General features: G+C 62.9%; 51 protein-coding genes, 1 tRNA gene, 1 pseudogene and 1 riboswitch (2 of these 54 only partly in view). Of the genes and pseudogenes, 25 read left to right on the forward strand and 28 right to left on the reverse strand.

Annotated features, from left to right (window positions below; all coding sequences use genetic code 11):
- Positions 1-140, reverse strand: partial view of a TonB-dependent receptor domain-containing protein gene (locus tag ECTOBSL9_RS15070; RefSeq protein WP_205631981.1) — the 5' portion only. Its footprint begins 2,116 nt before the window's first position; only the first 140 of its 2,256 coding nucleotides appear in the window; it begins with the start codon at positions 138-140; its stop codon lies off the left edge, out of view.
- Positions 141-417: 277 nt separating this feature from the next.
- Between ECTOBSL9_RS15070 and ECTOBSL9_RS15075 the strand changes: the two genes are divergently transcribed.
- From ECTOBSL9_RS15075 to ECTOBSL9_RS15085, 3 genes are all read left to right on the forward strand, one after another.
- On the forward strand, positions 418-1,119 hold the full coding sequence (locus ECTOBSL9_RS15075) for a response regulator (protein ID WP_063465738.1): 702 nt from the start codon (positions 418-420) through the stop codon (positions 1,117-1,119).
- Between the two features lie 18 nt (positions 1,120-1,137).
- Positions 1,138-2,667, forward strand: a complete 1,530-nt coding sequence (locus ECTOBSL9_RS15080) for an ATP-binding protein (protein WP_168161577.1) — start codon at positions 1,138-1,140, stop codon at positions 2,665-2,667.
- A 129-nt stretch (positions 2,668-2,796) separates the two neighbouring features.
- The gene (locus ECTOBSL9_RS15085) at positions 2,797-3,903 is read left to right on the forward strand and encodes a diguanylate cyclase (RefSeq protein ID WP_063465739.1); all 1,107 of its coding nucleotides are present in this window, start codon (positions 2,797-2,799) and stop codon (positions 3,901-3,903) included.
- On the opposite strand, the gene ECTOBSL9_RS15090 is transcribed toward ECTOBSL9_RS15085, so the two are convergent.
- The 3 genes from ECTOBSL9_RS15090 to ECTOBSL9_RS15100 form a co-directional block, all read right to left on the reverse strand.
- Positions 3,870-4,718, reverse strand: a complete 849-nt coding sequence (locus ECTOBSL9_RS15090) for a hypothetical protein (RefSeq protein WP_063465740.1) — start codon at positions 4,716-4,718, stop codon at positions 3,870-3,872. The genes ECTOBSL9_RS15085 and ECTOBSL9_RS15090 overlap by 34 nt on opposite strands.
- A 6-nt stretch (positions 4,719-4,724) precedes the next feature.
- Positions 4,725-6,836, reverse strand: coding sequence for a molybdopterin-dependent oxidoreductase (locus ECTOBSL9_RS15095; RefSeq protein ID WP_063465741.1), 2,112 nt, complete (start codon positions 6,834-6,836; stop codon positions 4,725-4,727).
- Positions 6,837-6,962: 126 nt separating this feature from the next.
- Entirely contained in the window at positions 6,963-7,289 is a 327-nt protein-coding gene (locus ECTOBSL9_RS15100; protein ID WP_063465742.1) for a hypothetical protein, read from the reverse strand.
- Positions 7,290-7,478: 189 nt separating this feature from the next.
- Here ECTOBSL9_RS15100 and ECTOBSL9_RS15105 point away from each other — a divergent pair, with 189 nt between their 5' ends.
- Positions 7,479-8,045, forward strand: a complete 567-nt coding sequence (locus ECTOBSL9_RS15105) for a TetR/AcrR family transcriptional regulator (protein WP_063465743.1) — start codon at positions 7,479-7,481, stop codon at positions 8,043-8,045.
- Complete coding sequence (locus tag ECTOBSL9_RS15110; protein ID WP_082829994.1) at positions 8,042-9,223, forward strand: MFS transporter; 1,182 nt, start codon at positions 8,042-8,044, stop codon at positions 9,221-9,223. The genes ECTOBSL9_RS15105 and ECTOBSL9_RS15110 overlap by 4 nt, the downstream gene beginning before the upstream one ends.
- A 32-nt stretch (positions 9,224-9,255) precedes the next feature.
- Here the strand turns inward: ECTOBSL9_RS15110 and fetB are convergent, their stop codons facing one another.
- Both fetB and ECTOBSL9_RS15120 read right to left on the reverse strand, forming a co-directional pair.
- On the reverse strand, positions 9,256-10,047 hold the full coding sequence (gene fetB / locus ECTOBSL9_RS15115; protein WP_063465745.1) for an iron export ABC transporter permease subunit FetB: 792 nt from the start codon (positions 10,045-10,047) through the stop codon (positions 9,256-9,258).
- A 2-nt stretch (positions 10,048-10,049) separates the two neighbouring features.
- On the reverse strand, positions 10,050-10,691 hold the full coding sequence (locus ECTOBSL9_RS15120) for an ATP-binding cassette domain-containing protein (protein WP_063465746.1): 642 nt from the start codon (positions 10,689-10,691) through the stop codon (positions 10,050-10,052).
- 46 nt (positions 10,692-10,737) lie between these two features.
- Positions 10,738-10,940: riboswitch (cobalamin riboswitch) on the forward strand.
- Between the two features lie 48 nt (positions 10,941-10,988).
- Between ECTOBSL9_RS15120 and bluB the strand changes: the two genes are divergently transcribed.
- The 4 genes from bluB (at position 10,989) to ECTOBSL9_RS15140 (ending at position 13,982) form a co-directional block, all read left to right on the forward strand.
- Positions 10,989-11,741: a 5,6-dimethylbenzimidazole synthase gene (gene bluB / locus ECTOBSL9_RS15125; protein WP_063465747.1), complete on the forward strand. Its 753-nt coding sequence runs from the start codon at positions 10,989-10,991 to the stop codon at positions 11,739-11,741.
- Between the two features lie 151 nt (positions 11,742-11,892).
- A complete protein-coding gene (locus tag ECTOBSL9_RS15130) occupies positions 11,893-13,047 on the forward strand; it encodes a DUF2235 domain-containing protein (protein ID WP_168161578.1) in 1,155 nt (384 codons plus the stop codon).
- Between the two features lie 58 nt (positions 13,048-13,105).
- Complete coding sequence (locus tag ECTOBSL9_RS15135; RefSeq protein ID WP_063465749.1) at positions 13,106-13,594, forward strand: YaiI/YqxD family protein; 489 nt, start codon at positions 13,106-13,108, stop codon at positions 13,592-13,594.
- Between the two features lie 43 nt (positions 13,595-13,637).
- On the forward strand, positions 13,638-13,982 hold the full coding sequence (locus ECTOBSL9_RS15140; protein ID WP_063465750.1) for a hypothetical protein: 345 nt from the start codon (positions 13,638-13,640) through the stop codon (positions 13,980-13,982).
- A 74-nt stretch (positions 13,983-14,056) separates the two neighbouring features.
- Here the strand turns inward: ECTOBSL9_RS15140 and ECTOBSL9_RS15145 are convergent, their stop codons facing one another.
- Both ECTOBSL9_RS15145 and ECTOBSL9_RS15150 read right to left on the reverse strand, forming a co-directional pair.
- Positions 14,057-14,854 carry a transglutaminase family protein gene (locus tag ECTOBSL9_RS15145; RefSeq protein WP_063465751.1) on the reverse strand — a complete coding sequence of 266 codons (798 nt, stop codon included), beginning with the start codon at positions 14,852-14,854 and terminating at the stop codon, positions 14,057-14,059.
- Between the two features lie 140 nt (positions 14,855-14,994).
- A complete protein-coding gene (locus ECTOBSL9_RS15150) occupies positions 14,995-15,717 on the reverse strand; it encodes a hypothetical protein (protein ID WP_063465752.1) in 723 nt (240 codons plus the stop codon).
- A 158-nt stretch (positions 15,718-15,875) separates the two neighbouring features.
- On the opposite strand from ECTOBSL9_RS15150, the gene ECTOBSL9_RS15155 reads away from it, so the two are divergent.
- The 6 genes from ECTOBSL9_RS15155 to mfd all read left to right on the forward strand — a co-directional run bounded on the left by ECTOBSL9_RS15155 (position 15,876) and on the right by mfd (position 22,219).
- Positions 15,876-15,961: transfer RNA gene (locus tag ECTOBSL9_RS15155), tRNA-Leu, on the forward strand.
- A gap of 87 nt (positions 15,962-16,048) precedes the next feature.
- On the forward strand, positions 16,049-16,900 hold the full coding sequence (locus tag ECTOBSL9_RS15160) for a universal stress protein (protein WP_063465753.1): 852 nt from the start codon (positions 16,049-16,051) through the stop codon (positions 16,898-16,900).
- 67 nt (positions 16,901-16,967) lie between these two features.
- The gene (locus ECTOBSL9_RS15165) at positions 16,968-17,387 is read left to right on the forward strand and encodes a hypothetical protein (RefSeq protein ID WP_063465754.1); all 420 of its coding nucleotides are present in this window, start codon (positions 16,968-16,970) and stop codon (positions 17,385-17,387) included.
- 30 nt (positions 17,388-17,417) lie between these two features.
- Positions 17,418-18,296: a carbon-nitrogen hydrolase gene (locus ECTOBSL9_RS15170; RefSeq protein WP_063465755.1), complete on the forward strand. Its 879-nt coding sequence runs from the start codon at positions 17,418-17,420 to the stop codon at positions 18,294-18,296.
- A 109-nt stretch (positions 18,297-18,405) separates the two neighbouring features.
- Entirely contained in the window at positions 18,406-18,612 is a 207-nt protein-coding gene (locus tag ECTOBSL9_RS15175; protein WP_063465756.1) for a DUF2892 domain-containing protein, read from the forward strand.
- A 121-nt stretch (positions 18,613-18,733) separates the two neighbouring features.
- Complete coding sequence (gene mfd, locus ECTOBSL9_RS15180) at positions 18,734-22,219, forward strand: transcription-repair coupling factor (RefSeq protein WP_063465757.1); 3,486 nt, start codon at positions 18,734-18,736, stop codon at positions 22,217-22,219.
- A 42-nt stretch (positions 22,220-22,261) separates the two neighbouring features.
- Here the strand turns inward: mfd and ECTOBSL9_RS15185 are convergent, their stop codons facing one another.
- The 13 genes from ECTOBSL9_RS15185 to ECTOBSL9_RS15245 form a co-directional block, all read right to left on the reverse strand.
- Positions 22,262-23,689, reverse strand: a complete 1,428-nt coding sequence (locus ECTOBSL9_RS15185; RefSeq protein ID WP_063465758.1) for a mannose-1-phosphate guanylyltransferase/mannose-6-phosphate isomerase — start codon at positions 23,687-23,689, stop codon at positions 22,262-22,264.
- Positions 23,690-23,743: 54 nt separating this feature from the next.
- A complete protein-coding gene (locus tag ECTOBSL9_RS15190) occupies positions 23,744-24,790 on the reverse strand; it encodes an AI-2E family transporter (protein WP_063465759.1) in 1,047 nt (348 codons plus the stop codon).
- 247 nt (positions 24,791-25,037) lie between these two features.
- Positions 25,038-26,102 carry a photosynthetic reaction center cytochrome PufC gene (gene pufC / locus ECTOBSL9_RS15195; protein ID WP_168161579.1) on the reverse strand — a complete coding sequence of 355 codons (1,065 nt, stop codon included), beginning with the start codon at positions 26,100-26,102 and terminating at the stop codon, positions 25,038-25,040.
- A gap of 71 nt (positions 26,103-26,173) precedes the next feature.
- The gene (gene pufM, locus ECTOBSL9_RS15200) at positions 26,174-27,148 is read right to left on the reverse strand and encodes a photosynthetic reaction center subunit M (protein ID WP_063465761.1); all 975 of its coding nucleotides are present in this window, start codon (positions 27,146-27,148) and stop codon (positions 26,174-26,176) included.
- A gap of 15 nt (positions 27,149-27,163) precedes the next feature.
- Positions 27,164-27,988 carry a photosynthetic reaction center subunit L gene (gene pufL / locus ECTOBSL9_RS15205; RefSeq protein ID WP_063465762.1) on the reverse strand — a complete coding sequence of 275 codons (825 nt, stop codon included), beginning with the start codon at positions 27,986-27,988 and terminating at the stop codon, positions 27,164-27,166.
- Between the two features lie 151 nt (positions 27,989-28,139).
- Positions 28,140-28,337, reverse strand: a complete 198-nt coding sequence (gene pufA, locus ECTOBSL9_RS15210) for a light-harvesting antenna LH1, alpha subunit (protein WP_025281947.1) — start codon at positions 28,335-28,337, stop codon at positions 28,140-28,142.
- A 90-nt stretch (positions 28,338-28,427) separates the two neighbouring features.
- A complete protein-coding gene (gene pufB, locus ECTOBSL9_RS15215; RefSeq protein ID WP_025281025.1) occupies positions 28,428-28,586 on the reverse strand; it encodes a light-harvesting antenna LH1, beta subunit in 159 nt (52 codons plus the stop codon).
- 274 nt (positions 28,587-28,860) lie between these two features.
- Positions 28,861-30,312, reverse strand: a complete 1,452-nt coding sequence (gene bchZ / locus ECTOBSL9_RS15220; RefSeq protein WP_063465763.1) for a chlorophyllide a reductase subunit Z — start codon at positions 30,310-30,312, stop codon at positions 28,861-28,863.
- Positions 30,312-31,649, reverse strand: a complete 1,338-nt coding sequence (gene bchY / locus ECTOBSL9_RS15225) for a chlorophyllide a reductase subunit Y (RefSeq protein ID WP_240481008.1) — start codon at positions 31,647-31,649, stop codon at positions 30,312-30,314. Before bchY ends, bchZ begins: the two co-directional genes overlap by 1 nt.
- A 202-nt stretch (positions 31,650-31,851) precedes the next feature.
- Positions 31,852-32,808, reverse strand: coding sequence for a chlorophyllide a reductase iron protein subunit X (locus ECTOBSL9_RS15230; RefSeq protein ID WP_063466243.1), 957 nt, complete (start codon positions 32,806-32,808; stop codon positions 31,852-31,854).
- A gap of 68 nt (positions 32,809-32,876) precedes the next feature.
- Positions 32,877-33,836 carry a chlorophyll synthesis pathway protein BchC gene (gene bchC, locus ECTOBSL9_RS15235; protein WP_063465765.1) on the reverse strand — a complete coding sequence of 320 codons (960 nt, stop codon included), beginning with the start codon at positions 33,834-33,836 and terminating at the stop codon, positions 32,877-32,879.
- A 97-nt stretch (positions 33,837-33,933) separates the two neighbouring features.
- Entirely contained in the window at positions 33,934-35,091 is a 1,158-nt protein-coding gene (locus ECTOBSL9_RS15240; protein ID WP_082829998.1) for a methyltransferase, read from the reverse strand.
- Between the two features lie 17 nt (positions 35,092-35,108).
- Positions 35,109-35,978: a polyprenyl synthetase family protein gene (locus ECTOBSL9_RS15245; protein ID WP_063465767.1), complete on the reverse strand. Its 870-nt coding sequence runs from the start codon at positions 35,976-35,978 to the stop codon at positions 35,109-35,111.
- Between the two features lie 111 nt (positions 35,979-36,089).
- Between ECTOBSL9_RS15245 and crtD the strand changes: the two genes are divergently transcribed.
- Together crtD and ECTOBSL9_RS15255 are read left to right on the forward strand one after the other, a co-directional pair.
- Positions 36,090-37,592 (forward strand): 1-hydroxycarotenoid 3,4-desaturase CrtD, encoded by a 1,503-nt coding sequence (crtD, locus tag ECTOBSL9_RS15250; protein ID WP_063465768.1) that lies wholly within the window; start codon positions 36,090-36,092, stop codon positions 37,590-37,592.
- A 77-nt stretch (positions 37,593-37,669) separates the two neighbouring features.
- Positions 37,670-38,500, forward strand: coding sequence for a carotenoid 1,2-hydratase (locus ECTOBSL9_RS15255; protein ID WP_240481009.1), 831 nt, complete (start codon positions 37,670-37,672; stop codon positions 38,498-38,500).
- Here the strand turns inward: ECTOBSL9_RS15255 and ECTOBSL9_RS15260 are convergent.
- The 7 genes and pseudogenes from ECTOBSL9_RS15260 to ECTOBSL9_RS15285 form a co-directional block, all read right to left on the reverse strand.
- Positions 38,497-39,417 (reverse strand): phytoene/squalene synthase family protein, encoded by a 921-nt coding sequence (locus ECTOBSL9_RS15260; RefSeq protein ID WP_256366317.1) that lies wholly within the window; start codon positions 39,415-39,417, stop codon positions 38,497-38,499. The genes ECTOBSL9_RS15255 and ECTOBSL9_RS15260 overlap by 4 nt on opposite strands.
- 77 nt (positions 39,418-39,494) lie before the next feature.
- A pseudogene (locus tag ECTOBSL9_RS17900) lies at positions 39,495-39,632 on the reverse strand (phytoene/squalene synthase family protein); the annotation flags it as partial.
- Complete coding sequence (locus ECTOBSL9_RS15265; RefSeq protein ID WP_063466245.1) at positions 39,629-41,170, reverse strand: phytoene desaturase; 1,542 nt, start codon at positions 41,168-41,170, stop codon at positions 39,629-39,631. The gene ECTOBSL9_RS15265 and the pseudogene ECTOBSL9_RS17900, both read right to left, overlap by 4 nt.
- Positions 41,171-41,286: 116 nt before the next feature.
- The gene (gene bchO / locus ECTOBSL9_RS15270) at positions 41,287-42,189 is read right to left on the reverse strand and encodes an alpha/beta fold hydrolase BchO (RefSeq protein ID WP_063465769.1); all 903 of its coding nucleotides are present in this window, start codon (positions 42,187-42,189) and stop codon (positions 41,287-41,289) included.
- Between the two features lie 16 nt (positions 42,190-42,205).
- On the reverse strand, positions 42,206-44,002 hold the full coding sequence (locus tag ECTOBSL9_RS15275; protein ID WP_063465770.1) for a magnesium chelatase subunit D: 1,797 nt from the start codon (positions 44,000-44,002) through the stop codon (positions 42,206-42,208).
- Positions 43,999-45,024, reverse strand: a complete 1,026-nt coding sequence (bchI, locus tag ECTOBSL9_RS15280) for a magnesium chelatase ATPase subunit I (RefSeq protein ID WP_063465771.1) — start codon at positions 45,022-45,024, stop codon at positions 43,999-44,001. Before bchI ends, ECTOBSL9_RS15275 begins: the two co-directional genes overlap by 4 nt.
- 242 nt (positions 45,025-45,266) lie before the next feature.
- Positions 45,267-45,713: a GNAT family N-acetyltransferase gene (locus ECTOBSL9_RS15285; protein ID WP_168161580.1), complete on the reverse strand. Its 447-nt coding sequence runs from the start codon at positions 45,711-45,713 to the stop codon at positions 45,267-45,269.
- A gap of 157 nt (positions 45,714-45,870) precedes the next feature.
- Here ECTOBSL9_RS15285 and hpnC point away from each other — a divergent pair, with 157 nt between their 5' ends.
- The 8 genes from hpnC to ECTOBSL9_RS15325 all read left to right on the forward strand — a co-directional run.
- On the forward strand, positions 45,871-46,746 hold the full coding sequence (gene hpnC / locus ECTOBSL9_RS15290) for a squalene synthase HpnC (RefSeq protein ID WP_063465773.1): 876 nt from the start codon (positions 45,871-45,873) through the stop codon (positions 46,744-46,746).
- Between the two features lie 45 nt (positions 46,747-46,791).
- Positions 46,792-47,655: a presqualene diphosphate synthase HpnD gene (gene hpnD, locus ECTOBSL9_RS15295; RefSeq protein ID WP_063465774.1), complete on the forward strand. Its 864-nt coding sequence runs from the start codon at positions 46,792-46,794 to the stop codon at positions 47,653-47,655.
- The gene (hpnE, locus tag ECTOBSL9_RS15300) at positions 47,652-48,980 is read left to right on the forward strand and encodes a hydroxysqualene dehydroxylase HpnE (RefSeq protein WP_063465775.1); all 1,329 of its coding nucleotides are present in this window, start codon (positions 47,652-47,654) and stop codon (positions 48,978-48,980) included. Before hpnD ends, hpnE begins: the two co-directional genes overlap by 4 nt.
- On the forward strand, positions 48,977-49,723 hold the full coding sequence (locus tag ECTOBSL9_RS15305; RefSeq protein WP_063465776.1) for an SDR family NAD(P)-dependent oxidoreductase: 747 nt from the start codon (positions 48,977-48,979) through the stop codon (positions 49,721-49,723). The genes hpnE and ECTOBSL9_RS15305 overlap by 4 nt, the downstream gene beginning before the upstream one ends.
- 209 nt (positions 49,724-49,932) lie before the next feature.
- On the forward strand, positions 49,933-50,460 hold the full coding sequence (locus tag ECTOBSL9_RS15310; RefSeq protein ID WP_063465777.1) for a YfiR family protein: 528 nt from the start codon (positions 49,933-49,935) through the stop codon (positions 50,458-50,460).
- Positions 50,457-52,814, forward strand: a complete 2,358-nt coding sequence (locus ECTOBSL9_RS15315) for a hybrid sensor histidine kinase/response regulator (RefSeq protein ID WP_063465778.1) — start codon at positions 50,457-50,459, stop codon at positions 52,812-52,814. Before ECTOBSL9_RS15310 ends, ECTOBSL9_RS15315 begins: the two co-directional genes overlap by 4 nt.
- Positions 52,811-54,895, forward strand: coding sequence for a bifunctional diguanylate cyclase/phosphodiesterase (locus ECTOBSL9_RS15320; RefSeq protein ID WP_063465779.1), 2,085 nt, complete (start codon positions 52,811-52,813; stop codon positions 54,893-54,895). The genes ECTOBSL9_RS15315 and ECTOBSL9_RS15320 overlap by 4 nt, the downstream gene beginning before the upstream one ends.
- Before the next feature lie 19 nt (positions 54,896-54,914).
- Positions 54,915-56,635 carry the 5' portion of a TonB-dependent siderophore receptor gene (locus ECTOBSL9_RS15325; protein WP_168161581.1) on the forward strand. 340 nt of this gene lie beyond the right edge of the window, so only the first 1,721 of its 2,061 coding nucleotides appear in the window; its start codon is at positions 54,915-54,917; the stop codon falls past the right edge of the window.

Raw genomic sequence — 56,635 nt, forward strand, 5'->3', positions numbered from 1 at the left:
GTGATCTCGTCCAGCCGGAGGGTTTCCGCGGCCAGGACGGAACCGGCCATGCCCCCCAGGGCCAGGGCCACGGCGGTCTTGAGCATCAGGGGGCGAAGGGTCGGGAATGAAGGTGCCGAAGGTCGGGCGGGTGAAACCATGACGTGAAAACTCCTGACTTCATGCTGGTTGAATTGTTCCGGCAAACTGCCCGCCCTGGCCTGGAGTAAATCCAGAGGCAATGGCACGGCTGGATGGCAGAAATGAAAAGAAGGAATAACGAAGGTGCGAATGCCAATCGATATCGATTAATATTATCAGTCAGCGCCCCTCCTCCTGCGGCTCGGGCGGCACACCTTCACACAATCTCCACAATCTTCATGAGGTCCCCAAAGACGGCATGCCTGCTCCCCAGTTCCTCATCCCGGGGTTCCTCCCATGAAAACCGCCCATGTACTGGTTGTTGAGGACGAGCCCAAGATCGCCGCGCTGCTCTTGGATTACCTGCATCGGGATCACTACGCGGTCAGCCTGCTGAACAGCGGTCTGCCGGTGATGGACAGGATCCGTGCTGCCACCCCCAGCCTGATCCTGCTGGACATCATGCTGCCCGACATGGATGGGATCTGCCTGTGCCGGGAGATTCGGCAGATATCCACTGTGCCCATCATCATGCTCACCGCACGGATCGAGGAAGCCGACCGGCTCAGGGGCTTTGAACTGGGCGCGGACGACTACGTCTGCAAGCCATTCAGCCCCCGGGAGGTCATGGCCCGGGTTGCGGCCCTACTGCGCCGGGCGGGACAGCAACACCCAGCGCCCACAACGGCCACCGAGTACACCTGGGGACTGCATCTTGAACCCAATAGCCATCGGGCCGTCCTGAACGGTCAGGAACTCATGCTTACCCCCGTGGAGTTTCGCCTGCTGCGGCAGTTTCATGGTCAGCCGAACACGGTCCTGAGCCGGGAAAGCCTGCTTGAGAACCTCTACGATGACCACCGAGTGGTAACGGCACGCACAGTGGACAGCCACATCAAGAATCTACGCAGCAAACTACAGGCTGCGGCGCCAGCGCACCGACCGATCCAGGCCGTGTACGGCGTCGGCTACCGTTTTCAGCCACCCAGAGTCGGGTGATGTCCGCAGTCAATGCCCATGGAAGAGGCATCGCCCCACTTCAATCCGCGCCAGGTCTCCCCGGTGGGTAGTGGCAAGCGGCATGGGGTGTGGGAGACGTTCGGTGCTCAGCCTCCCCTTGCTCGGGGTCTGCGCACCAAGTTGTTTCTGGCCATGTTGATCACCTTCGCCGTCCTGACCCTGGCCATCATGGGTGCCATGCGCCTGAGCTTTCAGCACGGGCTGACGGGCTATCTGGACCAGGTGGAGCAGGAGCGGGCGCAGAACTTCAGCCGCACCCTGGCGGCCTATTACCAGACCCACGGTAGTTGGGAGTCCTTACGGCAGAATCCGCGCCTATGGGGGCGCCTGCAGCGGATGAGCGACGGTGCGGCGCCCACCTATCCGGCCGAAGATGCGGTGCTCCAGGATCTGCTGAGGCGCCCGGGGCGTCTTGCTCTGCTGGATGAGACGGGCCGCAGGCTGATCGGCCCGTCCCTGCCGTTCCCGGATGAAGGGAAGCGTTACCCGGTGCAGGTGGGCGGCACCACCGTGGGCATCCTGTATGTGATGCCGTCCACCCATATCACCGACGGGCTGGCCCAGCAGTTCGAGCGCCAGCAGGGACGGATCCTGGGCCTCATCGGCCTGCTTGCCCTGCTGGTGGCCGCCGTCGCCTCCTACCTGCTGGCCAACCGCCTGCTGGGTCCACTGCAGGCCCTGACGGGAGGTACTCGCTCCCTGACCACAGGCAATTACTCGGCCCGGGTTCGACTGCACACCCGGGATGAATTCCAGACCCTGGCCGAGGACTTCAACCAGCTGGCGACCACCCTGGAGAAGAATGAAGCGGCCCGGCGCCGCTGGATCGCCGACATCTCCCACGAACTGCGCACGCCCCTGTCGGTACTGCGGGGAGAAATGGAGGCGCTGGAAGACGGTGTCCGCCCGCTGGACATGCTGGCACTCCAGTCACTGCAGGCTGAGGCGAGCCTGCTGGGAAAATTGGTGGATGATCTCTATCAGCTGGCCCTGTGCGATGTGGGCTGCCTGGACTGTCACCGGGAAAACGTGGACATGATCGCCCTGCTGCGGGAGACCGCGGTCCAGCACCAGACCCGTTTCACCCAGCAACGGCTGACCATCACCCAGGCACTGCCGCCCGCCCCGGCCTTCGTTCAGGCCGACCCGACCCGCCTGAAGCAGTTGCTGAACAACCTGCTGGAAAACACCCTGCGTTACACGGACCCCGGCGGCAGACTGCATGTGGAGGCCCGGCAACAGGATCGGCAGCTCATCATCACCCTGGATGACACCGCCCCCGGCGTGCCCGCGGATGCCCTGCCCCTGCTGTTCGAACACCTGTTCCGGGTGGAGCCCTCCCGCAGTCGGCGCCATGGCGGCGCGGGCCTGGGTCTAGCCCTGTGCCGGCGCATCGTGGAAGGTCACGGGGGGCGAATCACTGCCGCGCCCTCGCCCCTGGGCGGACTGCGGATCACCATCTGCCTGCCATTGACCAGCTGCGCGTCGGTGGGCCAGAGCTGCCGCGGCGCTGATGGCAAGGACTGAGCGTGCACCCACATCAGTAGAGGAGGCGACCTGTGCAAGGGAAGCTGTGCACCGACCATCCACTCGGTTAGGCTATCGTCCAGGTGCGCAGTGCTCCCTGGCGAGTTCCAACAAAAGGCCCACTTGAACATGGAAAGACAGCTGGCAACGGAGAAACAGTGGCTGCGTACGCGGCTGGAATCCCTGATCGATGCGGCTCGGGAAACCGAGCAGAAGCTCAACCGTCTCGCGGCTCTGGAACTGCGCCTGCTGGAGGCAGACGACCTCTCGTTGGTGCTGGGGATTCTCCTGGAGGATCTCAAAACCGGCTTTGAGCTGGACCAGGTGGCCCTGGTGCTCTGCGATGCCCGGGGTGATCTGCACACTGCCCTGGAAAGCCACAGCCTGCCCGAACATTGGCCATTGAGGCTGATGGAAGACCCCGCCCCGCTACAGGATTTGCAGGCACCCACCCTGGGCCCGCCGCGGGATGACGACCCGGAGGTCCTGGATTTTTGCGGCATGACACAACTGGCCAGTCGCGCCCTGTTGCCACTGAGGCGGGGCAAGGATCCCATCGGCCTGCTTGTTCTGGGCAGCCAGCGGGCTGAGCGTTATAGCGCCGACCAGGACACCTACCTGCTCAAGCGACTGGCTGCCGTGGTTTCGGTGTGCCTGGCAAACACCCTGTCATCCTGGCGACTGCGGGAAATCGGCGTGACCGACCCGCTCACCGGTATGCGTAATCGCCGGTTCTTCGATCAGCGACTGCAGGACGAGATCCTGCGCATGGAGCGGGAAGGCCATGCGCTGGCCTGCCTGTTTGTGGATATCGACCACTTCAAGCGAGTGAACGATGACCACGGCCATGCTGCCGGGGACCGGGCAATCACGGCGGTGGCACAGCGCCTTGCGCACCATCTGCGAAGGTTTGATTTGCTGGCCCGCTACGGTGGAGAGGAATTCGTGATCCTTCTGCCCGGCCTGGAGCCTGCGGAAATGCACTCTGTCGCCGAACGCATGCGCCAGGGCGTTGAGGCCACCCCCGTGCCCCTGGATCAGGAAGACGAAATCTCCGTCACCGTCTCAATTGGCGCGGCCCGCCTGCCGCCGAGGCTGCTGAGGGAACACCCGCCCGAGGAGCGGGCCCGAGTCCTGCTGAACGCGGCTGATCATGCCCTGCTCCAGGCCAAGGAGTCGGGTCGCAACCGCCTGGTCATCTCTCAGGAGTTCTGTAGTGTGCGCCCGGCTAGCTGACGATACACCCGGGCGCCGGCCTCCAGGTCATGACAGCGCAGGATGGCGGCCCGCCCGGGAGTGGAGTCGTCAGGCTGCACCCTCACTCCAGCGGACTCAGCGGCCTGCAGATTCACCTTGCTCAGGTCGGCCTCTCCAAACACGGAGATCACGAAGCCGCCTTCAGGCGCTGGTGGTGGGGTAAACGCCTCCCCATCGGCCAGCGACACCCAGGCCGGCAGGAAATCCGCACCGTAGAAGTCGAAAAAACCGTTGGACCCCCTCAGGTGGGCCTCGATGGGCTGGCCGCCGATCAGCTCGATGTTAAACAGGCCGCTGTAGCCGGCCAGATGACGCTCCACCCAGTCATGAATCCAGGACTCCAGCTCGGGCAGTGCGGCGCCGATCTCCCAGTAAATGGGCCGCGCGGCATCCTTCTCAGCCGAGGCCCGTGTATGGGCAAACCAACGCACCACCCCCTCCTGCACCAGACAATCGGTGCTGGTGTGCAACCCGGTCAAACGCTGACACCAGAAGCTGCCGGGCTCCGCGGGCACGTCGCCAGCCCGCATCGCCCGGGCGTCCAGACCCATGCCAGACAGGTTGGTGATGGGTTTGACGAACACTTCCTCCTTGGGCGCGACACCCAGATCCATGGGCGCCACGCCACAGGGGGCGGCGGTCAGCCCCGCCTCCAGGGCCAGCCGAAGCTTGTCGTAAACATGACGGTGACGCGGGTTCAGGCGCCAGGCAGCCGCATCCGACACAGCCACCTGGCGCCGGGGTTCAGGCCGGAACAGGTACTTGCGTTCCGGTAGCACGCCGACAAAGGGCATGAATGTTCAACCCGCTTCCGCCAGCTGATCCCCAGACTCCTCGTGCACCCGCGTCACCTGGCACAGCAGCGACTTGAATGCCGGGAAGCCACTGATGGGATCCAGCTTGCGGTCATCGGTGAGTTCGTTGACGTTGGCATGATTCCAGCCGTGGGCGCAGTGGGCCACCCCGGGCTTGATACGGTCGGTCACGCGCGCCACAAACCGGACCCGCCCACGCGGCGAGCTAACTTCCACCATATCCCCATCGCCGATACCGCGGACAGCGGCGTCACTGGGATGCAGTTCCACCAGGGGATCGGGCACTGCCCGACGCATGCGTTCCAGATACTGATGCTGGGAGTGGGTGGCATGCTTGTGACGGGCACCACTGGTGAGCACCAGCGGGTAATCCCTGGCCAGTTCGGGTGTGGACACGGGGCTCTCGGCGGGTTCGCACCACACCGGCAAGCCATCGTGCCCGGCATCGCGCAGTTCCCCGGCATCGAATTCCACCTTGCCGCTCTGGGTCTTGAACCCGTTCAGGCGGTACTGGCGATCCCCCTCCAGAAATCCATGCTCCACCAGCTCATCCAGCACCCCCGCAAACACGGTCACCCCATCCGGGTCGTTGTAGACCTGATCCCGAATGCTCTCCGGAATCCCTTCGGCGGCTTCGGCCCAGCAGGCTTCCAGGTCGCCGTTCCAGAACTGATCCGCCATGCCCAGGCGCACACCCAGGTCCAGGAATATCTCGGCGTCGGGGCGCGCCTCGCCCCGCGGCTTGACGGCAGCGCGCCGATAGCGCAACTCGCCCCGGAAATTGCAGCCGGGATAGGCGATCAGCGCCGTGCGCTCCAGATTGGTGGCGGCGGGCAGGACGATGTCCGCCATGCGCGTGGCCGGGTTGTGGAAGAAGTCGGAGGCGGCGAAAAAATCCAGCTTGCCCAGGGCCTCCTCCATGCGCTGCGAATGGGGCCACATGACGGTATTGATGCCCATGGCCAGTAGCGCACGAATGGGTTGAGGCCGCCCCTCCAGGATGGCGTCGGGCAACAGCATGCTCTGGGCCGCTGGCCAGTGGCGGGTCCATACCGGGAAGGTCTCGTCGCCGATGCGCGGCGGCAGATTCTTGAGGCAATGATCGAAAAGATCGATGGGCTTGGGCGTGACCTTGTCATTGAAAAAGCGGTTGCCCCCCTCGCGGTCGATATTACCCGTGACGGCGGCCAGCAGTATGACCGCACGATGGTTCTGAAAGCCGTTACTGTGCTGCACCGTGGAGGTGGGCGAGAGCATGATCTGCGCCGGCGAGAGGGTGGCATACAACCGCGCTGCGCGCTCGAGATCGGCCGCCTCGATGCCACAGATGGCCGCCACACGATCCGGTGGAAATGCCGCCACGTAATCCCGAAAACCCTCCACGCCGTTGGCCCACTCGTCCAGGAAGGCCTGGTCCTGCCAGCCATGGGCGAAAATGAGGTGGTGCATGCCCAGTGCCAATGCCCCGTCGGTGCCAGGCCGGATCTGCAGGTGAACCTCGGCCTGCTCCGCCAGCGGCGTCACGCGCGGATCCACCACAATCATGGGGCGCCCGGGCTTGGCCCGGGCCAGGGCATGCTGGTGAAAGGGCGGGATGGACCCACGCGGGTTGGTGGACCACACCAGCAGGCAGCGGGTGGCCTCGGAGGCCACGGTGGAGGATGTCTTGATCTTGGTACCGAAGGTCACCTCTTCCGCCACCTTGGTGGAGGAAAAACAGCAACCGCTCTCGGTCATGTAGTTGGGCGATCCAAAGGCATGGGCCAGTCGCTGCAGTTGGGGGCGGGCCTCCTTGGTGTAGCCTGCGAAAAAGGCCACCGTCTCGGCGCCATGCTGCGCGCGTGTAGCGCTCAGGCGCTCGGCAATGGTGTCCAGCGCCTCATCCCAGGAGATGCGCTCGAACTCGCCCCCACCTCGGGGCCCCACCCGCCGCAGAGGATGGATCAGTCGATCCGGATGGTTGCGCCGATCCAGCTGAACGTAGCATCGGGGGCAATCGGGCCCGTCGATCTTGACGGGCTCGCCGCTGGTGTCGAGCGTTACGTCGATGGCGCAGTTGGCATCGCACTCGTAGCAGGTACTTTTTACGGTGGCCATGGGGTGGGTCGTCCTCGAGAAACGCCGGTGAGGCAATGGATTGGGGAGTTTCTGAACCGTGCTCTCGAGTATGCGGGAGATCGACCCTTCATTCGAATAACCGGGCGAACACTGAGGTATCGGCCATCAGGCCGAACCGGCATCAGGGTCTTCCGGCTCGAAAATCGCGATCACCATCTGTCTCAGGCCCATGACCGCGAAGATGGAGATGAAGGCGACGATGGGGTTCAGGGCGACCCACCAGACCACGAAGCCCAGGATTAAACCCGCCTGCTCCACGCGGAACATGCGCTCTGCGATGAAGAGCGTGAGCGACACACCCAGCACACGCACCCAAAAGTCGTTCCTCGATACGCCTGCGGCAGTCCTATCCGACGACCGGGCTGACAGGGAGGCCGACCACACACCCACCAGGATCGTCACGAGCGATACGCAAACAGCTACCCAAAGCATGGCCCTGACCCTCCTGCTGAAAAATGTGGGTGATTGATGATGCTCTTATCGGGAATTAGGACCGCAGCATGTTCTATTAAGTTCTAAAAACACAACCCCAATATGGTTATAAGAAATAAAAGAGGATTTGACACCCGCAGCGGTGACGTTCATATTTATATAGACTGATCCATCTATATAGGGCACCCCATGCCAGCCTCCAAACGCGACCAACTGCTCGCCACGGCGGAGCGACTCTTCTATGAGGAGGGCTTTCATGCCACGGGTATCGACCGCATCGTGGCGGCCGCCGGGGTCGTGCGCATGACCCTCTACAACCACTTTGCCTCCAAGGAGGCCCTGGTGGCGGCCGTGCTGGCGACGCGTCATGAACGCTTCATGGCCAGCCTCGATGCGGCAGCGACCGCGGCCGCGCCGGGCCAGGTGACCCGGGCCCTGGTGGATGCCCATTGCCGCTGGCTGGAAAGTCACAGCCGACATGGCTGCATCATGGTGAAAGCCATGGGGGAGTTCGCCGAGCACAGTGCCGGGATTCACGCGCTGGCCGTGGCCGCCAAGACCGACCTGCTAGCGCGCCTTGAGGACAGCCTGGCCCGCGACGGGCTGGATCATCAGGAGGGCCTGGCGCGACGTCTCTTCATGGTGCTGGAAGGCAGCAACACGGCCGTCGCCCTGCTGGGCACGCCAACGGCCCTGGCGGATACGCAAACAATGACCGACACCCTGCTCTCAGCGGCCCAAGGCAAGACTGAATGAAACCCTTATCCCCCCTCGGCATGGCAACCCTCGGTGGCGGCATCATCGCCATCACCTACGGCCTGGCTCGCTTCGTGTTCGGGCTTTTTTTGCCCGAAATGCGCCAGGAACTGACCATCACACCCACCATGGCAGGCGTGATCGGCTCCCTGCCCTTTTTAAGCTTTGCCTTCGCCATCGTCGTGGCCCCCTGGATCACGCGCCGCCTTGGGGTGCGTCGCGGAGCGGTCACCGCTGCCGGTCTCGCCACGCTGGGTCTGCTGACGATTTCCCAGGCGCCTTCAGCGGTATTTCTGGCTGTGGGTGTGCTGATCTGCGGGATCAGCACCGGGTTGTCCTCACCGGTCATGGCACAAGCGGTTCATCGCGTGGTGCCCTCCCACCTTCGCGGCAGGGTGAATGCCACCATCAATGCGGGCACCAGCCTGGGCATCGCCCTTGCCATGCCGGCCGTCCTGATCTGGGCAGAGGCCTGGCGCAGCGCCTATGTGGGCTTTGCCGCCCTGGCCGCCATGGGCGTCCTGGCGGCCCTGGTCTATCTGCCTCGGGATGAGCGTCCCGCCTCACCCTCGCGGACTCACCCCACCTCCCCGCCCATACACTGGATGCAGTGGCTTGCCATCGGTCGCTTGAGTGGCATGGCCTTCGCCATGGGAGCCGTGAGCGCGGTCTACTGGGTATTTGCCCCCGACGCAGTGATCACTTCTGGCGGGCTGGTGTCCAGCCAGACCGCCTGGATGTGGCTGGCTGTGGGGCTGGGCGGAATCGCGGGATTCACCGCCGGTGATCTCATTTCGCGCTTCGGGCCGGCGCTCAGCCATGCTGGCGGGCTCACCGTGATGGCGGCCGCGATCGGACTGCTGGCCCTGGATCCCGGGAATTTCGCGCTCGCCCTGTCATCTGCGGCCCTGTTTGGCGCCGGATACATGATCCTCACCGGCTTCTACCTGGTGAGGAGCATCCAGATCATGGATCAGGCGCCCGCCCTCGGTCCGGTCATGCCGCTGCTCGCCACGTCCCTGGGCCAGGTGGCCGGCTCCCCCTTGGCCGGCTGGATGGTAGACACCCAAGGCCATGTGGCCACCTTCATGCTCTTCGCCATCGTGGGGCTTGCTGTCGCCTGGCTGTTCTCGTGGTTACTGAATGAACGCGGCGCGACGACATGGCAAAGCCCTTGAACATTCAGGCCCCTGCGCAGCATGAGCCCTGCTCAGGCCAGCCGGTCCAGTCGCAGGCGCTCGCGTTCGTCGAACAGGCGCCGAGCCCCCAACCAGATCGCGCCCAAGGTGCCAAAACCCGTGCCGGCGGTGATCAGGAACATGACCAGGATCTGGTATTTCACCGCCTCCATGGGCGGTATGCCGGCGAGGATCTGACCGGTCATCATGCCCGGCAGACTGACAATGCCTGCGGCGGCCATGGCGTTGATGATGGGCATGAGGCCACTGCGGGCCGCATCGCGGCGGATATCCTGGATGGACTCCGACCAGGTCTGCCCCAGGATCAGGCGCCCCTCGATGATGCGCCGCTGTTGCCAGGCCGTGGTGGTGAGACGGTCCAGCCCCAGAGCAATACCCGTCATGGTGTTACCCAGCAGCATACCCAGCAGGGGGATGGCGTACTGGGGCTCCCACCAGGGAGCTGGACTGATGATGACCGTGAGGGCCAGGACGGTGGCCGTGAAGGCCGAGGTGAACATGGCCAGCGTGCCAATGCCGTATCCCCACCAGCCCCGAAAACGCCGCGCCTGGCGAGCCATGACCTCGCGGCCCGCCACCAGCAGCATGATCAGCGCCATGAGGGCCACCCAGTACAGGGCCGCGTGTTCGAACAGGGTGGTGAGCACCAGGCCAATGAGCAGCAACTGGATCACCGTGCGCGCGGCCGCCACCAGCAGGCTTCGGGAAAGCCCCATGCCCACGCGGCTTGTCAGGACCGCCAGGGCAATGACCAGCAGAGCGGCAATACTCAGATCCCAGGGAGAGAGATAGATCACATCCATGCTCAGGACCTCGATTGCCGTGCCAGTTCAGCCAGCCGTCCCTGATCCATCATCAGCAACCGGCCACCGAGCCGGTCGCGCTGCTCGTGGTCATGGCTGACCCAGATGGCCCCGGCTCCCCGTTCCGTCACATACCCCATGACCAGGGCTTCCATGCGCAGGGTGTTTTCCGGATCCAGATTGGCCGTGGCCTCATCCAGGAGAAGCATCCGGGGGCCGTTGCCCAGCATCCTTGCCAGCGCCAGGCGCTGACGCTCGCCGCTGGAGAGGCGTTCCACCTCCCATTGGCGCACATCCGGGGGAAATCCCAACTGCTGCAGCCAGTCGTCCTGCACCCCCGTGAGATGCTCATCCACGGTGTCCGCCCACCACACGGGATCTGCCGGCAGATACCCTACCTGACGCCGCCATGAGGCGGGAGGGATGGTATCCCGCGGCTGGTTGGCCAGCCACACCTGGCCACGATGGGGGTCCAGATCAGCAATGGCCCGGAGTAGCAGCGACTTGCCCGCGCCGGAGGGCCCGGCAATGAGCAACAATTCCCCTGGCGCCAGTTCCAGATCGACCGGCCCCACATGATCGGATTGCAAACCCGTCAGTTTCAGCAAGGGGTCAGCGGTGGCAGTGAAGGTGGGTGCATCCATCACGGCAGTATACCGGACGAACGATCCGCTATACTGCGCCGGAGAATTCATCAACCCGCTGTCGGGTGCCCGTTCATCCACGGGAGAATCGGGAATGCGGTGGGGTGATCGATCGATGATCACCGAGTCCGCAACGCGCCCAGCGCTGTGAGGGGGATCGCGCAGACATCAAGCCACTGCCATGGGCGGGAAGGCGTCTGCGCGGGACGAACCCGAGTCAGAAGACCGGCCCGACAGTTTCTTTGCACGGCAGCAAGGCCGGGCTGCCGTCCCACCTGCTTGAACAAGGGGAACAACATGCAGGCTGGTGATTCAACACCTGATCAACATCGCTTCAACGAGGCCGAACGCAAGGCCATCTATCGCAACATGCTCTGCCGGCGGGACGTGCGGGGACAGTTCCTGCCCGACCCGGTGCCCGATGACATGCTGGCGCGCATCCTCACCGCAGCCCACTTCGCACCCTCGGTGGGCTACATGCAGCCCTGGAGCTTTGTGGTCGTCAAGGACCCACAAATCAAGCATCGAGCCCATCAGGCCTTCACCCGTGCCAACGAAGAGGCGGCAGGGATGTTCGAGGGCGAAAAACAGGAGACCTACCGCAGCCTGCGCCTGGAAGGCATCCTGGATGCACCCATCAATCTGTGCATCACCTGCGACCGGGACCGCGCCGGCCCGGTGGTGATCGGTCGCACCCACGACCACCGGATGGACCTGTACAGCGTGGTCTGCGCCGTGCAGAACCTGTGGCTGGCGGCACGCAGCGAAGGGTTGGGCGTGGGCTGGGTGAGCATCTTCCGGCCCGAGGACATCCGCCAGGTACTGAATCTTCCCGATGAGATCGTGCCCGTGGCCTATTTGTGCATTGGCCGGGTCAGCCACTTTCATGACAAGCCCGAACTGGAAGCCGCCGGCTGGCGCCCCCGGTTGCCATTGGAGCAGTTGATCCATATGGATGGCTGGGGGCACACCCCTGCCGAGGACGACGAACTGGTCAAGGCCGTTCAGGCATGCCAGGCCAGGGCGAGCCGCTCCGAAGTGCCGCTTTAGACCCGGGCTCCCGCGCACCCTGCGCCCTTCTCCGTCGGCGCCCCTGCGGGCGCCGACGGCATTCGGCCCGTGCAGGGCCTTACCGATCGTGAATCCCCTGCTACGCTCATGGTAGTGGCCGCTTGGGCCCAACCGCATGGGGATGAACCCAATGACAAGAAAACGCCTCGTGGTCTGCTGTGACGGCACCTGGGCCAAGGAAGAGACTCAGACCCACATCTTCCGACTCTTCGGGATGATCCCCGAGGAGCCCGCCAACGATGCTTACCAACTGAAGCACTACGTATCCGGGGTCGGCTCGTCCCGGTGGACCCGGTTTCGCGGCGGGGCCTTTGGCTTCGGGCTCAATGAAAACCTGCAACGGGCTTATAACTGGCTGGTGGAGCACTACGAACCTGGCGACGAGATCTTCTGTTTCGGGTTTTCCCGGGGTGCCTACACGGCGCGGTCCCTGTGCGGGATGATCGGCACCTCCGGGCTATTCTGCCGGGAGCATCAGGGCGAGACGGATCTGGCCATGAATTACTACCGCGTGCCACCGGAGCGGCGCCCACAAAGCCGCCAGCATCGCCAACTCCAGCGCATCCGGCGTCATCCGGAGGAAACCCTGAGCGTGCGCATGCTGGGTGTTTTCGACACGGTGGGCGCCCTGGGTGTGCCCATCCCGGCGCTGGCCTCCTTTGCCCAGGGGGGACGACGGGTCAACTTTCATGACACCACGCTGGGCCCACTGGTGGAGAATGCCTTTCATGCCCTGGCCATTGATGAGCAGCGCGGCCCTTTCAAGCCCACCCTGTGGACGTTAGCGGACGGGGATGCGTCCACCCCGCCCCAGGCACGGCGCTTTGATGGCAGCCGGGTGGATCAGCAGGTGGTACAGGCCTGGTTCCCCGGCGTCCATTCGGATGTGGGCGGCGGCTACGACAACAAGGCCCTGGCCGATGTCCCTTTCCTGTGGATGCTGCGCGAGGCCCAGGCCCTGGGGTTGCACATCGAGGAGAGCATGATCGAGGAGTGCCTCTCTCCCAATCCCTTTGCACCGGCCCACGACTCCCTGAACCTGCAATACAAGCTCACGGCTTACTGGCCCTGGATCGACGATAACCGCCCGCGCCTCATTGGCGCCGAGGCCCGGCATCGGGCCGGCCTGGGTGCTGCCCGCAACGCCATGGTCCATCAGGCCACGCTGGATCGCATTGAACAGGCTTCGCAACTCCCTCCGAAACAGTCACCTTATCGTCCGTTGAATCTGGTCAATCCGCAGGGAGAACTGATCGAACCGATGGATGTAGCGAATACCCGGTAGGGCCGTCACATGGGGATGCGGCACGGAAACGTGGTGTGTGGTGGTTTATACTGGGCCGATGACATCTGCCGAACCCGCCTCTCACGATTCCGGCCCCCGTATCTGGGTGGACGCGGATGCCTGTCCCGTGGTGATCAAGGAGATCCTGTTTCGCGCGGCACAGCGCACCCGGATCCCTGTCACACTGGTGGCCAACCAGTTCATCCAGGTGCCGCGTTCACCCTTCATCAAGACGATGCAGGTGGGTGCTGGCTATGACGTGGCCGATGATGAAATCGTGCGACGGGTCTCACCGGGGGATCTGGTCATCACCGCCGACATCCCCCTGGCCGCCCAGGTGCTGGACAAACAGGGCCAGGCACTCAACCCGCGGGGTGAGTTGTACACCCGGGACACCATCCGCCAACGCCTGCAAATGAGGGACTTCATGGACACCCTGCGGGCAAGCGGCGTCGATACCGGCGGTCCTCCGGCCCTCAGCCAGGGCGACCGACAGGCCTTTGCCAATCAACTGGATCGTTGGCTGCAGCGAAACGCTCGTGCTTGACCCGATGCCCTACCACGGCATCCCCCCCTGCAAAGGAGTTCTGATGAAATTCGCCCGTTCCCTGCCAATAATCGCCGCCGCCACCACCTGGCTGATGCTGTCCGCCTGCGGCGGCGAGGAAACCGCCTCGGAAGTGCCGCTGATGGTGCTTGCCTCCCAACCCGCCAGCCATGACGGCCAGCTGGTCACCACCCAGGGGGTGGTGCGCCATCTGGAGGAACCCCTGCACTACTGGATAGAAGACGAGCAACTGCGCCGCGTGGCCGTGGAACCCGACGACATGATTGCCCCGCACCTGGGGGAAACCGTCAAGGTGACCGGCCGTTTCCATTACGCCCCCGAGGAGGGGCGCAGTCTGCACCTGCAGCAGGTGGAAACCCTGGAGTGAAACGATCCGCCCCTGCCCCTTGGGCAGACCCTTGGGGGGCAGCCTCGTGAACGGCGGCCGCCCCAAGGGGCGGCTCAGTGGATCAGGCCATCAATCTCTTCAACAGACACATCCATACGCGAGGGGATCACCAGTGGGCCGAACTGGTTGAACACCGGCACATCCGAGGCATCCCGGCCGTAGCCCAGCCGCACCCGTCCCGCCTCAGGCTCGGACTGGGTGGGGTCGAAGGTAAACCACTGGCCACCCACGTACGCCTCGAACCAGGCATGCAGGTCCATGGGTACCAGCCGGTACCGATAGCCCACCACATAGCGCGCCGGGATACTCAGGCTCCGGCACAGGGCGACCCCCACATGGGCAAAGTCACGGCATACCCCATTGCCCCGGTCGATGGCCTCCCGGGCCGAGATGGGGGTGGGATCGGAGTCGGTAAGATACGTCATGTGCTGATGGGTCCAGCGGGCGATGGCCTCCACCTGATCAAAGCCGGGGATCTTTCCCCGCACGATCTGTGCGGCCTGCTGACCCAGACGATCGGAGTCGCAGTAGCGGCTCGGTGTGAGATACATGAGCGTGTGATCCGGCAAGTCCTGCACCAGCACAAAAGGTGCGCCCGGCGCCCGATCCAGCCTGGCGGGCACCTGTACCTCTGATTGCACCCGAACCTGGAAATGACCAGGCGGCGCAGTCAAACGTTGCCAGAGATTGCCATACATGTCGGTATATTCGATGATCGGCATACCAGGCGATACGGTATAGCGATCCTGGGCCACCCACTGGTGCGCATCGCTACGCGGCCTCATGAGCAACAACATGGGACTTTCCACCTGAAAGTCCATCTCGAGGGTACAACCCACCCGCAACCACATGCTCGACCTCCCGGGTCGCTGCCAACCACCTTGTGCACGGTGCCCACCGGACCCGGGGGCACCACGACGCACACATCCGGGGCTTGCCGCCCCTCGATGCCAGTTTACACCGCCGCAGGGGGGGAAATCTCGGTAAGCTGCTACGAAAGCATGTTGCGCAACATGGAGCGCACCTCCTCGCGGACGATTTCACGGATTCGCTCTTCCGAAACAGGCGATTCTGCCGGCGGCAATGCCTCCAGGCGGGCGCTGATCATGGACGCCACGATCGCGTCCAGGCTGCCGGCGGCCGCCGGGGCCTGGGGCGTCGATTCCTCGACGCGGGCCGTATCGGGCTCCGGAGCGCTTTCGGGCTGCGGTTGTGTGTTTTCCGGCTCTGCGGCCATGTCTGCGTCCTCGTCTGAGTCCTGTGGTGTCATGGGCGGCTCCGGCATCGGCTCCCGCATAGGCTCCGGGGCCGGCTCCGGCTCTGGCGTGAACTCCGGTTCCGGGGCTGCTTCCGGGATCATCCCGGGATGCAGCGGGGTGGGCGACGATGCCGAGCGGCGTTCTGGCTCGGCCTCCACCATGTCCAGCAAGGCCTCCTCCGGATCCTGAAAGGGCTGACCGTCTTCGCCATCGTCAAGACCCTCGGGGGGTTCATCGATGACAAACCGATCCAGCTCACCATTCTCGATCCACTGCGCCCACTGCTCGTACAGGGCCTCCTTGTCGTCAACCCCCTCCACATCGCCGGAGATGAAGGAGGATATATCCTTGACGTGGTACTTTCGCTGCACGTAGTCCGCCAGCAACGGGCCCACTTCCTCGCTGCTGCGGGTCAGGGCCACCAGCCTCATCAAGCTCTCGGATTTGGCACTCATCGTCTGTTTCCTTGGTCAGTCATGAAAGACACTCACTTCAGGATAGCGGCATCGGGAGCTCTGGCTTAAGCCCATTGCTTTGACCGCTCTGGCGGGGCCGTTATACTGCCACCTGCCGGCGCACCAGTAGAACATGGCGCAGCGCCCGCAATCATCCCGCCCGGGTGGCGAAATTGGTAGACGCAAGGGATTTAAAATCCCTCGGCCTCAGGCCGTGCCGGTTCGAGTCCGGCTCCGGGCACCATATTCCATCGGATCAGTCCAAATGGATATCACGGCGGCAAATGGCTGTCCCGCCTGCCGCCGACCGATGTGCTGGAGGTGATCCCAGATGAACAACGTCATTGCCTGTGTCGATGGATCCCGTGCTTCGCCGTCCGTGTGTGATTACGCGGCCTGGGCTAGCCGGCGCATGGACCTCCCTGTCATGCTGCTGCATGTGAGCACGCCGCTGGAAACCGTTACAACCCAACAGGTTCGCCAGGAGTTGACCCTGGGGCACCGGGAGGCACTTCACGGCGAACTGGAGCAGGCAGAGCAGACCAGACGGCAACTGCTGCACAAACAGGGGCAGGCCATTTTGAATGATGCCGCGGATCGCCTGATGCGCCAGGGCATCCTGGAACCTGGCAATCTGCTGCGCCAGGGGGACATCGCGCACGTACTCAGGGAACTGCAGGGTGAGGCCCGCCTGGTCGTGGTGGGCCGCAGGGGAAATGACTCCGGGGACGACATGCGGCATGTGGGTAGCCATCTGGAGACCATCATCCGCACCCTGGGTCCCAAGCTACTGATCGTCCCCGAACATTACGCTCCCCCGGAGCGCTTCCTGATTGCCTACGATGGCAGTGAAGCTGCCAACAAGGTGGTGGCCCGGGTGGCGCAAAGCCGGCTGCTTAGCGGCCTGTCGGGGCACCTGCTCATGGTGGGCAAGGATACCGCCGACAACCGCGCCATGATCCACGCAGCGCAAAGCATTCTGGAACGCCAGGGCTTTACCATGCAGGCAGAGATCCGCCCTGGCACCGTGGAGGAGGCGGTGACTGCCTACCAGCAGGACCATGACATTCAGTTACTGGTCATGGGGGCCTTCGGACATTCCAAGGTACGACAATTCTTCGTGGGCAGCACGACCACGCGAATGCTCAAGACGTGCCGCATACCACTGCTGATCCTGCGCTGACACCCGACACCCATACCCCGAGACACCCTTGGACCGGGATAAGAACGCCTATCCCGGCAGGAATCCAATGCTACCCGCCAAGAAACCATCTTCCAGCGATTATCCACGGCCAGCCAGACGTCCCTGGCTGCGTTCCCGTCAGCCCACCTACCGGATTGCCGCCGTGGGCGTGGGCCTGCTGATGGTGGCTGGACTGGGCATTTATATCGGTGTGGGCTATCTGGGGGGCGTACCCCGGCAACTGGTGCTGCTGTTCTCAGCCCCAGGCATCCCCATGGGCTGGTGGTTCCTGACCATGTCCACCTGGAACGCCGGCCCCATCAACAGCCTCATCATCCAGGGTGCCACCGGCGCCTGCCTGATGACCCTGGGGATCCTGATGCTGTTCGGGGCGTATGGCGGGATATTCCTTGTCAGCCTGGGCCTGATGCTGCTGGCCTGTTTTCACCTTTACCTGGCCGTGCGCAGCTTCCGACGCCGGCTTTGACCCCTCCCTGAAACCCGCAGACCCCACATCATGCGTATTGCACTCATTCAACAATCCAATACCGATGACACCCGGGCCAACCTGGAAAAGAGCCTGGCAGGCATCCGCCGGGCAGCCGAACAGGGGGCCCGGTTGGTCATCCTGCAGGAATTGCATACGGGCCCCTATTTCTGCCAGACGGAGGACACCGGAGTCTTCGATCTGGCTGAACCCATCCCCGGCCCCACCACGCAGACCCTGTCGGAACTGGCGGCGGAACTGGGCGTGGTGATCGTCGGCTCGCTGTTCGAGCGTCGTGCCGCCGGGCTTTACCACAACACCGCCGTGGTGCTGGACAGCGATGGCCGCCTGGCCGGACGCTACCGCAAGATGCACATCCCCGATGATCCGGGGTATTACGAGAAGTTCTACTTCACCCCCGGCGATCTGGGCTTTCATCCCGTGGACACCTCCGTGGGCCGGCTGGGGGTGCTGGTCTGCTGGGATCAGTGGTTCCCGGAAGCCGCGCGGCTCATGGCCCTGGCAGGCGCCGAGTTACTGATCTACCCCACGGCCATTGGCTGGGATCCGGACGACAACGCCGAGGAACAGGCACGCCAGCGGGAGGCATGGATCACCGTGCAGCGAGCCCATGCGGTGGCCAATGGTGTGCCCGTGGCCGCCTGCAACCGGGTGGGCTTCGAGGCCGACCCCTCCGGCGTCAGCGCCGGGAGCCGGTTCTGGGGCAGCAGTTTCGTCTGCGGACCGCAGGGGGAATTTCTGGACCAGGCCTCCACCGATGAGGAGGTCTGCCTGCTGGTGGATGTGGATCTGGCCCGGGGCGAAGCCGTGCGGCGTATCTGGCCCTTCCTTCGGGATCGACGCATCGATGCCTACGACGACCTGCTGAAACGCTATCGGGACACCTGAGCAGATCCATACGGAAATTTCGCGCAGTGATTCCAATCTTATCAACGACACGATGCCCTTTTCCCTGTAGAGTCGGGGGTTGTTGTACGAACCCGAGGAGGTTTTGAAGATGAATTTTGAAGAAATGAGAAACATGGGCTCCAACGATCGCATGATCCGCGTCGTGGTAGGCCTGGTGCTGTTGGCTCTGGTCTTCGTCGGTCCACAAACCCCCTGGGGCTGGCTCGGCCTGATCCCGCTGGCCACAGCCACCATCGGCTGGTGCCCTGCTTATAACTTGCTGGGCATGAATACAGACCCAGACAAGGAGGCCTGATTCGCCCAAAGGCTGAACAGGCCATCCCGGTCCGCCGCTCGCGGGGATCGGGCGCGTAAATAAAAAGGGCACGGTATAATCGGCGGCCTACTGAAACATACCCCGGCCGCGCGCATACCGAATGCCACAAAACAGCAAGTCCAACCCGCTTAACGCACTTGAACTCCCCACCGCCGGCCATTTGGCCCGATGGGGAGGCCTTTCTGGTTCCGCCCTGTGGCTCGCTGTCGCTGAGGCCGCTCGTCGACACCGTGGCGTTTCCCTGCTCATCACGCCAGACACCCAGACTGCCGAGCGCCTTGAGCAGGAACTGGATTTCTTCCTGGCCGGAGAGAATCTTCCAACCCTGTCCCTGCCCGATTGGGAAACCCTGCCTTACGACGTGTTTTCTCCCCACGAGGACATCGTCTCCCGCCGACTGGAAACCCTTTACCACCTACCCGCCCTGAAGCGCGGCACCCTGATCATTCCCATCACCACCCTCATGCAGCGCCTGCCCCCCCGGGCCTGGCTGCAATCGGAGTGTCTGATGCTGCAACAGGGGGAGCGGATCGATCGGGACAAACTCAGGGAAGGATTCGAGCAGGCCGGCTATCAGCATGTGAGTCAGGTGATGGAGCACGGTGAGTATGCCGTGCGTGGTGCCCTGATGGATGTTTACCCCATGGGCAGCGATGCCCCCTATCGCATCGATCTGCTGGACGACGAGATCGAGACCATCCGCACCTTTGATCCGGAAACCCAGCGCTCACGTGAAACGATCCATGAGGTGCGCCTGCTGCCCGCCCATGAGTTCCCCCTCAATGAGGCGGGCATCAAGGCCTTCCGCCAGCATTACCGCACCGTGATCGAGGGAGACCCCCAGGCCAGCCACATTTATCGGGAGGTGAGCCAGGGTGCTGCTCCGGCGGGCATTGAGTACTATCTGCCGCTGTTCTTCGAGCAGATGGAAACCCTGTTCGACTACCTGCCCGACAACACCCTGGCCGTCCACGTAGGCGATACCCTGGCTGCCGCACAGGCCTTTGCCGATCAGGTGGCCCATCGTTACGAACAGCGCCGTCACGACCGCGAACGCCCCCTGCTTCCACCGGATAGCCTCTTCCTCGGGGTCGAGGAAGTCGCCAGCAGCATGCGCGGCTGGCCCACACTGGCCCTGGTCAGCGAGGCTGTGGAAGACAGCGCCCAGGGTGTCGCACAAAACGCCGATGCGCGCCCCCCTGGCGACCTGCGACTGCAGGCCCGGCAGGCCGAGCCCGCCAAGGCATTCAATGACTTCCTGCAGGGCTTTCCGGGTCGGGTACTGCTCATGGCAGAGTCCCCCGGTCGTCGCGAGGTGCTGCTGGATACCTTGCGACCCTTGGGGGTCGTCCCGCATCAGGTGGATTCCTGGGCCGAATTTCTGGCATCAGACACCTCCCCCGCCATCACCATCGGCCCCTTGCAATCCGGCCTTTGCCTGCCCGGCGAGGGGATTGCGGTACTCACCGAATCCGAGCTGTTTGGGGAGAAGGCCCGCCAGGAGCGCCGTCGACGCAAACCCACCCGGGATGCAGATGCGGTGGTTCGTAACCTCACCGACCTGCACGCAGGCGCCCCCGTGGTCCATGAGGATCATGGTGTGGGGCGCTATCTTGGACTGCAGAAGATCACCGCCGGTGGCCAGGAAACGGAGTTCCTCACCCTGGAATACGCAGGCGGCGACAAGCTCTATGTCCCGGTGGCGTCGCTGCACCTGGTGAGCCGTTATACCGGGGCCGACCCCGAACATGCCCCGCTGCACAAGCTGGGTACGGAAACCTGGTCGAAGGCCCGGCGCAAGGCAGCAGAAAAGGCCCGCGACGTGGCTGCGGAGCTCCTGGACATCTATGCCCGCCGGGCGGCGCGCCAGGGTCATGCCTACCAGTCACGAGGCGCGGAATATACTGCATTCGCTGCCGCCTTCCCGTTTGAGGAAACCCCGGACCAGCTCAGCGCCATCGACGCCGTGCTCGACGACATGGCCTCCGAGCGCCCCATGGACCGGGTGGTCTGCGGCGATGTGGGCTTTGGCAAGACCGAAGTCGCCATGCGGGCGGCCTTTGTGGCCGTCCAGGGCGGCAAGCAGGTGGCGGTGCTGGTGCCCACCACCCTGCTGGCTCAGCAGCATGATCAGAACTTCCGCGACCGGTTCGCCGATTGGCCCGTACGCATCGAATCCCTGTCCCGCTTCGGCTCCCAGAAACAGCACCAGGAGGTGATGAAGGGCCTGGAAGATGGCCGGGTGGACATCGTCATCGGCACTCACAAACTGATCCAGGGCAACCTGCGCTTCAAGAACCTGGGGCTGGTGATCATCGACGAAGAACAGCGCTTCGGGGTCCGTCACAAGGAGCGATTGAAGTCCCTGCGAGCCGAGGTGGACATGCTCACCCTCACCGCCACGCCCATTCCCCGGACCCTGAACATGGCCCTGTCGGGCCTGCGTGATCTGTCGATCATTGCCACGCCGCCGGAGGAGCGTCTGACCATCAAGACCTTCGTCAGCCAGTGGAACAGTGCCCTGATCCAGGAGGCCTGTCTGCGGGAGATTCGCCGGGGTGGGCAGGTGTACTACCTGCACAACGAGGTCCAGACCATCGAGAAGGCTGCACGGGAGCTTCAGGAACAGATCCCGTCAGCCACCATTGGCATTGCCCATGGCCAGATGCGTGAGCGGGAACTGGAACAGGTGATGCTGGATTTCTACCACCGTCGCTACCACGTACTGGTGTGCACCACCATCATCGAAACCGGCATCGACGTGCCCACCGCCAATACCATCATCATCAACCGGGCCGACAAGATGGGCCTGTCCCAGCTGCACCAGTTGCGGGGGCGCGTGGGGCGTAGCCACCATCGCGCCTATGCGTATCTGATCACCCCGCATCCCTCGGGGATGACCAAGGATGCCGTCAAGCGACTGGAGGCCATCGAGTCCCTGGAGGATCTGGGGGTCGGCTTCACCCTGGCCAGCCACGATCTGGAGATCCGCGGTGCCGGGGAATTGCTGGGGGATGAGCAGAGTGGACAGATCCAGGAGATCGGCTTCACCCTGTACAACGAACTGCTGGACCGGGCCGTCAAAGCCCTCAAGGAAGGCAAGGTCCCGGACCTGGATCACACCACGTCCGATACCACGGAGGTGGACCTGGGTCTGCCGGCACTGCTACCCGATGACTATGTGCCCGACATCCACACGCGCCTGATCCTCTACAAGCGCCTGTCTGCCTGCCAGGACACGGACCAGCTCAGAGAGATGGAAGTGGAAATGGTGGATCGTTTCGGGCTACTACCGGCTCAGGCCAGGAACCTGGTGGAGGCCACTCGCCTGAAGCTGAGGCTGCAACCCCTGGGTGTGCGCAAACTGGAAGTAGGGCCCAAGGGTGGCAGGCTGATCTTCCACCCCAATCCACCGGTGGATCCCATGAGCGTGATCCAGCTGGTGCAATCCCAACCGGAAAGCTTCCGCCTGGACGGCCAGGATACGCTGCGCTTCACCGCCGAGATGGAGAGCCTGGATCAGCGCGTTGACGCGGTCACCCGCCTGACAGGGCAGATGCACATCAAGCAGGAGGCCGTGGCCTGAGGCCAGCCCGGCCCTGCCCCCAACCCCGGGACGCCCCCGGACTCAGGCCCTCCCGTACGTATCCTCAAACCGCACAATATCATCCTCCCCCAGGTAACTCCCCGACTGCACCTCGATGAGTTCCAGGGGGATCTTGCCCGGGTTCTCGAGACGGTGCGTCACCCCCAGCGGGATGAAGGTGGACTGATTCTCCGTGAGCACAAACTGCTCCTCACCCCGGGTGATGCGCGCTGTGCCCCGCACCACCACCCAGTGCTCAGCGCGGTGATAATGCATCTGCAGTGACAGGGTCTCGCCCGGCTTCACCGTGATCCGCTTCACCTGAAAACGGGACGCCATGTCGATCTGCTCATAGCTGCCCCAGGGCCGCGCGACGCATCGGTGATTCTCCGACTCCTCCCGCCCTTCGGCCTTCAGGCGGGCGACAACCTCCTTCACATCCTGACTGCGGTTCTTATGCATCACCAGGACCGCATCGGAGGTCTCCACAATAATGAGATCCTCCACACCCACTGCGGCCACCAGGCGATGGTTGCCGTGCACGTAGCAGTTGCGAGACCCCACCGTCATCACGTCGCCAACGGCCACATTGCCATCACCGTTGCGCTCGCCCACCGACCACAACGACTCCCAGGAGCCCACGTCACTCCAGCCGGCGTCCAGGGGTACCATGACCGCCCGGCGGGTCTTTTCCATCACCGCATAATCAATGGACTCGGAGCGACAGGCGGCGAAGGCCTCCCGATCCACCCGCAAAAAGTCCAGATCCGCCTGCGTGCCCTCCATGGCACGACGACAGGCCTCCAGGACATCCGGTGCATGCTGCTGAAGCTCATCCAGATATGCCGAGGCGCGAAATACGAACATGCCGCTATTCCAGTAATAATCTCCGGAGGCCAGATAGTCCTCGGCAGTGGACCGGTCAGGTTTTTCCACAAACGCCTTCACCGGCGCGCCAGAGCGGCCCTTCGCCTCATCGGCAAGGATATATCCGTAACCTGTGTGGGGCTCGGTGGGCACCACGCCAAAGGTCACCAGATCACCCGCCTCGGCCAGGGACACAGCCTCGGCCAGGGCCCTTTGAAAGGCTTCCACGTCGGCCACCAGATGATCCGCAGGCATCACCACCATGACCGGATCGGCCCCTGATGCCGTCTGCTCCAAGGCTGCCAAAGCCACCGCCGGGGCGGTATTGCGGCCAACCGGCTCCAGGATGATCTGGCATGGATCCACACCCGTCTGCCGCAATTGCTCGGCCACCAGGAACCGGTGGGCATCGTTGCACACGACAACGGGGGCCACCATAGCAGGGTCCTTGGGCAGTCGCGCCAGTGTTGCCTGAAGCATGGTCTGACCCTGACCCGTCAGGGGTAAGAACTGCTTGGGGTAATGCTGTCGCGACATGGGCCACAGCCGGGTACCCGCGCCGCCGGAAAGGATCACAGGAACGATGCCCACGGAGATCTCCATATTGATTCATCCAATTGTTCACTTTATTCGCCAGACCCGGTATGTCGGCGGCTGTCAGTCACCGCGTCTCACCCGATCACTCATCATGATGCCAATCCACCGGGTATCCCGCTGCGCCTCCAAAGCCAGCTTGGCGATCATGGTCAGCGGAATGGACAATATCATTCCCACCGGGCCGAACACCCAACCCCACACCAGCAACGACACCAGCACGATAACGGGCGACAGCCCGAGCGTGCGCCCCATGAACCGCGGCTCCAGCACACTGCCAATGGTCACGTTCACGGCCACATAGAGGCCGAGAACCATCAGCGCCTCCGGGATGCCCATGCCCAACAACGCGATCAGAAGCGCTGGCGCCGCCGCGATGATGGAACCCACATTGGGGATGAAATTCAGCAAACCGGCCAGAATGCCCCAGAGTACGGCAAAATCGACCCCAATCAGGGCGAGACCCGCCCAGATGACGATGCCCGTCGTAAAGCTGGCCGCACTCTTGATCAGCAGGTAGCGATACACAGACCGCAGGAAACGCCGCATCCGAACCCGTGCCCGAGGGCGCCCCGGGAACGCCGCATTCAGTTTAGCCGCCAGCGTGCGCTCCTCCAGCAACAAAAACATGTAAGCCAGCAGCACCAGGAAGGTACTCGCTGTGAAAGCCCCCAAGCCCCCGGCGATCCCTCGAGCCGCACTGGTCAGCGTGGCCGCTCCCGGTAAGGAGACCTCCTCCGGTAACACCTCCACCGGCAAGCCCCGGGCCTCGAAAGCCTCCCGCAGATCCACCAACCACTGCTCCATGCGCTCCTGGTAAAGCGGCGCCTGACTGGCCATGTTTTCGGCCGCCCCCCTCAAGGCCAGGAACAGCAGGAAGAACGTGAATCCAACACAAAGAAAGAGGATGAGCACAGCCAGCGCGCCAGGCACTCCACGGCGCTCCATCCAGGTGAGCGGCGGTGCTGAGATGATGGCCAGGAATGCCGCCAGCAGGAAGGGCGTGAGTATATGGCTCACCTCCTTGAGTCCAGCGAGGATGACCACGGCCGCAGCGGCGCCCAGCAACCAGTGCCAGGTGCCGAGGGTTTCGCTCGAGGAGAAGGGCATGGATTTACTTAACCGCTCAAGTATCACGATCTTCTAGCCGCCTGGAAGGCTTGGGAATGGGGGAATGTATCTGTCAGACGATACACAAAGCCAGGAAGCACTGCACCCGGGAAATCAGTGTATTCAGTCACCCAGTACCACAACCTGAGCCTCAACACGAACCGGGATACCCAAAACGCACAAGGGACCCTTGCGGGTCCCCTGTGATACTGCTCAGGTTGTCAGCGGGCCGAAGCCCATTCCAACCTTAGATGCCAGCCGCTTCCTCGGCTGCGTCCTCGTCGAAGTCATCCGCAGAGATGTCGGGATCCACCTGGGTCTCGCTCAACTCAGCATCGGCTTCGGTCGGCTCCCAGCCCTCACGCCGCTGAACGCGGTTGAGTTCGGGATAGTCCGCCAGCATGTTGGCCCCATCCAGAGGAAGTTGCAGGCCGTTGTGGCAGGTGGCGCAGTTGGTCTTGGGTGCATCACCCAAGGGGCCCAACTGGGAGTCCGGATACACCGGCTGCAGCGGATCCAGATAGTCCACGTTCAGCGCCCGAACCATCTCGAGGCCGTGCCATGCCGTCACACGCTCCGGCGGGCTGGTTTGCCAGTCCGGGAAGTTGTTCGTGTTGTGGCAGGTGGTGCAGTTGGCACCCAGCGCCTTGGACATGTGGATCATCAGGCCAAAGCCCCACTCCGCATCCATCACGTTATGGGGATTGTCACCCATGGGCAGCGTGGAACGCGGGGTTACACGCAGATCCTTGGGATCATCCGCCAGGAACGCACTGAACACATCGTTGGGCAGCGAGGTGGAAGCCACATTAGGACCGGCCAGGTTCTGACCCATCCGGCTGGCAGCCACACCACCGGCCTGCCTCGGACCTGGATCCTCGAACCAGATTTCCGTCGGCACCGGATTACCCATGTGGCAGGTGTAGCACGTCACACCTGTTTCACCCACGTGGGCATCCCACTCGGTGTTGATGGTCTTCGTCATCTCGAGCATGTTCCGGGAGACGATCTTCGTATAGATGTTTTCATCTGCGAAGTCACCCGGCACGTGGCAGTAGTTACAACCCTGTTCCGGCGACACCCAGGCGGTGATCGCGTTCATCAGACGGTTGAACTCCGCAATGCTGAGATCACCCAACACTTCCACACTGGAGTAGATATCCCCAGCGCGCGGCCCGGCATCACTTGCCGGTGGTTCGGCATCAGGGATGACCATGTCAGCACGCTTTCTGGCCTCCAGATGACGCTTGGTCACCTGCTCCATGCCCAGTCCGCGATAACCCTTCTGCTCGGTTTCAATTCCAACTGGCATCTCACAGCCAGTCACCAGGAGTGCAGCACCTGTCAGTGCTGCCACTGTCACAGTTTTGCGCGTAATGGTATTCATTGCGACATCCCTTGAAGCATGGCCGGATCTTCGACGGGCGGATAGATGTTCGGATACGACGGTGCGACGCCGTGATCAATCGCCCACATGTACCAGTTATCAACCACCGTGCCCGTGAGCAGAATGCCGATACCGCCGGTAATCACGGTCAGGACGGCGAACCACCAGGCCCAGCGGTGGATGGATTCCATGGTGGCATTGAAGCCCATGGTCCAGCGCCAGAACAGAGCGGCACGATCGGAAGCTGTACCGCGGTCGGTGATCTGCTCGATTTCGCGCTCACCGCCGTACCGACCCACTGCCAGAACCGTTGCACCGTGCATGGCAAACAGCAGAGCCGAGCCATACAGGAAGGCAATGGAGAGCATGTGGAACGGGTTGTAGTACAGGTTGCCGTACTTCAGGGAGAAGGCAGTCGTCCAGTCCAGGTGCGGGAAGATGCCGAACGGAACTGCTTCCGACCAGTCACCCATCAGCAGCGGACGGAAGAAGCCCAGGGACAGATACAGGAAGATCGCCGCCGCGAACGCCCAGGCCACATGGGTGCCCAGGTTCAGCGCCCGTGCCCGACGATAGACACGCACCCACCACAGCAGGATCGAGGCTGTCAGGAAGAATCCTGCCATCTGCCACCAGCCACCTTCAGCCAGCGGTGCGATGCCCAGGCCATACTGAGCCTGTGGCGGCTCCAGACCCAGGTAGAACAGTTGACGTACAAACTGCGCAGGGTCCCAGTTCACCTGGGCCCAAAAGTTGAAACCAATGATCAGGAATGCGATCAAACCAAAGAGGATCGAGAACAGTCCCGTGTAGCCCAGATAGATCGGGCCAATTTGGGCGTTACCGAATCGGCCAGCTAGATGCATCAGCATCGGCTTGCCAATTCGTTCCCGTTCATTTTCCAGCGGGACGCCGGCCTCAGGCTCCGCCTGGACCTGCACTCGATTGAATATATTCTGATATTCGGCCATTGTGGTCCCCTTACATTAAGCCCAGATCGGAAGGTTAAGCCACCAGTTCCACCATTCCGGCCAGCTACGGGTCCAGAAGGGACCACTCAGAATGATGCACACGGCGCTCCAGAAAGCGGCGTTCAAAGCCAGGAAGAGACCCAGACGATGCACACCAAGGGCGCCAATGGAGTAGCCAACGGTGTCACGGAAGAAGGTATCTTCGTATTCGGGAGTCTTGACGGCCTCGCCCTTCTTCGGGTTGGTCACGGACAGGATCAGGCCGCCATGTAGCGACAAGGCCAGGGCCGTGGTGAAGAAGAACGTGATGGCCAGCATGTGGGCCGGGTTATAGTGGAAGTGCAAGAACTGGTAACCGACGTTGGACACCCAGTCCAGGTGACTCATGATGCCGTAGGGGAAACCATGACCCCAGGCACCCAGCAGGACCGGGCGGATGACCACCAACGCGACATAGGCGAAGATCGCAACACTGAACGCGATCGGCACATGGTAGCCCATGCCCAGTTTGTTACAGATTTCTACCTGGCGAAGTGCCCAGGAGACAAATGCACCGATGGCGCAGATGGTAATGAATTGCCATAGGCCGCCCTCCGCAAGCGGAGCCAGACCCAGGCCATAACTCAAGTCAGGTGGGGCGATATTAATCTGCCAGATATTCCAGGTTGGGCCCATCGCCGCGCCCCAGACGATCAGCAGCGTTCCCAGCGCTGCGAAGATGGCCGTTAGCACCCCAAAAAAACCAACGTAGAATGGGCCTACCCAGAAGTCAAATAGATTGCCCCCAATCAACGTCCCCCCGCGTACGCGGTATCTCTTCTCAAAGCTCAGCATGGACATTCCTAGAACCTCCGGTCAGAAGGCACCGGCCGGAGATTCCGGCCGCTGCCCTAAACTCTCAACACTCTGGTCAACGTATTGGCCCAGATACCGGGCGGGATGAATATTTCACAGCCATTATCCCGCCCGGGAGCGTGGGCATCAGACGTCTTCAGCCCAGGGTTGACTTGCCTGTCTGAGCCTGCACCGCAACCTGCTCGGTCGTATCGACCAGAGAGGCGCTGTGCATCCAGTTGAAGCGCTCGGTGCTCAACAGGATGAAGTGGATCAGAAGAGCCAGCACGGCCAGGAACGCAAACAGGGCAACCAGCGCTCTGCGCGGATCGAACAGCAGCCAAACACGCCACATATTGAAATCTCCTATATTGGAAAGAAACTGCTTTTACTGCTTCGCTAAAGGTACGGCTTAAGACTCGATTCGCCTTTCAGGCGAAGCGTCTTACCAAGCCACACCCCAGGGACGCCACATCCAAGCCAGAACGTGGGCCACAGCGGCAACCGCCAGGAAGCCCATCATGCTGGTCATGAAGACACCATGAAACTCCATGGCCTCCTCTTCATTCAGCCCCGAGAGCGAACCTTTCGTTTCATCAACCATTTAAATACCCTCCAAATGAGCCTAATTGGCAAATACCGCGTTGACTCAACGCGATCACTTACGTCGCAGTTAACCTTACACTACGACAGGTTCAACGATCGTGATCCAGAACAGGTAAATTCCCGAATCTGGTCGAAGCCATCCGAGAACGGAGGTTCCTCCATCTCTGCAGCCCCCACCACGATCGACCCATGACCCCCCGGCCGGGAGGTCATGATCGTCGCCGCCAGGCCGTTGATACAGCCCAATCGGCAACAACCAAGAAAAGCCACGTTCATGCCACGCTCCCGGCCGACACACCAGCCGCGCTCTGGGTGACACGTTCCAACGTCACACGCTCCTCACCCGCCTTGCGAGCGGCGCCCTCAATGGCATCCCGCAGTCTCTTGGCCGCGGAAATACGGGTGAGTACAGGATAGGAATCCACCAGCTTGTCCAGCGCCGCCTTGGCATCGTCGTCCCAGGGCAGCTCGCGGTGCATCCGTGTGGGCGTGGCATCCACCCGATCCAGATCCGTCCCGAGGGGCAGAATGTGGAACAAGGCGTCAAACAATGAATTGCACACCTCCTGTACAAGGTAGGTGGCGCCGGCGTAGCCCATGAACGGCGTGCCCGTATGACGCCGCACGATGGCACCCGGGAAAGAGACCGGGATATACATGGCCCGACCACCGATCTCCGACAAGTACATACGCTCGTTGTAGCTTCCGAATAACACCAGAGGGGTCTTTTCGTGCACGGCCTTGCGCACGGCCGCGTTATCCGGCTTGACACCCGCGCTACGCGAGAAGGAGAAGTGACAGGGCATACCCATCTCGTCCTCCAGGAAATGCCTTATCCCCCGGGCATAGGTTTCAGTCGCCACGATGCCGAAGCTGGCCGTACCGAAGAAGTCCTGCGTCACCGACCGCCACAGATCCCACACAGGCTTGATGGTGGTGTGCTTTTCCTTCTCGATGAACGGTTCCGGATCCAGGCCCAGCAACTCACCCAGCTTGTGCAGAAACTTTGTAGTGCTGTGCAGGCCCACGGGCGCCTGCAGATACGGGCGCTCCAGGGTCTCGCAAAGCTGTCGCCCGAATTCCCGGTACAGACAGACATTCACTTCGGCGTCCGCAAGCCGCGACACCTCTGCCAGATGACTACCCAGAGGGAACACCATGTTCACCTCGGCGCCAATCCCTTCGATCAGGCGGCGAATCTCCGCCAGATCCGACGGCATGTTGAAGTTGCCATAGCTGGGGCCAATGATATTGACCTTGGGCTTTTCGCCTGCCTTGCGGGCCTTCAGCTCGGGAACCTTTTTCAGTCCGTACTGGGCCCAGAGCCAGTTCAAGGCACGGTCGGAGCACTGCCACTGATCTTCGTCGATGGTGCGGGGCAGGAAACGCTGGATGTTCGTTCCTTCCGGCGTAACGCCCCCACCAATCATCTCTGCAATCGACCCTGTCACCACCACGGCCGGCAACTCGGGATCAAGCGTGCTGTGGGCCCGTTTCATGGCCTCTTCAGTTCCGGTCTGGCCCAGTTCTTCCTCGCCCAGACCGGTCACCACAATGGGCAACTCATGGGGCGGCAGGGCATCGGTGTAATGAAGCACCGAGGTGACGGGCAGGTTTTCGCAGCCTACAGGGCCATCAATGATGACCTGCAGGCCCTTGATGGCACTGAACACATAGACTGCGCCCCAGTAACCACCTGCACGATCCAGATCCTGTACCAGCATCAGAGTGCCCCCCCTTTTCTGGAGGCCTTGCGCTGTTTGGCCAAACGATCACGGTATTCAGCCTCGTCCTGGGGCACGTGGTCCCATACACCCGCATTGGCACCCCTGCCCACATCACCGAAGAAGGCCTTCATCCGATCGAAACGCGCCTGGTTGCCCAGCGCCGCGTTGATCACCTGCGCCAATGAACCGGCGCCTGCAGGACCCATCAGGGGGCGCGCGGAGATCAGGTTGGTGAAGTACAGGGCAGGGATGGCCCGCTCCTTGGCGTGCTGCACCACTGGCGTCGTGCCGATGGCCAGATTGGGGCCAAACTCTTCAATGGCGGCAATATCCTGCTCCAGAGTGGCGCGATACTGAACACGCACCCCCTTGGCTTCCAGCCACTCCCGATCGGGAGCGGACCAGGGCGTTTTCGGGCAGGCCGTACCCACGTACGGGACATCGGCACCACTTTCAATCAGCAAACGGGCCACGAGCAACTCGGAGCCCTCGTATCCGGACACGGTGATGCGTCCCTTGATCGGCGCACCACTCAGCGCGCCCTTGATGGCCGGCAGGAAGCGGTTCTTGGAGGCATCGATCGCAGCCTGCTTCACGCCACAGGCCTGCCCAATGGCATCCAGCCAGGCGGCGGTGCCGTCATAGCCCACCGGCGCAGATCCAACCACCTCACGGCCTGCCGCGTTCAATTCACGCACCGAAGCGGTATAAAACGGATGAATGGCAGCACCCACCGCACAATCCAGGGCAGCGTACAGTTCGCGCCACTCGCGGGTGGGCACCACCGGGCCGGTCGCCAGCCCCAACGGCTCGAGCATGGCGGCAAGTCCCATGGGATCGGCCGGGAACATTTCCCCCAGCAGAGTCACAGTGGGCTTATCCTTGCGGCCTTCGCGGGGTGCCTGTACCGGCCCCTGTTCTGCCTCGCTCCGGGCATAGCGCAACATGGTACCCGCCAGGAGGTCCTTGGCCTCGGCATGGGTTCCCACACCAAAACCCGGGACGTCCAGACCGATGATACGAACCCCGTTGATCTCCTTGGGCAGCAGCCGGAGCGGCACACCCGAAGCCGAGGGCACGCACAGGTTGATGATGACCACAGCATCGTTGAGCGCCGGGTCGGCGAGCTGATAGACCGCCTCGCGGATATCCTCGAACAGCTTGCCGGTAACCAGGGTCTCGGAATCGAAGGGGACGTAATTGACAGTGCGACGCGCGCCGTAGAAATGCGACGTGAAGCTCAGCCCATATACGCAACAGGCAGACCCGGACAGCACCGTCGCCGTGCGACGCATGCGCAGACCCACCCGAAGGGAACCGAATGCCGGGCACATGCTCTGGGGTTGGTCATGAGCCCCCCCGGCCGATTTACCCGAGTGTGAACCTTGGGCACTTTGCGTGGTCTCTACAGTCACGGGGATAGCTTCAACCGTCGTCTTGGTCGATGCATCATAAAACCCGGATGTGGACGAACCCTCCCCTGCGCCGGAGAGGGTTTCGGTGCGGCTGGCGTCACCCGCGTGACCCCGATGCCCTTCAGACATCGTCATAGATCACCTCGAGAGACGGCTTCTTGACGATCAAGCCGCCATGCATGTCTTCCTGGGTGGCCGGCTCGAGCACCACATCACGCCCCACCTCTTCGCTGGTGAACAGGCCCAGGAGGTCATCCTGGCTCAGTGGGTTGGGATGCCTGGGCGGGGCTTCGGCCACCTGCGTGGCCAGTTCCGCGAACAGCGGACCCCATTCCCCATCAGGATGGGCCACGATCTGATAATTAGCACTCTTGCGGCGAATATCTTCGTTCGCCGGGATGGAGGCCAGGATCGGGATATCGGCCGCCTTGGCGAAGGCCTGGGCCTCACCGGTGCCGTCATCCTTGTTGATCACGATGCCCGCAACGCCCACGTTGCCACCCAGGCGGCGGAAGTATTCCACTGCCGAGCAGACGTTATTCACCACATACAGGGATTGCAGGTCATTGGAGCCGACCACGATGACCTTCTGACACAGGTCACGGGCAATGGGCAGACCAAAGCCGCCACAGACCACATCACCCAGGAAGTCCAGAAGGACGTAGTCGAAACCCCACTCATGGAAGCCCAGCTTCTCAAGGATTTCAAAGCCGTGGATAATCCCACGCCCCCCGCAGCCGCGCCCTACTTCGGGCCCGCCCAGTTCCATCGCAAACACGCCACCGCGCTTGAAGCAGACATCACCGATCTCCACCTGCTCGCCCGCCTGTTTCTTGCGGGCCGCGGTATCAATGATGGTCGGGCAGGCACGCCCACCGAACAACAGGGAGGTGGTATCACTCTTGGGGTCGCAACCGATGAGCAGCACACGCTTGCCCTGCTGCGCCATCATGTAGGAAAGATTGGAAAGGGTGAAGCTCTTGCCAATCCCACCCTTACCGTAGATGGCGATAATCTGGGTTTCTTTGGCGGAAGAGCTCTGCACGCTAACGTCCCCTTCAGGCTGACTGGAGTCCATGCCAGCCCCGGAACGGAGCTGGCCACGGAGGCTTTCAAGTGACACGGAGGATTGGCCGTCTGCCTTCTTCACTGGCCACTCCTCCAGTCGAGGATCATCTTCAGACATTGGGGGTCACCAAAGGCGATGCGGTAAGCCTCATTTGCCTGGGCAGCCTGATACCGATGGGTGATCAAGCCTTTCAAGGATAACCCACCCGACTCAATGAGCTTCTTGACCTCAATCAGATCCGATGCATGCCACTCAGCCGCACATCGGATCCTGGCCTCGCGCATGAAGGCAGGGGGGAACTCGAAACTCAGTGGCTGACTATAGAAGCCAGCCAGGATGACTTCCCCACCGCGCGCGAGCCGGGCGACCAGGGTGTCCAGGATCTTCGAATCACCACTGACATCCACGATGCAGCGATAATCCCGGCGCTCATCCTTATCCGGATGGACCACCGTATAGCCCTCGGCGCCGACTGCCCGTTCGGCATCCAGTTCCCAGACCACCGGCTGTCCACCGGCCGCCACGACAACGCGGGCCAGCAGGCGACCCAGCACACCGTGACCAACGATCAGTTCAGGCAGGGCGGCCTTATCCAGCCCATCCACCGGCTTACCCTGAAAGATGGCGTGATAGGCCGTTGCCGCCAACGCCAGGAGGACACCCTCCTCACCCAGATCATCCGGCAGCGGCACCACCTTGGCACCCGGCACCACAACGCGGGAAGCGGCACCGCCGAAAAGGCCGCGAACCTCGCCATAACAGGCTGCGCCCGGCACAAAGACCTGCTCGCCCACCTGCCGACCCGACTCAGGACCGGCGGCAGCGATGCGCCCCACCGATTCGTAACCAGGCACCAGGGGATAGCCCATGCCGGGAAAGCTGGGCATGCGCCCGGTCCACAACAGGCGCTCCGTGCCGGTACTGATACCGCTGAAGGCAATATCAACGACCACGTCAGCATCGCCTGGAACGGACAGGTCCAGCTCACTGATCACAAGATGCTCAGGCTTTTCGATGACGACGGCTGTCGCTTTCATGGCAATTTGACCCGGGGCGTTCTTGCCCCTACGAGATATGCGTGTAAGTCTAGCGTGACCCTAGAGGTTGTCAACCCAAACTAACACGCACCCGAGGTCACGGCTGGGCCAACATGACACGGGTCAATAAGGGGTTTCTGGTATTCAGCAAGCGCACCCGGCTAAACCCTGATTCTCTTAGTAAAATTTCGATTTCGACAGGCGTTCTGGGGCGTCCACGCCCCATGGCAAAGAGGTAAATGCCAAAATAGGCATCGCCTATGGGCTCGGCACCCCGGGTGCCGGACATGGGTTCTGCCAACAGCAGGGCGCCATCCTTCGGCAAGGCCTCGCGAACGGCGCGAAGCAGCCCCAGGATGTGGTCGTCATTATGATCATGGACGACGCGCACCAGGGAGATGAGATCCGCGCCCTTGGGCAGCTCATCCTGGAAAAAGTCCCCGCCTATGGCCGTGGCTCGATGGGCCAACCCCTGACCCTGGAAATTTTCCCGAGCCTGCTCGGCCACCGCCGGCAGGTCGTAGAGCACCAGCTCGATATCCGGCGCGCGACGGGCTACCGCTGATAGAAAAGTGGCATTGCCGCCCCCCAGGTCCATCAGCCGCTTGTAGCCCTTGGGGTTGAAGGCATCAAGAATTTCCTCCGCCACCAATTGCTGAGAGATCGACATGAGTCGGGTATACGGCGTGATCTGCTCACCCGCCAGCGTCGTGGGCGGACCATCCCCGGCGTAGGCCCAGTACCCCCCAAGCCGGGTCTGCGGGTAATGCCCGCGCAGCAGACCCACCGGGTCCACCAGGTCTTCGTAGAGCATGGCATGGTGGTCCACCATGGCAGCGATACCGGGATTGGCCATCATGGCGGCCCCCTGCGCGCCCAGCCCGTAACAGCCACGACCGTAATATTCCGTCAGCTTGAGCGAAGCCGCCGCCTTGAGCAACAGCAGGCAGTTTTCCTCGGGCAGATCCAGATACCGAGCCAACTCTGGCACGGTTTGCGGGCCCTGAGCGTGCAGATGTTCCAGCAGCTTGAGCCGCACGCAGGTGTAGAGCACCTGCGAATAGACAAAGCCAGCAACCACATCGAACAGGTGACGGGCACGCCGACGGGCAATGGGCCGGGTAAGAGGGAATGCAGCCGCCCAGCGCTGAAAGGCAGGGCTGGAGAGGATGCGATTACGCAACGACAGAAAACCGCCGCGCCACAGGGCTCCGGATGGCGAGCCTGTCGCCATCCGCTTCCAGTATCTTGTCATGGGAGAATTGCCTGGGTTCAGGCGGCCTGCTGGGCCAGTTCTTTGGGCAGGAACTTGGCGGCCTGCTTCATGAGCAGCACTCGCAATTCGGCCTCACCCGGGCAGGCCGGAATGGAATCCATGGCCTCTTCCAGCAAACGCTTGAGGCGTTCAGTCGCGCCCTTGACGCCCAGTTGGCGAACCGCATTCGGCCGATCCAGGGCCTCATCCTGACCCACTGGCTTGCCCAGCTCCTCAGGATTGGACACTGCGTCACGCAGATCATCCGCTACCTGGAAGGCTTCCCCGAGCTTCTCGCCCAAGGCACGCCAGGGAGCAGGGTCGTGACCCGCTGCCGCAGCACCCACCATGGTGGCCGCCGCAAACAGGGCGCCTGTCTTGGCACGCTGGTACTCGGCGAGATCCACCTTGGGCTCACATTCCCAGGCCTGACCGGCGATGATGCCCGAGGGCACGCTCACGCCCTGCCCCACCGTCAGCAACAGGGGCGCAAGCCGTTCCGGCGAACTGGCCGTACCCCGGGCCAGCACTTCCATGGCCAGAACAATCAGGGCGTCTCCACCGAGCACCGCCAGGCGCTCACCGTAGGCAGCGTGAACCGAGGGCTTGCCGCGACGCATGTCGGCGCTGTCGAAACAGGGCAGATCGTCGTGGACCAGAGAGGCACAGTGCATCAGCTCGATAGAGGCCAGGGCGGCGTCGGTGACTTCGGGGGCATCATCACCGCAGGCCTGGGCAACGGCCAGCACCAATTGGGGACGGATCCGGGCACCGCCCGGGAAGACTGCATAGCGGATCGCTTCAAGCAATAAGGGCGGCCCGGCCGGCGACTCGCCATCAGCCAGAGCCTGTTCAAGTGCCTGCTCGATTCGCGTCGTGGCTTCCATGGTGTGCCTCCGCCCCGTAGTGTAAGGTTAGCTTGTCATTGGTACGTTTCGCTCAGCATAGACACAAGCCAGGGCCGAGTCAAAGGCGTTGGCCGAACGACAAGGAATCACATGGGCACACCCAATATCGCCATCATTGGCGCGGGCATCGCAGGCCTCTCTGCCGCCCTGGAACTGGCTCACGCCGGGATGAATGTGACGGTTCTCGAGCAGGCCGCACGCCCCGGCGGCAAAATCCGGGAGGTGGGTGTCGGCGACGCCCGAATCGATGCAGGTCCCACCGTGTTCACCATGCGTTGGGTGTTCGAGGAACTGTTCGATTCAGTTGACACTTCCCTGACCGATCACCTGAATCTGCAACCCATGTCAATCCTGGCTCGCCACGCCTGGAGCGAGGATGAGCGCTTTGACCTGCACGCGGATCACGATGCCTCGGTGGATGCGGTGGGCCGTTTCGCCGGCGCCGCCGAAGCCAGGCGGTTTCAGGAATTCTGCGATCGGGCACGACGCACCTACCAGACCCTGGAAGGCCCGTTCATCCGCGATACCCGTCCAACACCCCTGAGCCTGGTGGGAAGAGCCGGCATCCGGGGCCTGGGTGGACTCATGCGCATTTCGCCCTACGACACCCTCTGGAACGCTCTGGGTCGGCATTTCCACGATCCCCGGCTGCGGCAACTGTTCGGGCGCTATTCCACTTACTGCGGCTCATCCCCCTTCCTGGCCCCGGCCACCCTGATGCTGGTGGCCCATGTGGAGCAGGAAGGAGTATGGATGGTGGAGGGCGGCATGGCCCGCATCCCCGAGGCCCTCGCCTCCCTGGCCCAGGAACGCGGTGCCACGGTACGCTATCGCACCCGTGTGGAGTCCATCGAAACCCGCGGCGGCCGAGTGACCGGGGTGCGTCTGGGCGACGGCGAAACCCTCACCGCCGACGCGGTCATCTCCAACACGGACATCTCGGCCCTGAGCCAGGGCCTTTTGGGCACGGAGGCCTGCCGTGCCGTGGCGCCGGTGGCCCGCGAAGGGCGCTCCCTGTCGGCCATGACCTGGAACCTGGTGGCACCCACTGACGGATTCCCGCTGCTGCGTCATAATGTGTTTTTCTGCCGTGATTACCCGGCCGAATTCGAACATATCTTCAACCAAGGGCGAGTGCCGGCTGAACCCACGGTGTACATCTGCGCTCAGGACCGTGGCGATCGGGACGGCAACGGGGTATCCGGTCCCGAACGCATGCTGTGCCTGATCAATGCCCCGCCCATCGGCGACCGCCATACCTTCGATGAACAGGAGATCGCTCAATGCCAGGACAATGCCTTCCGGGTGCTGGAACGCTGTGGATTGCAGGTGAAAACGGGCTCGGACCAACCCGTGGTCACTACGCCGACCCAGTTCGAGGGATTGTTTCCGGGAACGGGAGGGGGCCTCTACGGCCAGGCCACACATGGATGGAGGGCCACGTTCAATCGTCCGGGGGCCCGCAGCCGGATACCGGGGCTGTACCTGACCGGGGGGAGCGTGCACCCGGGCGCGGGGGTGCCGATGGCGACCCTCTCGGGACGTCTGGCAGCATCGGCCCTGCGCAAGGACCTGACTTCACGGAAACGGTAACCCCCGGAGGTTACCTGTGGTGGTACCTGGACGCCCTGAGCGATGACGGCCGCTACGGCATCACCCTGATCGGCTTCGTGGGCAGCGTCTTCTCCCCCTACTATGCCTGGGCCCGCCGCCGCGGCAATCCGGACCCGAATCACCACTGCGCCATCAACGTCGCCCTGTACGGCGACGTGAAGCGCTGGGCCATGACGGAACGGGGCCGGGGCGATCTGGCGCGGGACAGCCACAACCTGACCATCGGCCCCAGCGCCATGTCCTGGGATGGCAAGGTACTCACGGTGACCATCGACGAGACCACCGCACCCATCCCCTCCAAACTGCGAGGACAGGTGCGCCTGACACCCCACTGCCTTACCGGATACAGCTTCGCCCTGGACGGCAAGGGCCTGCACCAATGGCGCCCTATCGCGCCCTCGGCGCGAGTGGAGGTGGACCTGGAGCAACCCGGGCTGCAATGGGAGGGACGCGGCTACCTGGACAGCAACCGGGGTGAGGAGCCCGTGGAGAAAGGTTTCCGCTACTGGGACTGGTCACGGGCCGTGATGGAAGATCAGGAGACCGTGGTCCTCTACGAGGCGGACCGCCGGGACGGTGGTCACAGCCTGCTCTCACTGCGCTTCGATGCGGACGGAAAGGTGCGGGAGGTGGAAGCGCCGCCAGCGCACGGCCTGCCCACGGCGCGCATCTGGCGCGCCCCCAGGGCCACCCGCGCCGACGCAGGCAGCGCAACCATCCGACACACCCTGGAAGACACCCCCTTCTACGCGCGCTCCCTGGTGGATGCCCGCATCCACGGGGAGAAGGCCGTTGCTTTCCACGAAAGCCTCTCGCTGAATCGCTTCGAGAGTCCGGTGGTGCAGTTGATGCTGCCCTTCAGAATGCCCCGCCGGGCCCGGAGTTAGCCCAGGGCCACGTCCCCGCGGTCCCGATTGCGGGCCAGTGCGCTGGTCTTGCGAGCCGGGCGCATGGAACGATCCCGTTCCTCCAGACGGTGGAACAGGTTGTGCAGCCACATCAGGCGGTGCTCCACCCGTCCCATGGCCATGGCCGTGGGACGGATGCTGTCGCGACCAAAGGGATGCTCGCGCACGGCGTCCACCAGAAAACGATTGGCCTCCAGCGGCTCCTCCACGAGGATACGGTTCATCACGGTCAGCTGTTTGTCGCTGAAGCGACGGAACATTTGGGTCAGGGCGAGGATCTTCCGGGACGGCGACACCACGGCGCGCTGATTGATGGAGTCCAGGCCATTGCGTTCCACTTCCCGGCCGATCTCGGAATACAGCGCCATGGCCGCCTGAATCCCTGGCCTGCATGAGGGCGGCAGGGTCTGAACGCCCACAGAGCCACGCTCATACAGCCTGTCAGCGGCCTCCAGCAGACGCTGGACCACCTGTGCTATTTCCGGGGTGAATGTCGGATCGGCCAGGAAGGCCTCCACATCAATGCCGTGTTCCTCCATCCAGTTCAGCGGCAGGTAGATGCGACCGTTCCGGGCGTCCTCGCCCACGTCGCGGGCGATGTTGGTCAATTGCATGGCCACGCCCATATCGCAGGCCCGTGCCAGGGCATCCGGGGAGCGCACCCCCATGACCAGGGTCATCATGGCGCCCACCGTACCCGCCACCCGGGCACCATAGGCCTCCAGCGATGCCAGGTCGGGGTAGGTACGCCCGCCCGTATCCCATTCAAAGCCCTCCAGCAGGGCCTGAGGGAGCGCCTTGGGGATGGAGAAACGCTGGACCACCCGGGCAAAGGCCCGATCCGCGGAGAAATCGCGGGGCTTGCCCTCATAGATACGATCCAGGCGATCCTGCATGCGCTCCAGACCATCCCCCGGCCATCATCCAGATCAATGGCATCATCAGCGAGCCGGCAGAAGGCATACATGGCCGTGGCGGGCTCCCGGATCTGCCGGGGCAGGAACAGGGAGGCTGCATAGAAGGACCGGGAGCCGTCACACAACAGGGAACGGCAGGCCGCCATGTCTGCGGCCCGCGTGGGTCGCTTGGTCTTGGGGGTTGCTTGCATCATCGGGCACCTTTCACTTGGGCTGCATCCGGAACCACGCTGTCCAGTACTCGCGCCGAGGAGATCACCCCAGGCAAACCGGCGCCGGGATGTGTTCCGGCGCCCACCAGGTAGAGTCCCTTCACGTCCTCGCTCTTGTTGTGGGGCCGGAATCCTGCACTTTGCAGCATGATCGGCTCCAGACCGAAGGCGGCTCCGCGGAAGGAGTTCAGGTCGTCCTGGAAGTACTGGGGGGTGATCATGTGGGAACTGATCACCTGCTGCTCCAGATCGGGCAGTATGCTGGAAGATAGGAATTCGGAGATCTTGCGCCGATAGGGCTCGGCCTTTTCGGCCCAGTCCACACCGCTTTGCATGTGCGGGACCGGCGAGAGGACATAGAAGGTATCGCATCCCTCCGGCGCCAGGGAGGGATCGGTCTTGGTGGGCCGATGGAGATACAGGCTGAAGTCTTCTGCAAGGATCTTGCGCTGGAAGATGTCCTCGATGAGTTCCTTGTAGCGCGGCCCCAGGATGATGGAATGATGCGGTACGTCCTCGTAGCGCTTTTTCGTGCCGAAATACCATACGAACAGGCTCATGGAGTAACGGGCCCGCTCAATGCGGTTGTTGGTCCAGCGCTGGCGGGCCGGCGGTGGCACCAGGTTGCGATAGGTGAAAGCGGAATCGGCATTGGAGACGACGATGTCGGCGGCTATGGATTCGCCCGACTTCATGCGCACCCCGGTCACCCGCCCGGACTGTACATTGATGTTGGCCACTTCCTGGCCGCAGCGCACTTCGTTGCCCTGCCCCTGGATGAGGTCCACCAGACCTTCCACCAGGCGGCCCGTGCCGCCCATGGCGAAGTGCACGCCGTAGCGCCGCTCCAGATAGGAAATCAGACAGTAGACGGAGGTGGTACGGAAGGGATTACCCCCCACCAGCAGGGGATGGAAGCTCAGCACCTCGCGCAGCCGGGAGTTCTTGATGTATTTGGCCACCATCCCGTACACGCTGCGATAACTCTGCAGCTTCACCAGGTCCGGGACCACCTTGACCATGTCCAGCATGGAATTGAAGGGGACATGCGCCAGATCCTCGAAGCCTACCTTGTAGTTGGCCTCGCTGGCCTTCATGTAGGCATCGTAACCTTCCAGATCATCGGGGGCGAAGCGTTTCACCTCCTCGCGCACCTTTTCCACGTCGGCCCAGTAGTTGAAGACCTCGCCATCATGAAAACGGATCTGGTAGAAGGGGTCCATGGGGCGCAGGTCAATGTCGTCTTCCATGCGCCGACCGCAGAGTTGCCAGAGTTCCTCCAGCACGAAGGGTGCGGTGACGATGGTCGGCCCGGCATCGAACGTGAAACCGTCCTGGCGGAACACATAGGCGCGACCACCGGGGGCATCCAGCTTCTCCAGCACGGTCACCCGATAGCCGCGGGCACCGAGCCGGATGGCTGCCGCCAGCCCTCCAAAACCACTGCCAATCACCACGGCATGCGGGCGGGTATCATCAACAGAAGGGGACGAGGTGGCAGGCTCGGCAACTGTGGTCACGGGCAACCCTATGAAGTGTAAGTCTTGGTTGGCAGTCTAGCAGGGGTCCCCACCCCTGACCAGACAGGATGCAGGCGTAAAATCCCCGAGTAATTGACTTCGATTACAAAGACGGATCAAGACACCCCGACAGGATCGCTGACCCCATGACGCGCCATCTGCTGCGCCAGCAGCGAGGGTCGCTCCTCATGGGCCAGATGCCCCAGCCCTGGCAACCGCAACAGGCTCGACCCAAGCACACGGGTCTGCACCCTCAAGGCCTCGGAGAGGGGCACCATGCGATCCCGGTCACCAACAATCTGCGCCAGATCCACCGGCAACTGCGGCAGATCCTCTGCCAGGGGTTGCAGATCCCAGTGATTCATCATCTTCAGCACCCCCGCCACATGCCCGGGATGGCGCATCAGGCGCCCGTAAAACTCGGTACCGCGCGGGTCCACCGTGGAGCCGGTGCCGCGTAACAAATCCTCCACCGCGCGCCGATCGGTAGCCCGCCAGGCCACCATCTGGGGCAGCATGGGCATCATGGACAGCAGTCGTGCCACATTGGAAAACATCAGGGTGACGGCCCCCGGGAAGGGCAACATCACGCCATTGAGACTCATCAAGGTGCCCGGCCGGGCCCAGCCGTCCAGACACAGGCGCGCGCCCACGGCCGCCCCCGCAGAATGTCCCACAACCAAAGCAGGTCGTTCATCCAGGGCCTTCAGCAACCGCCCCAGGGCACAGGCCATACCGGGCAACGTGAAGGGGGCAGGATCATCATCCAGGGGGCGGGAGAAACCGTGCCCCGGCAGGTCCACAGCGACCACGGTATACTCACGGGCCAGCAAGGGCATCACATCCCGCCAACTATGGGTGCCGGCACCGGTGCCATGAATCAAAAGCACGCAGGGCCCTTTGCCCATATGCTGCACATGCCAGCGCACCCCGCCAGCGGTCACGAAGCGGCTGGACTGGCGGTTGGGCCAATCCTTGCCCTCCCGCTCCCAGTCGGGCCATTGGCTCGTGGCGATCATGGCTTCAACACTGCGATCAACTGCTACTGGCCGTCTGGACTGCGCTGGACAGGGTGGCCGCATCGGCATGAGGCAATGGCAGATATTGCGCCTGCATCGCCATGGCCAACTCCTGGGCACTGCGCTGGGGCCGTGGTGAGGTATCCACCAGGATGATCTTGAATTGCTCCGCCGCCAGCTCCTTGGCCGCCCCGAGGGCATCCTCCGTCGCCTTGGTGCGTCCCTGACTGCCGTCCCGGGCAATATTGGCCCGACCGTCGGTCAGGAACACGGCCACGGGGGTTTCACCACGCCGCTTGACCGACTCGGCCAGTTCCCGCACCGCATCGATGGCAGACGCCAGTGGCGTGCCTCCGCCGCCGGGCAAACCCGCCAGGCTGCGTTTGGCGCGCACCAGTGAACGCGTGGGCGGCAGGAGCAGATCAGCCTCCGTGCCCCTGAAGGCAATCAAGCCCACCCGGTCACGACGGATATAGCAGTCCGCCAGCAGCAATTCCACGGCACCCTTGGCCTCGGCAAGTCGATGCAGCGCAGCCGAACCCGAGGCGTCCACCGCAAAGATGGTGGTGGTCTCGGTGCGCTGCTTGAAACGGGTGATGCGGAAGTCATCCCGGCGTACATGCACCCGCAGGCTCTTGGTAGAACTGCCATCGGCCAGGGCCTGTGCCCGCCGCAGTGGCTGCCAGGGGGCAGCGGCACGCAGGGTTTCAATCACATTCAATCGGGCGCCGGCCCGCAATTCCCCGCGGCGGGTGCCGATGGGACGACCACGGCGGTTACCCTGCTGCAGCGCACCGGCCTTGCCGGCGGCAGAAGAACGGGAACGGGCACCCAACCCGGCTTGCAACTGTGCCAGCAAGCCCGCCGGCAACGAGGCCTTGGCGGCTTCCAGCACACGATCCTCCAGGGGCTTGTCCAGTTCTGCCGGGTCCTGATCTTCCTGGTTCTCCTGGTTCTGCTCCTCCTCCGGTGGCTCCTCCGGCGGTGGCGGCTCCTGCTCCTCGGGCATGTCGTCCTCGGAGGGTGGCAACATGGTGGCCCGGGGGGCCAGCACCAGGCGTGCAGCCAGGGCCGCATCCTCTTCCGATACCTGTTCCCGACCGTCCAGCGCTGCGGCCGCGCGGGCTGCGCGCAGGGCCAGGAACGGCACCCGCAGGGAGGCGATGCCCAGGGCCCGGGCCGTGCCACACAGGGCCTCCAGAATCTTGTCGCTCACTTCTACAGTGGGCAGGAATTCCCGGGCCCGGCTCACGTCTTCGCTGGTCCACAGGGGCTCGTCCATATCGCGCACGGCGATGGGAATCAGGTTCATATGGAAGGCGAGCCGGTCCATCAGGACATCGGGCACCTGCTCTTCCTCGGACATCCCCTCATCCAAAGCCACCACCCCGAACCGGGTGGGTACACGCATTCCCAGCCCATCCCGCTCCAGGACCACCTCATGGGCATCCATCACCGCCGCCACCCGGCCGGCCGTGGACGAGGTCAGCCGCTCTGCCATGGCCATGACCGCCACACCGCCGTCACATTCAGCCAGCAGGCCTCGTTCAGCAATGGGTTTTCCCGCCTTGAGCGTGGCGGCCAGATCCAGACCACCCAGCAGGCGGCCATCGGCGATATGCAGGGGCAGACGCCGCATGGGCGCCTTGTCGGGCAACAACTGTCGCAGCTGTTCCAGCCAGCGGTCACGCACCGGACCGGCATGGGCACGCACCGCCACGCCGCCGCAACCTGCGGGATCCACGGCAAACAGACCGCCGGCGATGCTGGCCAATGCCCACGGCGTGAGTTCGGGGGCCATGGTTTCGGTCATGCGCCGAACAGCTCCTCGATGGCACGCCCCACACGCACGGAGGAACCGGCGTCATCCAGCGGGTTACGGCGCAGGCGATGCCGCAGGGCCGGCGGTGCCACGCGCTTGAGATGCTCATCGGTCACCTCCTTGTCACCCTCGAAGGCTGCCAGTCCGCGAGCGGCACGGATCAGGGTGAGTTCACCGCGCAGACCGTCGGTCCCCAGGGCCAGGCAAAGCTGGGCAGCCCGCTCCAGGGCGGCATCGGGCACCACCACCTCCGGCAGGAGGTCACGGCCGGCCGTGATTCTCTTGCGCAGTTCCGCATCTTCCTTCTCGAAGCGCTTGGTGAAGCCCTCAGGATCCTTTTCGAAGGCGTCACGACGCCGCACCACCTCGATACGGGTGGGCAGATCCTCGGGGGTGCTGATCTCCACGGAGAGCCCGAAGCGATCCAGCAACTGCGGACGCAGTTCACCCTCTTCCGGGTTCCCACTGCCGATGAGCACGAACTTGGCGGGATGGCGCACACTCAGCCCTTCACGCTCCACCACGTTCTCGCCGGAGGCGGCCACATCCAGCAGCAGGTCCACCAGATGGTCTTCCAACAGGTTGACCTCATCAATGTACAGGAAGCCTCGGTGGGCACGGGCCAGCAGGCCCGGCTCGAAGGCCTTCTCCCCCTGCGTGAGGGCTCGTTCCAGATCCAGGGCACCCACGACGCGGTCCTCGGTCACACCCAGCGGCATATCCACCACGGGAACCGGCACCTGGCGGGTCTTGGGTTTATCCTTGGCATCGGGCCCATCACAAACCTTGCACAGACCCGCCTGCTTACCCGGAGCACAACCATAGGGACAGTTGACCACCGCCTCCATGGGCGGCAACAGGGCTGCCAGGGCGCGTACCGTGGTGGATTTGCCGGTACCCCGATCCCCGAACACCAGCACTCCGCCGATACTCGGATCAATGGCGGAGATAAGGATGGCGAGCTTCATCTCGTCCTGCGCGACAATCGCCGAAAACGGAAACGTCAAAGCCATAGTCTGTTTGTTCTGCCTTAGGTAGCGGCCGTGCACGGAAACACCCATGCCTCTGCCGGTTTTGAGGTGCGATGCGGGGGCGATCTTAACAGACCCTCCCGGCGGTGCGTACCGAGCATACCCCTGCGCCGCAGCGTAAAGCCGGTAATGTTCCCCCAAACGACGTAAAAAAACAAAGGCAACTCCCGCCGCGCCGGTGGCAAATCACAACCAACTTGACGGGGGTCAGGGGCTTCCCTCCTCTATTCCTCTTCCAGATCGCCCCAGCGCAGGCGCAGGCGCATCATGCCACCTCCGTAAGGGTCGGTCTCACCGGATAACATGCCATAGGGCAAAAACCCCAACTCGTAGAAGAACAGGGTGGCCGGCAAGTTGCGGGAGGAAACCCGGACATGCATCTCCCGGGAGCGATGATGCTCGAAGGCCCTTTGGACCAGATGACGCAGCACCCTCGCCCCCACGCCTCGCCCGCGATAGTCGGGGTGCACGATCAGGTGCCGCAAAAAACCGTACCCCCCGGGCTGCATCCTGCCCAGACCGCCAAAGGCGATCACCCGTCCCCGGTAGACACCGACGACGGTTTCCGAACACCGAGTGATGCAGTCCTGCAAGCCTGCATCATGCAGGGGCCGGGGAGCATCGGGGAAGGCCCAGACGACCTCCTCACCGCTGCATGGCAAGCGCCGCAAGGCCGTACTGTCCTCGACCGATGCGGCCCGCAAGTCAAGATATGCCGGGTGATACCACATCGGAATGCTTCATCTCTTTGTCCAAGGAACCCATTGATCTCTTCCCGCCATTGGCCATGGTAAACTCCACGCCATTTGAACCATGCCCGGTGGGAGCATGCACGCTGTCAGCCAGAATGTGGAACAGGCCTACCGCGAATGTCTGCGTCAGGCCCATGGCCATTACGAAAACTTCCCGGTGGCCTCGCGCCTGCTTCCAGCCCATCTGCGCAGGCCGGTCGCCGCGATCTACAGTTTTGCCCGCCGCGGAGACGACCTGGCGGACGAGGGTGAGCGCCCCGCCGAAGAACGCCTGCGGGCATTGGATGACCTGGCAAAACAGGTCGATGCCGCCGCCGCGGGTGAGCCGGATGACGACCCCACCTTCATCGCCCTGGCCCATGCCATCCGGACCTTCCACCTCCCCGTGGGGCTGTTCCATGATCTGCTCACCGCATTTCGTCAGGATGTGACCACTCACCGTTACGCCACCTTCGGCGATGTGGTCCAGTACTGCCGGTGCTCTGCCAACCCGGTGGGGCGACTGCTCCTGCACCTGAGCGGCCAGGCCGACCCCAGGCGCCTGGCGCTGTCCGACGCGGTTTGCACCAGCTTGCAACTCATCAACTTCTACCAGGACCTGGCCCAGGATTACCACGAAATGGGGCGCATCTACATACCGCAGGAGGAAATGCAGGCCTTCGGGGTCACCGAGGCCCATTTCCGCGATCGGATCACCGATGATGCCTTCCGAAAACTCATGTGCAAGCAGTTCCAGCGCGCCGATCAGTTGCTACGCAGCGGCGCACCACTGGGGGCCATGCTGCCCGGTCGCGTGGGACTGGAGATCCGCCTGATCATCGTGGCCGGCGCCCGGGTGGTCTGGCATCTGAAGCGCCAGCAGAAGGACCTGTTCTCCCGTCCACGCCTGGGCAGCCGGGATTACCTGGTCATCCTCCGGGACGGACTGCTGCACGGGCGCCTGCCCGTATAACAGGTATGGTAGTTTACGCATTCACCGCCCAAGCGAACCAGATCCATGACTCCCGATCAGTATTGCCAGGAAAAGGCCGCCGCTAGCGGATCCAGCTTCTACTACAGCTTTTTGTTCCTGCCGCCGGAACGCCGCCGGGCCATCACCGCGCTCTACGCCTTCTGCCGGGAGGTGGATGATGTGGTGGACGAATGCCAGGATCCGGCCGTGGCCCGGGCCAAGCTGGACTGGTGGCGGGATCAGGTATCGGAAACCTTCGGCGGCCAGCCGTCCCATCCGGTTTGCCAGGCCCTGCAACCCTGCATTGAGCGCTTCAACCTCCCGGAGGAGCACTTCCGGGAGATCATTGACGGCATGCAGATGGACCTGGAATTCGACGCCTACCCCACCTTCACCGAACTGTCGCTTTATTGCTACCGCGTCGCCTCGGTGGTGGGGCTCATGTCTGCCGAGATCTTCGGCTACGAGGACCGCAAGACCGCCCGCTACGCCCACGATCTGGGCATGGCCTTCCAGCTGACCAACATCCTGCGTGATGTACTGGAAGACGCCCGCCGTGGCCGCATCTATATCCCGCTGGACGAACTGGAGCGCTTTGGCGTTCAGCCCGCGGACCTGCAACGACCTCAGACCTCGGAGCGGCTGCGGAGCCTGTTTGCCTTCCAGGCCGACCGGGCACGCGACTATTACCGGCGCGCCTTCGAGCACCTGCCCGAGACCGACCGCCATGCCCAGCGCAGCGGCATCATCATGGCCGCCATCTACCGCACCCTGCTGGACGAGATCGCCGCCGACGGTTACCGGGTACTGGAACAGCGTGTCCGGCTGACGCCCGTGCGCAAGCTCTGGATTGCCTGGCGGACCGCGCGGCGGGAAAAACGTCTTCACCGCAAGGCCATGAAGGGATGACCCAGCACGACATCTGCATCGTCGGTGGCGGCTGGGCCGGACTCTCCGCCGCCGTACGCCTCACCGAGGCGGGACACCAGGTCACCGTGCTGGAGGCCGCCCGACGCCTGGGTGGGCGCGCGCGTCGCGTGGATATGGACGGCATGCCCCTGGACAATGGCCAGCATTTGCTGCTGGGCGCCTATGAGCACACCCTCAGGCTGATGAAGGCGCTGGGCATGGAAGAGTCCCGCGCCTTCGTGCGCCTGCCCCTGGACCTGAACATGCGCGAGGCCGGCTCCCCGGGAATCGGCCTGGCCAGCTTCTATTTGCCCGCGCCCCTGCACCTCCTGGCCGGACTGCTCAGCGCCCGTGGCATGCAGGGGCGTGACCGGCTGCGCGCCCTCCCCGGCCTGGCCCGACTGATGCGCTGGCAGCAGGCCGAGGACATCTCCGTCAGCCGCCTGCTGCACGAACACGGACAGCCGGACGCCCTGGTACGCGGTCTGTGGGAACCCCTATGCCTGGCCACCCTGAATACCCCGCCCACGGAGGCCTCGGCCCGGCTGTTCTGCGCGGTGCTGCGCGGCGCGTTCTCGGGTCACCGCAGTCATGCGGATCTGCTGATTCCCAGGGTGAGCCTGGGCGATTGCCTGCCGGAGCCCGCCCGCCAGTGGATCGAGGAGCGTGGCGGAACACTCCGCACGGGCGCGCATGTGCGGGGCATCACCGCAACAAGCACGGGTTTCACTCTCGCCCTGCGTGATGGCCAGACGCTGGACGCCCGTCAGGTGGTCCTGGCCACAGCACACCCTGCCGCCGTCCGCCTGCTCAAGCCTCTGTCCGGCCTGACGGATATCACCCAGGGTCTCGAGGATCTGGGAACCGAACCCATCTGCACCGTTTATCTGCAGTATCCCGAATCGGTGCGTCTGCAGACGCCCTTTTTCGGCATGCTGGGCACCACTGGCCAATGGACCTTCGACCGCCGCGTCACGGGCCAGCCCGGACTGATGGCCGTGGTTGTCTCGGCTTCGGGGCCGCACATGCGAATGGACAACCAGGCACTGGCGGCCCAGGTGCGGGCAGAATTGCACATGCTGTTCCCGGACTGGCCTTTTCCGGAAAAAAGCTGGGTGATCCGTGAAAAGCAGGCCACCTTCCGGGCCAGCGTGGACTGCGACCGGCTGCGCCCGGGCAACGCCACGCCACAACCGGGCCTGTGGCTGGCCGGTGACTACACCGATACCGGCCTGCCCGCAACACTCGAGGGGGCCGTGATCAGTGGTTTACAATGCGCCCAGGCCATCCTTCAACAGACCCCAGCCACAACGGAAGCGCAATGATCCCGCAACAACTTCTCCACTACACCCCCGCATCGGACCTGTTCAAGGATCGGGTGATCCTGGTCACCGGCGCCACCGGGGGCATCGGTCGTGCCCTGTCCCTGGCACTGGCCAGGCACGGTGCCACCGTGGTGCTGCTGGACAAGGTGATCAAGTCACTGGAAAAGGTGTACGACGAGATCGAGGCCGAGGGCGGCCCGCAGCCGGGCATTTACCCCATGAACCTGGAAGGCGCCACCGCCAAGGACTACCAGGACCTGGCCGATAATCTGGGAAACGAGTTCGGGAGACTGGACGGCCTGGTGCACAACGCCGGCTGGGTGGGCGCTCTGACCCCATTGAAGTTATATGACCTGGAAATGTGGGCCCGCGTCATCACGGTGAACCTGCACGCCCCCTTCCTGCTGACCCAGGCCACTCTCCCACTGCTGGAAAAGGCGCCAGACCCGGCCATTGTCTTCTCCACTCAGGACTGCCAACGCGCCTACTGGGGCGCCTTCGGCGTGGCCAAGGCCGGCCAGCGCGGATTACTGGACATCCTGGCAGCCGAGTACCAGGGGGCCCGACGCATCCGGGTGAACGGCGTGGATACCGGCCCGGTGCAGAGCCAGTTGCGGGCCGACCATTACCCCGGAGAGGATCCCAGCCAACACCCTGAACCGGCGGAGGTGATCGGACCCTATCTGTATCTCCTGGGCCCGGATGCCGGGGAGACGACCGGGCAGAACCTCAAGCTGGCCTGACAGGGGGTGTATGGGACTCTGCCGCCCCTGATGCCCAAGCCTTTCTCCCCCTGGGGGGAGAAGGTGGCCCGGAGGAGACAGCGCCCCGGGGTTGTCCTATACTCCCACTTAAAGATCCGGCTCTGACGAAAAACCTTGGCGGCGGCGCCATTGGAAATGCGCATCGGAACAGCATTCGACGGTATGGAAATCAATCACAGGCGGGCAGCATGCTGCCGATGAGAGGGGCTACCCGGGCCCTACTGTTTTGCCTGCTTGTTTGCCTACCCGCCCACACGGTCGCGGACACCCCTTCCGAGTACCAGCTCAAGGCGGCCTTTCTCTATAACTTTGCTCTTTTCACCGAGTGGCCAGAACACGTCGGTGATACCCTGAATCTGTGCGTGTACGGCAGTGACCCGTTCGGCGACGACCTCCTCAAACTCGAGGAACGATCGGTGGGGACTCGCCGACTGAGCGTTCATTTAACACCCACGCTGACCGAGTTAAGCAACTGCGAATTGGTGTTCATCAGCCGTGCTGCCATCGGTCAGCTGCCGCAGATCCTCGGGACAGTACAGGGTTCACCGGTATTGACGGTGGCCGACTCGCCCAGCGCCATGCGCCGCGGGGTGGCGATCAACATGATCACCCAGCACAACCGTATCGCCTTTGAGGCCAACCTGACCGCGGCGCGCGCCCAGGGCCTGAATCTCAGTTCAAGATTGCTTCGCCTGGCGGAGGAGGTGGAGCAATGACCGCCACCGCTCCCGGCAGTGATCAACCCCTCTCCCTCGCGGACCGGCTGCGGCGTATCAATGGCACGGCATTGGTGATCTCGGTCACCATCATGGCGATCATCACCATTCTCGGGGGACTGACCGTCAACCTGCTCAGCATGGTGGATGCCAACCGGGTGAAGACCAGAGTCCTGGCAGACAACGCCGCAGCGAGCTTGCTGTTCGATGACAAGAAGGCCGCCGGGGATCTGCTTGCCTCCCTGCGTCACTCCCCCGATGTACAGGCTGCGGTCATCCACGACCGCCATGGTGAGCCCTTCGCCCACTATGAATCGGCACCCGGCATTCGTGTTCATCATGTGGGGCATTTTCAGGAAGAGACCCGCTACGGCCTGACTGCGGTCAGGCTGACCCAACCCATCACGCTACAAGATGACACCCTGGGGACCATTCAAACCGTCATCGGACTGCGATCGCTCTACATTCAGATGGTGGTGCTGATCCTGATCACGGCGGCGGCCGCCGCACTGGCCCTGCTCACCAGCCGGATTCTGATGGCACGCCTGGTCGCCCGCGTGATCCAGCCGGTCTCGGCCCTGACTGCACTGATGAAGCGTGTCACGCAAGCTGCCGACCTGGGTGTGCGTGCCAGCAACAGCGACATCCTTGAAATCCGGACACTTGCACAGGGCTTTAACGGCATGCTGGAAGAAATCCAGGAAAGGGATCGACGCCTGGGCTTGCAAAAGGTGCGCCTGGAGGAAGAAGTATCCACCCGAACCGCCGAGTTGCTGCAAGCCAAGGAGGCCGCAGAAGCCGCCAACCAGGCCAAGAGCGAGTTTCTGGCCAATATGAGCCACGAGATCCGGACCCCAATGAATGGAGTGCTGGGCATGAACGAGTTGCTGCTGCACAGCCCCCTGGACTCCAGACAGCGCCAATATGCGGAAACGGCCCTCGAGACCAGCCGACACCTGCTGAGCATCATTGACGATATCCTGGACTTCTCCAAGGCGGAGTCTGGCCATATGCATCTGGAGTCGGTGGACTTTGATCTGGTGGCGCTGGTCCATGGCTGCGTCCAATTATTCCAGGAACCTGCCGCCAGAAAGGGCCTGAACCTGTCCACGGAATTCTGTCCCGCAGATAAAGCATTCTGGTTTCGGGGCGACCCCCTCAGGCTCCGCCAGGTATTGACCAATCTACTGAGCAATGCGATCAAGTTTACCCATCAAGGCAGCATCCACGTGTGTGCCACGATCAAGGTCAGGCCAGACCAGAAGGGGTCCATTCACCTGCAGGTCAAGGATACCGGCATCGGGATTGCGCCTCAGGCCAGGGATCTCATATTCGAGCGTTTCGCTCAGGCAGACGGCTCAACGACCCGGCGCTACGGAGGGACCGGCCTGGGGCTGGCGATCTGCAGGCGTCTGGTGGAACTGATGGGAGGCAGCATCCATGTGGATAGCACTCCTGGACAAGGGTCGATTTTATGCGTCCATCTGGAGCTACCGCTGGGTGCCTGCCCCACCGATACGCAAGACACGCCCGAGGAAACCCGATCAGGGCAGGATATCAACGGGACCTGGAGACTGGATGGATGTATCCTTCTGGTTGAGGACAATCCGGTCAACCAACTGGTTGCCCGTGCCATGCTGGAGCAGCTGGGGCTCCGGGTCAGCATGGCCAATGACGGAAAGGAGGCATTGTCCATGCTGACGGCAAACGCGGTGGATTTGATCCTGATGGACTGTCGCATGCCGATCATGGACGGCTATCAGGCAACCGAGGCGATACGCGAAGGTCGCGTGCCAGGCCGCGACAAGACCCCCATCATCGCGCTGACGGCCAATGCTTCCAAAGAGGAACAGGATCGATGCCTGGCGGTCGGCATGCAGGCCTGTCTGCCAAAGCCTTACACCATCGAGCAATTCTACACCCTGCTGCGCCAATGGCTTCCTGCCACCCCCCTCCCCCACACCCACGCGGCGTCCTCTGCCCAGGAATGCAAACCCGATGACCGTGCCATGCTGCATCCGCAGGATCTCGATAAGCTGAAAGCTCTGAGCCCGGGCCAGGACCTTCTGACAAGAGTATTTCAGGCCTTTCTGGACACCACTCCCCCGCTGATCCAGAAGATTGACAAGGCTTTGACAACGGGCGATATGGAAGGCCTGCGCAGCGCCAGCCACGCCCTGAAATCCAGCTCCGGTAACGTGGGGGCCAGGCAACTCTCCGAGATCTGCCGGCAACTGGAGATTTGCGCGCGTGAGAATCGCATGCGTGATACCGATAGTCTGTCCACATCATTCCAGCAGGTATCACGCGCAACCCTCAATGAAATCCGCGAACGGATCAAGGCGGCCCCATGAACGAGCCTGTAAGGATTCTGCTGGCTGACGACGATGTAACCGCGCTCATGCTGATGACCGCTGCCCTGGAGGCGGCAGATTTCATGGCGATCAGAGCCGAGGATGGTGAACAGACACTGGCATGTTTCGCCCAAACACCTTGCGACATGGTGCTGCTGGATGTGGACATGCCCGGCATGGATGGTTTCGAGACCTGCCGACGCCTGCGCCACCTGGCCGGTGACGAACTGCCCATCGTCATGGTCACCGGCATGGATGATGTGGACTCCATTGCCCGTGCCTTCGAGGCTGGCGCCACCGACTTCATCTCCAAACCCATCCACTGGAACCTCATCGGACACCGGATCAAGTACCTGTGGCGCACACATCTCACCCGACTTGATCTGCAACGGGCCAATGCTCGCAATGCCGCCATCCTGAGTGCGCTACCGGATACCCTCCTCCGGCTCAGTGATGACGGCACCGTGCTGGACCGACTGGCAGGGCACCATGATCAGGCCCACCCCGGACCCGGAGCCAGTCTGCAGGACAGCCTGCCCGAGGAGGTTTCCCGGGCTTATACGGAAGCCATACAACAGGCGCGTTCAGCCGGCGAGCTGCAGGATATTGAATACTCGCTTCAGGAGGTGGACGGGCCCGTTCGCTACTTTGAGACCCGTATCGTGATCATCGACGATCAGGAAACACTCTGCCTTATTCGAGACATCACACGACGCAAGGAAGCCGACGATGAAATACACCGACTGGCCTATTACGACACGCTGACGGGGTTGGCGAATCGCCAGCATCTCGTGGATCGCCTGGAGGGTGAAATCCGTCGCGCCCAAGGCAGTGCCCGTCAGCTGGGCGTGCTGTTCCTGGACCTGGATGGCTTCAAACAGATCAACGACACGCTGGGCCACGCCACGGGGGATGTCTTGCTGCAGCATGCCTCCCACCGCCTGCGACTGGGTGTGCGTCCCACGGATACGGTCTCCCGCCCCTCGATTCAGCATCAGAACATCAGTCTGGCCCGCCTTGGAGGGGATGAATTCACCGTCATCATTCCAGACATGAACCATCCCGAAGATGCCCTGGCGGCAGCCCACCGGATACAGGAACTCATGCGACAGCCATTCTTCATTGCAGATCGGGAGATGGTCGTCACCGCCAGTATCGGCATTGCCGTGTTTCCCGATGATGGGGAAGATGCAGACACACTGCTCAAACATGCCGACACGGCCATGTACCATGCCAAATTCCTGGGGCGCAACAATGCTCAGTTTTACAGCCCCTCGCTCACCCATGAGGCCATGCGGCGTCTGAACATGGAGAGTGACCTGCGCCGCGCCCTGGAATCACAGGAGTTTTTCCTCGTCTATCAACCCCAGGTGGACCTGCAGACCGGGAAAATCCACTCCGTCGAAGCCCTGATCCGCTGGATGCACCCGCAGCAGGGGTTGATATCCCCCGTGGAGTTCATCCCCCTGGCCGAAGCCAATGGGCTGATCGTCCCCATTGGCGAGTGGGTCTTGCGCATGGCCTGCCAGGACGCCGCTCGCTGGCAGGCCATGGGCTTGCCGCTGGAGATGGCAGTCAACCTCTCCCCGGTGCAATTCAGAAACGGCAGCCTGACGCGCAAGGTGCGGGACATCCTTGAGGACACCGGCCTGGGTGCCGAATTCCTTGAACTGGAGATCACGGAAACCATACTCATGGACGAGAGCATCACCACACTGCAAACCCTGCATGAACTGCAGGAACTGGGGGTCAAATTCTCTCTCGATGATTTCGGCACCGGCTACTCATCCATGAGCTACCTGACACGGCTGCCTTTGAACAACCTCAAGGTGGACCGCAGCTTCGTCAGTGGACTACCCCATGATCCCGGCAGCCTGGCGATCATAAGAGCCATTATTTCCTTGAGTGAAAGCATGGGCTTCACGGTCACCGCAGAGGGAGTGGAAAACCTGGAGCAGGTGAAGATCCTGATGCAGCAGTCCTGTCATACTCTCCAGGGGTATTACTTCAGCAAGCCGGTTTCGGCAGACCAGATCCCAGCCTTGCTTGGCCAGGGCTGGGATTTTGATCGTCTCTCATAACATCATGAGTGCCCATGTCATGGACAGGTTCGCAGCCCACAGACGCATCCCCGTCATTTCCTGTCTTCTGATCATCTTCTGTGGTGCCAGTGCCCACGCGCAGGACTCGGACATTGAGCGTTTTCTTGAACTGTCTCTGGAAGACCTGCTCCAGCAGGAGGTGATCTCCGCCAGCCGTGGCGCCCAGCCCCTGTCCGATGTGGCCGCCGCCGTGCACGTCATCACCGCTGAGGACATCCGGCGATCGGGGGCCCGCTCCCTGCCGGAGGCCCTGCGCCTGGCTCCGGGTGTGGATGTGGCCCGTATCAGCGCGGATCGCTGGGCAGTCTCCATCCGCAGTCATACGGAATACCTCTCCAACAAACTCATGGTGCTGGTGGATGGGCGCAGCGCCTACAGCCCCAACTTTTCCGGTGTACTCTGGAATACGCTACCGATCCCCCTGGCGAACATCGAGCGCATCGAAGTCATCCGGGGGCCGGGGGGAGCCGTCTGGGGTGTGAACGCGGTCAATGGTGTCATCAACATCATCACCCGCTCATCCCACACCACCCATGGCACGCTGGTCAGCGCCGGGTATGGTGATGATGTCGGCCCGTTCAGCCTGGTGAGACAGGGAGGCAGCCTGGGAGAAGACAGCAGCTTCAACGTGTATGTGCAAAACACTGGCCAGCGTGATTCCCTCAAGGAATCCGGCGATGATCACCGCGACCAAGCCAATCACCTGTCGGCCGGGTTTCGCATGGATGGAGACGAGACGGCGGGCCGATGGATGGTGTCCGGCAATCTCTATAGAACGGAGTCGGATGGGATCGGTGTTGTCAGGGATCCTTTCCAGCCTCCTCCCCTGTACCGACGGGTGGAAAACATCACCGACCGTTTCTCTGGCGCTGATCTACAAACCAGCATGACCCGGAAGACTTCGGAGCGCTCTGAAATCAGACTCAATGCCTCCTGGAGTTACTCCGATCTGGAAGCAACCATGCTGGCGGATCAACAGCAGCATATCGTTGATCTGGAATTACAGCAGCGTATCGGTTTTTCGGGCCAGCACACGCTCACCTGGGGTGCCGGATATCGCTGGTATCAGGACAGCATCTCCGACGGCCTGACCACTCGCATCGAGCAGTCCAGGGAAACCCTGCACATTGCCAGCCTGTTTGCTCAGGATGAGATTGAACTGACCGAGGGGCTGAGACTGACGCTTGGCGGCAGACTGGATCACAATAGCTACACCAGCAGCGAAATCCAGCCCACCATCCGCATACTGTGGAACATGACGCCCCAACACAGCCTGTGGAGTTCACTCTCCCAGGCCAAACGCATTCCTTCACGGGGGGAACGCACAGCAGACTACATCCTGACGGTGGCACCACCCGGCGTGGTCTCGTTTGACTCACCGCTGGATGACTCAGTGGCCGGCCTGCCGATACAGGGTGAGGTTCGCGGTAACGATCGTTTTGGGTCGGAACGCCTGACGGCGTTCGAGGCAGGTTACCGGGGGCAGCTCTCCCCCGAAGTCTATCTGGACGTGACCGCCTTCATGCATCGTTACGACAATCTCAGAACGGCCACGGTGATCACCGATCCCGACGATCTCCTGATCAGTGAAGATCGTCAATACCTGATCGCCCCCAATGATTTCATCAATACCGGCGAACTCACCGTAACGGGTGTGGAGCTTTCAGGCGACTGGAGGCCCACGGAGAGGCTGCGTTTCCAGCTCGCCTACAGCTTCAA

Origin of the sequence: Ectothiorhodospira sp. BSL-9, assembly GCF_001632845.1 — a bacterium.
Lineage (GTDB): Bacteria > Pseudomonadota > Gammaproteobacteria > Ectothiorhodospirales > Ectothiorhodospiraceae > Ectothiorhodospira.

Bases quoted from the DNA above. Each gene is read 5' to 3' on its own strand.
- ECTOBSL9_RS15310 (WP_063465777.1), top strand. From the start codon at position 49,933: ATGCTGCCGATGAGAGGGGCTACCCGGGCCCTACTGTTTTGCCTGCTT.
- ECTOBSL9_RS15120 (WP_063465746.1), bottom strand. From the start codon at position 10,691: ATGGATGCACCCACCTTCACTGCCACCGCTGACCCCTTGCTGAAACTG.
- fetB (WP_063465745.1), bottom strand. From the start codon at position 10,047: ATGGATGTGATCTATCTCTCTCCCTGGGATCTGAGTATTGCCGCTCTG.
- ECTOBSL9_RS15190 (WP_063465759.1), bottom strand. From the start codon at position 24,790: ATGCCCTTCTCCTCGAGCGAAACCCTCGGCACCTGGCACTGGTTGCTG.
- bchI (WP_063465771.1), bottom strand. From the start codon at position 45,024: ATGGCTTTGACGTTTCCGTTTTCGGCGATTGTCGCGCAGGACGAGATG.
- bchO (WP_063465769.1), bottom strand. From the start codon at position 42,189: ATGATCGCCACGAGCCAATGGCCCGACTGGGAGCGGGAGGGCAAGGAT.
- ECTOBSL9_RS15170 (WP_063465755.1), top strand. From the start codon at position 17,418: ATGCGTATTGCACTCATTCAACAATCCAATACCGATGACACCCGGGCC.
- ECTOBSL9_RS15150 (WP_063465752.1), bottom strand. From the start codon at position 15,717: ATGAGTGCCAAATCCGAGAGCTTGATGAGGCTGGTGGCCCTGACCCGC.
- ECTOBSL9_RS15105 (WP_063465743.1), top strand. From the start codon at position 7,479: ATGCCAGCCTCCAAACGCGACCAACTGCTCGCCACGGCGGAGCGACTC.
- bchZ (WP_063465763.1), bottom strand. From the start codon at position 30,312: ATGCTGGTACAGGATCTGGATCGTGCAGGTGGTTACTGGGGCGCAGTC.
- hpnE (WP_063465775.1), top strand. From the start codon at position 47,652: ATGACCCAGCACGACATCTGCATCGTCGGTGGCGGCTGGGCCGGACTC.
- mfd (WP_063465757.1), top strand. From the start codon at position 18,734: ATGCCACAAAACAGCAAGTCCAACCCGCTTAACGCACTTGAACTCCCC.
- ECTOBSL9_RS15095 (WP_063465741.1), bottom strand. From the start codon at position 6,836: ATGGCCACCGTAAAAAGTACCTGCTACGAGTGCGATGCCAACTGCGCC.
- ECTOBSL9_RS15230 (WP_063466243.1), bottom strand. From the start codon at position 32,808: ATGGACTCCAGTCAGCCTGAAGGGGACGTTAGCGTGCAGAGCTCTTCC.
- ECTOBSL9_RS15080 (WP_168161577.1), top strand. From the start codon at position 1,138: ATGGAAGAGGCATCGCCCCACTTCAATCCGCGCCAGGTCTCCCCGGTG.
- bluB (WP_063465747.1), top strand. From the start codon at position 10,989: ATGCAGGCTGGTGATTCAACACCTGATCAACATCGCTTCAACGAGGCC.
- ECTOBSL9_RS15305 (WP_063465776.1), top strand. From the start codon at position 48,977: ATGATCCCGCAACAACTTCTCCACTACACCCCCGCATCGGACCTGTTC.
- crtD (WP_063465768.1), top strand. From the start codon at position 36,090: ATGGGCACACCCAATATCGCCATCATTGGCGCGGGCATCGCAGGCCTC.
- ECTOBSL9_RS15130 (WP_168161578.1), top strand. From the start codon at position 11,893: ATGACAAGAAAACGCCTCGTGGTCTGCTGTGACGGCACCTGGGCCAAG.
- ECTOBSL9_RS15315 (WP_063465778.1), top strand. From the start codon at position 50,457: ATGACCGCCACCGCTCCCGGCAGTGATCAACCCCTCTCCCTCGCGGAC.
- pufM (WP_063465761.1), bottom strand. From the start codon at position 27,148: ATGGCCGAATATCAGAATATATTCAATCGAGTGCAGGTCCAGGCGGAG.
- bchY (WP_240481008.1), bottom strand. From the start codon at position 31,649: ATGTGCCCGGCATTCGGTTCCCTTCGGGTGGGTCTGCGCATGCGTCGC.
- ECTOBSL9_RS15100 (WP_063465742.1), bottom strand. From the start codon at position 7,289: ATGCTTTGGGTAGCTGTTTGCGTATCGCTCGTGACGATCCTGGTGGGT.
- pufA (WP_025281947.1), bottom strand. From the start codon at position 28,337: ATGTGGCGTGTTTGGCTGCTGTTCGATCCGCGCAGAGCGCTGGTTGCC.
- ECTOBSL9_RS15085 (WP_063465739.1), top strand. From the start codon at position 2,797: ATGGAAAGACAGCTGGCAACGGAGAAACAGTGGCTGCGTACGCGGCTG.
- ECTOBSL9_RS15145 (WP_063465751.1), bottom strand. From the start codon at position 14,854: ATGTGGTTGCGGGTGGGTTGTACCCTCGAGATGGACTTTCAGGTGGAA.
- ECTOBSL9_RS15320 (WP_063465779.1), top strand. From the start codon at position 52,811: ATGAACGAGCCTGTAAGGATTCTGCTGGCTGACGACGATGTAACCGCG.
- ECTOBSL9_RS15135 (WP_063465749.1), top strand. From the start codon at position 13,106: ATGACATCTGCCGAACCCGCCTCTCACGATTCCGGCCCCCGTATCTGG.
- ECTOBSL9_RS15090 (WP_063465740.1), bottom strand. From the start codon at position 4,718: ATGCCCTTTGTCGGCGTGCTACCGGAACGCAAGTACCTGTTCCGGCCT.
- hpnC (WP_063465773.1), top strand. From the start codon at position 45,871: ATGCACGCTGTCAGCCAGAATGTGGAACAGGCCTACCGCGAATGTCTG.
- bchC (WP_063465765.1), bottom strand. From the start codon at position 33,836: ATGAAAGCGACAGCCGTCGTCATCGAAAAGCCTGAGCATCTTGTGATC.
- ECTOBSL9_RS15240 (WP_082829998.1), bottom strand. From the start codon at position 35,091: ATGACAAGATACTGGAAGCGGATGGCGACAGGCTCGCCATCCGGAGCC.
- pufB (WP_025281025.1), bottom strand. From the start codon at position 28,586: ATGGTTGATGAAACGAAAGGTTCGCTCTCGGGGCTGAATGAAGAGGAG.
- ECTOBSL9_RS15160 (WP_063465753.1), top strand. From the start codon at position 16,049: ATGAACAACGTCATTGCCTGTGTCGATGGATCCCGTGCTTCGCCGTCC.
- ECTOBSL9_RS15245 (WP_063465767.1), bottom strand. From the start codon at position 35,978: ATGGAAGCCACGACGCGAATCGAGCAGGCACTTGAACAGGCTCTGGCT.
- ECTOBSL9_RS15165 (WP_063465754.1), top strand. From the start codon at position 16,968: ATGCTACCCGCCAAGAAACCATCTTCCAGCGATTATCCACGGCCAGCC.
- ECTOBSL9_RS15110 (WP_082829994.1), top strand. From the start codon at position 8,042: ATGAAACCCTTATCCCCCCTCGGCATGGCAACCCTCGGTGGCGGCATC.
- ECTOBSL9_RS15175 (WP_063465756.1), top strand. From the start codon at position 18,406: ATGAATTTTGAAGAAATGAGAAACATGGGCTCCAACGATCGCATGATC.
- pufL (WP_063465762.1), bottom strand. From the start codon at position 27,988: ATGTCCATGCTGAGCTTTGAGAAGAGATACCGCGTACGCGGGGGGACG.
- ECTOBSL9_RS15275 (WP_063465770.1), bottom strand. From the start codon at position 44,002: ATGACCGAAACCATGGCCCCCGAACTCACGCCGTGGGCATTGGCCAGC.
- hpnD (WP_063465774.1), top strand. From the start codon at position 46,792: ATGACTCCCGATCAGTATTGCCAGGAAAAGGCCGCCGCTAGCGGATCC.
- ECTOBSL9_RS15185 (WP_063465758.1), bottom strand. From the start codon at position 23,689: ATGGAGATCTCCGTGGGCATCGTTCCTGTGATCCTTTCCGGCGGCGCG.
- pufC (WP_168161579.1), bottom strand. From the start codon at position 26,102: ATGCCAGTTGGAATTGAAACCGAGCAGAAGGGTTATCGCGGACTGGGC.
- ECTOBSL9_RS15260 (WP_256366317.1), bottom strand. From the start codon at position 39,417: ATGCAGGATCGCCTGGATCGTATCTATGAGGGCAAGCCCCGCGATTTC.
- ECTOBSL9_RS15075 (WP_063465738.1), top strand. From the start codon at position 418: ATGAAAACCGCCCATGTACTGGTTGTTGAGGACGAGCCCAAGATCGCC.
- ECTOBSL9_RS15140 (WP_063465750.1), top strand. From the start codon at position 13,638: ATGAAATTCGCCCGTTCCCTGCCAATAATCGCCGCCGCCACCACCTGG.